General features: G+C 63.2%; 59 protein-coding genes (1 of these 59 only partly in view). 33 read left to right on the top strand and 26 right to left on the bottom strand.

Annotated elements, in window-relative coordinates:
• Positions 1-122 carry the 3' end of a ZIP family metal transporter gene (locus tag J4D28_RS03160; protein ID WP_009046998.1) on the top strand. Its footprint begins 772 nt before the window's first position, so 122 of the gene's 894 nt are visible here — the last part of the coding sequence; its start codon lies beyond the left edge, outside the window; its stop codon occupies positions 120-122.
• Positions 123-152: 30 nt separating this feature from the next.
• Here J4D28_RS03160 and J4D28_RS03155 read toward each other — a convergent pair whose 3' ends face one another.
• The 10 genes from J4D28_RS03155 to J4D28_RS03110 all read right to left on the bottom strand — a co-directional run bounded on the left by J4D28_RS03155 (position 153) and on the right by J4D28_RS03110 (position 7,176).
• The gene (locus tag J4D28_RS03155; protein WP_009046999.1) at positions 153-425 is read right to left on the bottom strand and encodes an HPr family phosphocarrier protein; all 273 of its coding nucleotides are present in this window, start codon (positions 423-425) and stop codon (positions 153-155) included.
• Between the two features lie 16 nt (positions 426-441).
• Positions 442-1,299: an RNase adapter RapZ gene (gene rapZ / locus J4D28_RS03150; protein ID WP_009047000.1), complete on the bottom strand. Its 858-nt coding sequence runs from the start codon at positions 1,297-1,299 to the stop codon at positions 442-444.
• Between the two features lie 2 nt (positions 1,300-1,301).
• Positions 1,302-1,766: a PTS IIA-like nitrogen regulatory protein PtsN gene (gene ptsN / locus J4D28_RS03145; RefSeq protein ID WP_016701706.1), complete on the bottom strand. Its 465-nt coding sequence runs from the start codon at positions 1,764-1,766 to the stop codon at positions 1,302-1,304.
• A gap of 12 nt (positions 1,767-1,778) precedes the next feature.
• Complete coding sequence (hpf, locus tag J4D28_RS03140; protein ID WP_007929872.1) at positions 1,779-2,084, bottom strand: ribosome hibernation-promoting factor, HPF/YfiA family; 306 nt, start codon at positions 2,082-2,084, stop codon at positions 1,779-1,781.
• Positions 2,085-2,163: 79 nt separating this feature from the next.
• A complete protein-coding gene (locus J4D28_RS03135) occupies positions 2,164-3,657 on the bottom strand; it encodes an RNA polymerase factor sigma-54 (RefSeq protein ID WP_009047001.1) in 1,494 nt (497 codons plus the stop codon).
• Positions 3,658-3,839: 182 nt separating this feature from the next.
• Positions 3,840-4,565, bottom strand: coding sequence for an LPS export ABC transporter ATP-binding protein (lptB, locus tag J4D28_RS03130; RefSeq protein ID WP_009047002.1), 726 nt, complete (start codon positions 4,563-4,565; stop codon positions 3,840-3,842).
• On the bottom strand, positions 4,565-5,110 hold the full coding sequence (gene lptA / locus J4D28_RS03125) for a lipopolysaccharide transport periplasmic protein LptA (protein ID WP_007929869.1): 546 nt from the start codon (positions 5,108-5,110) through the stop codon (positions 4,565-4,567). Before lptA ends, lptB begins: the two co-directional genes overlap by 1 nt.
• Complete coding sequence (gene lptC / locus J4D28_RS03120) at positions 5,097-5,669, bottom strand: LPS export ABC transporter periplasmic protein LptC (protein ID WP_009047003.1); 573 nt, start codon at positions 5,667-5,669, stop codon at positions 5,097-5,099. Before lptC ends, lptA begins: the two co-directional genes overlap by 14 nt.
• Before the next feature lie 8 nt (positions 5,670-5,677).
• Positions 5,678-6,202, bottom strand: coding sequence for an HAD family hydrolase (locus J4D28_RS03115; protein WP_007929867.1), 525 nt, complete (start codon positions 6,200-6,202; stop codon positions 5,678-5,680).
• On the bottom strand, positions 6,202-7,176 hold the full coding sequence (locus J4D28_RS03110; RefSeq protein WP_009047004.1) for a KpsF/GutQ family sugar-phosphate isomerase: 975 nt from the start codon (positions 7,174-7,176) through the stop codon (positions 6,202-6,204). Before J4D28_RS03110 ends, J4D28_RS03115 begins: the two co-directional genes overlap by 1 nt.
• 275 nt (positions 7,177-7,451) lie before the next feature.
• Here J4D28_RS03110 and J4D28_RS03105 point away from each other — a divergent pair, with 275 nt between their 5' ends.
• The 10 genes from J4D28_RS03105 to hisC all read left to right on the top strand — a co-directional run bounded on the left by J4D28_RS03105 (position 7,452) and on the right by hisC (position 15,416).
• Entirely contained in the window at positions 7,452-8,261 is an 810-nt protein-coding gene (locus J4D28_RS03105) for an ATP-binding cassette domain-containing protein (RefSeq protein ID WP_009042197.1), read from the top strand.
• A complete protein-coding gene (gene mlaE, locus J4D28_RS03100; RefSeq protein WP_009047005.1) occupies positions 8,261-9,058 on the top strand; it encodes a lipid asymmetry maintenance ABC transporter permease subunit MlaE in 798 nt (265 codons plus the stop codon). The genes J4D28_RS03105 and mlaE overlap by 1 nt, the downstream gene beginning before the upstream one ends.
• Positions 9,058-9,525 carry an outer membrane lipid asymmetry maintenance protein MlaD gene (gene mlaD / locus J4D28_RS03095; protein ID WP_007929863.1) on the top strand — a complete coding sequence of 156 codons (468 nt, stop codon included), beginning with the start codon at positions 9,058-9,060 and terminating at the stop codon, positions 9,523-9,525. Before mlaE ends, mlaD begins: the two co-directional genes overlap by 1 nt.
• 10 nt (positions 9,526-9,535) lie before the next feature.
• Positions 9,536-10,189, top strand: a complete 654-nt coding sequence (locus J4D28_RS03090; protein WP_009047006.1) for a phospholipid-binding protein MlaC — start codon at positions 9,536-9,538, stop codon at positions 10,187-10,189.
• Positions 10,186-10,491: a lipid asymmetry maintenance protein MlaB gene (locus J4D28_RS03085; RefSeq protein ID WP_009047007.1), complete on the top strand. Its 306-nt coding sequence runs from the start codon at positions 10,186-10,188 to the stop codon at positions 10,489-10,491. Before J4D28_RS03090 ends, J4D28_RS03085 begins: the two co-directional genes overlap by 4 nt.
• A 115-nt stretch (positions 10,492-10,606) precedes the next feature.
• Positions 10,607-10,858, top strand: a complete 252-nt coding sequence (locus J4D28_RS03080; protein WP_007929860.1) for a BolA family protein — start codon at positions 10,607-10,609, stop codon at positions 10,856-10,858.
• Between the two features lie 22 nt (positions 10,859-10,880).
• Positions 10,881-12,146 carry a UDP-N-acetylglucosamine 1-carboxyvinyltransferase gene (gene murA / locus J4D28_RS03075; RefSeq protein ID WP_007929859.1) on the top strand — a complete coding sequence of 422 codons (1,266 nt, stop codon included), beginning with the start codon at positions 10,881-10,883 and terminating at the stop codon, positions 12,144-12,146.
• Between the two features lie 127 nt (positions 12,147-12,273).
• The gene (hisG, locus tag J4D28_RS03070; protein ID WP_007929858.1) at positions 12,274-12,909 is read left to right on the top strand and encodes an ATP phosphoribosyltransferase; all 636 of its coding nucleotides are present in this window, start codon (positions 12,274-12,276) and stop codon (positions 12,907-12,909) included.
• A gap of 123 nt (positions 12,910-13,032) precedes the next feature.
• The gene (hisD, locus tag J4D28_RS03065; RefSeq protein WP_009047008.1) at positions 13,033-14,361 is read left to right on the top strand and encodes a histidinol dehydrogenase; all 1,329 of its coding nucleotides are present in this window, start codon (positions 13,033-13,035) and stop codon (positions 14,359-14,361) included.
• Positions 14,362-14,363: 2 nt separating this feature from the next.
• Positions 14,364-15,416 carry a histidinol-phosphate transaminase gene (hisC, locus tag J4D28_RS03060; protein WP_009047009.1) on the top strand — a complete coding sequence of 351 codons (1,053 nt, stop codon included), beginning with the start codon at positions 14,364-14,366 and terminating at the stop codon, positions 15,414-15,416.
• Positions 15,417-15,469: 53 nt separating this feature from the next.
• On the opposite strand, the gene algW is transcribed toward hisC, so the two are convergent.
• Entirely contained in the window at positions 15,470-16,624 is a 1,155-nt protein-coding gene (gene algW / locus J4D28_RS03055; RefSeq protein WP_025806436.1) for a Do family serine endopeptidase AlgW, read from the bottom strand.
• A 102-nt stretch (positions 16,625-16,726) separates the two neighbouring features.
• Here algW and J4D28_RS03050 point away from each other — a divergent pair, with 102 nt between their 5' ends.
• The 3 genes from J4D28_RS03050 (at position 16,727) to cysN (ending at position 20,574) form a co-directional block, all read left to right on the top strand.
• Positions 16,727-17,485, top strand: coding sequence for a Nif3-like dinuclear metal center hexameric protein (locus J4D28_RS03050; protein WP_009047010.1), 759 nt, complete (start codon positions 16,727-16,729; stop codon positions 17,483-17,485).
• A gap of 260 nt (positions 17,486-17,745) precedes the next feature.
• Positions 17,746-18,663, top strand: coding sequence for a sulfate adenylyltransferase subunit CysD (gene cysD / locus J4D28_RS03045; RefSeq protein ID WP_007929849.1), 918 nt, complete (start codon positions 17,746-17,748; stop codon positions 18,661-18,663).
• A gap of 12 nt (positions 18,664-18,675) precedes the next feature.
• Positions 18,676-20,574 (top strand): sulfate adenylyltransferase subunit CysN, encoded by a 1,899-nt coding sequence (cysN, locus tag J4D28_RS03040; protein ID WP_009047011.1) that lies wholly within the window; start codon positions 18,676-18,678, stop codon positions 20,572-20,574.
• A gap of 163 nt (positions 20,575-20,737) precedes the next feature.
• Here the strand turns inward: cysN and J4D28_RS03035 are convergent, their stop codons facing one another.
• The 3 genes from J4D28_RS03035 to J4D28_RS03025 form a co-directional block, all read right to left on the bottom strand.
• Complete coding sequence (locus tag J4D28_RS03035; protein WP_016701711.1) at positions 20,738-21,643, bottom strand: acyltransferase; 906 nt, start codon at positions 21,641-21,643, stop codon at positions 20,738-20,740.
• On the bottom strand, positions 21,644-23,743 hold the full coding sequence (gene pta, locus J4D28_RS03030; protein ID WP_028681669.1) for a phosphate acetyltransferase: 2,100 nt from the start codon (positions 23,741-23,743) through the stop codon (positions 21,644-21,646). It lies immediately after the preceding gene.
• A gap of 62 nt (positions 23,744-23,805) precedes the next feature.
• Positions 23,806-24,144 carry a DUF3565 domain-containing protein gene (locus J4D28_RS03025; RefSeq protein ID WP_016701719.1) on the bottom strand — a complete coding sequence of 113 codons (339 nt, stop codon included), beginning with the start codon at positions 24,142-24,144 and terminating at the stop codon, positions 23,806-23,808.
• On the opposite strand from J4D28_RS03025, the gene J4D28_RS03020 reads away from it, so the two are divergent.
• From J4D28_RS03020 to J4D28_RS03010, 3 genes are all read left to right on the top strand, one after another.
• Complete coding sequence (locus J4D28_RS03020) at positions 24,113-24,598, top strand: peptidylprolyl isomerase (RefSeq protein ID WP_007929845.1); 486 nt, start codon at positions 24,113-24,115, stop codon at positions 24,596-24,598. The genes J4D28_RS03025 and J4D28_RS03020 overlap by 32 nt on opposite strands.
• Positions 24,599-24,733: 135 nt before the next feature.
• Entirely contained in the window at positions 24,734-25,216 is a 483-nt protein-coding gene (locus J4D28_RS03015) for a glutathione peroxidase (RefSeq protein WP_009047015.1), read from the top strand.
• A 207-nt stretch (positions 25,217-25,423) separates the two neighbouring features.
• Positions 25,424-26,527 (top strand): NADH:flavin oxidoreductase, encoded by a 1,104-nt coding sequence (locus J4D28_RS03010; protein WP_103330559.1) that lies wholly within the window; start codon positions 25,424-25,426, stop codon positions 26,525-26,527.
• A 107-nt stretch (positions 26,528-26,634) separates the two neighbouring features.
• On the opposite strand, the gene J4D28_RS03005 is transcribed toward J4D28_RS03010, so the two are convergent.
• Complete coding sequence (locus J4D28_RS03005; RefSeq protein WP_103330556.1) at positions 26,635-27,834, bottom strand: glycosyltransferase family 1 protein; 1,200 nt, start codon at positions 27,832-27,834, stop codon at positions 26,635-26,637.
• A gap of 40 nt (positions 27,835-27,874) precedes the next feature.
• Positions 27,875-28,630: a sulfate transporter CysZ gene (cysZ, locus tag J4D28_RS03000; protein ID WP_041985922.1), complete on the bottom strand. Its 756-nt coding sequence runs from the start codon at positions 28,628-28,630 to the stop codon at positions 27,875-27,877.
• A 311-nt stretch (positions 28,631-28,941) separates the two neighbouring features.
• Here cysZ and trxB point away from each other — a divergent pair, with 311 nt between their 5' ends.
• Complete coding sequence (trxB, locus tag J4D28_RS02995; protein ID WP_009047019.1) at positions 28,942-29,904, top strand: thioredoxin-disulfide reductase; 963 nt, start codon at positions 28,942-28,944, stop codon at positions 29,902-29,904.
• A 190-nt stretch (positions 29,905-30,094) separates the two neighbouring features.
• Here trxB and J4D28_RS02990 read toward each other — a convergent pair whose 3' ends face one another.
• The 6 genes from J4D28_RS02990 to J4D28_RS02965 all read right to left on the bottom strand — a co-directional run bounded on the left by J4D28_RS02990 (position 30,095) and on the right by J4D28_RS02965 (position 33,164).
• Complete coding sequence (locus J4D28_RS02990) at positions 30,095-30,436, bottom strand: HopJ type III effector protein (RefSeq protein WP_096373093.1); 342 nt, start codon at positions 30,434-30,436, stop codon at positions 30,095-30,097.
• Positions 30,429-30,725, bottom strand: a complete 297-nt coding sequence (locus tag J4D28_RS02985) for a DUF1244 domain-containing protein (RefSeq protein ID WP_009047021.1) — start codon at positions 30,723-30,725, stop codon at positions 30,429-30,431. The genes J4D28_RS02990 and J4D28_RS02985 overlap by 8 nt, the downstream gene beginning before the upstream one ends.
• Positions 30,726-30,762: 37 nt before the next feature.
• A complete protein-coding gene (gene folX / locus J4D28_RS02980; RefSeq protein WP_007929829.1) occupies positions 30,763-31,134 on the bottom strand; it encodes a dihydroneopterin triphosphate 2'-epimerase in 372 nt (123 codons plus the stop codon).
• Positions 31,135-31,136: 2 nt separating this feature from the next.
• On the bottom strand, positions 31,137-31,697 hold the full coding sequence (gene folE / locus J4D28_RS02975; protein ID WP_009047022.1) for a GTP cyclohydrolase I FolE: 561 nt from the start codon (positions 31,695-31,697) through the stop codon (positions 31,137-31,139).
• 21 nt (positions 31,698-31,718) lie between these two features.
• Complete coding sequence (gene folM, locus J4D28_RS02970; protein ID WP_009047023.1) at positions 31,719-32,429, bottom strand: dihydromonapterin reductase; 711 nt, start codon at positions 32,427-32,429, stop codon at positions 31,719-31,721.
• Positions 32,430-32,591: 162 nt separating this feature from the next.
• Positions 32,592-33,164 carry an antibiotic biosynthesis monooxygenase gene (locus J4D28_RS02965; RefSeq protein ID WP_103330555.1) on the bottom strand — a complete coding sequence of 191 codons (573 nt, stop codon included), beginning with the start codon at positions 33,162-33,164 and terminating at the stop codon, positions 32,592-32,594.
• Between the two features lie 213 nt (positions 33,165-33,377).
• Here J4D28_RS02965 and J4D28_RS02960 point away from each other — a divergent pair, with 213 nt between their 5' ends.
• The gene (locus J4D28_RS02960) at positions 33,378-34,337 is read left to right on the top strand and encodes a MerR family transcriptional regulator (RefSeq protein WP_101281826.1); all 960 of its coding nucleotides are present in this window, start codon (positions 33,378-33,380) and stop codon (positions 34,335-34,337) included.
• Between the two features lie 30 nt (positions 34,338-34,367).
• Here the strand turns inward: J4D28_RS02960 and J4D28_RS02955 are convergent, their stop codons facing one another.
• Together J4D28_RS02955 and J4D28_RS02950 are read right to left on the bottom strand one after the other, a co-directional pair.
• On the bottom strand, positions 34,368-34,973 hold the full coding sequence (locus tag J4D28_RS02955; RefSeq protein ID WP_023969630.1) for a hypothetical protein: 606 nt from the start codon (positions 34,971-34,973) through the stop codon (positions 34,368-34,370).
• A gap of 55 nt (positions 34,974-35,028) precedes the next feature.
• The gene (locus J4D28_RS02950) at positions 35,029-35,502 is read right to left on the bottom strand and encodes a PAS domain-containing protein (RefSeq protein WP_009047027.1); all 474 of its coding nucleotides are present in this window, start codon (positions 35,500-35,502) and stop codon (positions 35,029-35,031) included.
• Positions 35,503-35,657: 155 nt separating this feature from the next.
• On the opposite strand from J4D28_RS02950, the gene J4D28_RS02945 reads away from it, so the two are divergent.
• Positions 35,658-36,113, top strand: a complete 456-nt coding sequence (locus J4D28_RS02945; RefSeq protein WP_038582045.1) for a flavodoxin — start codon at positions 35,658-35,660, stop codon at positions 36,111-36,113.
• Here J4D28_RS02945 and J4D28_RS02940 read toward each other — a convergent pair.
• Entirely contained in the window at positions 36,094-36,990 is an 897-nt protein-coding gene (locus J4D28_RS02940) for a LysR family transcriptional regulator (protein WP_038582043.1), read from the bottom strand. The two genes, J4D28_RS02945 and J4D28_RS02940, sit on opposite strands and share 20 nt — an antisense overlap.
• Before the next feature lie 110 nt (positions 36,991-37,100).
• Here J4D28_RS02940 and J4D28_RS02935 point away from each other — a divergent pair, with 110 nt between their 5' ends.
• The 9 genes from J4D28_RS02935 (at position 37,101) to J4D28_RS02895 (ending at position 48,055) form a co-directional block, all read left to right on the top strand.
• On the top strand, positions 37,101-37,487 hold the full coding sequence (locus J4D28_RS02935; protein ID WP_016701724.1) for a CidA/LrgA family protein: 387 nt from the start codon (positions 37,101-37,103) through the stop codon (positions 37,485-37,487).
• Positions 37,477-38,163: an LrgB family protein gene (locus J4D28_RS02930; protein ID WP_016701725.1), complete on the top strand. Its 687-nt coding sequence runs from the start codon at positions 37,477-37,479 to the stop codon at positions 38,161-38,163. The genes J4D28_RS02935 and J4D28_RS02930 overlap by 11 nt, the downstream gene beginning before the upstream one ends.
• A gap of 154 nt (positions 38,164-38,317) precedes the next feature.
• Positions 38,318-39,100, top strand: a complete 783-nt coding sequence (locus J4D28_RS02925) for a class II aldolase/adducin family protein (protein ID WP_016701726.1) — start codon at positions 38,318-38,320, stop codon at positions 39,098-39,100.
• Positions 39,100-40,002 (top strand): alpha/beta fold hydrolase, encoded by a 903-nt coding sequence (locus tag J4D28_RS02920; RefSeq protein WP_009047033.1) that lies wholly within the window; start codon positions 39,100-39,102, stop codon positions 40,000-40,002. The genes J4D28_RS02925 and J4D28_RS02920 overlap by 1 nt, the downstream gene beginning before the upstream one ends.
• A gap of 212 nt (positions 40,003-40,214) precedes the next feature.
• Positions 40,215-41,126 (top strand): SDR family oxidoreductase, encoded by a 912-nt coding sequence (locus tag J4D28_RS02915; protein ID WP_009047034.1) that lies wholly within the window; start codon positions 40,215-40,217, stop codon positions 41,124-41,126.
• A 105-nt stretch (positions 41,127-41,231) separates the two neighbouring features.
• Complete coding sequence (locus J4D28_RS02910; protein ID WP_103330553.1) at positions 41,232-41,588, top strand: hypothetical protein; 357 nt, start codon at positions 41,232-41,234, stop codon at positions 41,586-41,588.
• 589 nt (positions 41,589-42,177) lie between these two features.
• Positions 42,178-43,971: a DUF1302 domain-containing protein gene (locus tag J4D28_RS02905; RefSeq protein WP_009047036.1), complete on the top strand. Its 1,794-nt coding sequence runs from the start codon at positions 42,178-42,180 to the stop codon at positions 43,969-43,971.
• A gap of 23 nt (positions 43,972-43,994) precedes the next feature.
• Positions 43,995-45,362, top strand: coding sequence for a DUF1329 domain-containing protein (locus J4D28_RS02900; protein WP_103330550.1), 1,368 nt, complete (start codon positions 43,995-43,997; stop codon positions 45,360-45,362).
• 149 nt (positions 45,363-45,511) lie between these two features.
• Positions 45,512-48,055 carry a LuxR C-terminal-related transcriptional regulator gene (locus tag J4D28_RS02895; protein WP_103330548.1) on the top strand — a complete coding sequence of 848 codons (2,544 nt, stop codon included), beginning with the start codon at positions 45,512-45,514 and terminating at the stop codon, positions 48,053-48,055.
• A 152-nt stretch (positions 48,056-48,207) separates the two neighbouring features.
• On the opposite strand, the gene J4D28_RS02890 is transcribed toward J4D28_RS02895, so the two are convergent.
• Complete coding sequence (locus J4D28_RS02890; protein ID WP_009047039.1) at positions 48,208-48,999, bottom strand: IclR family transcriptional regulator; 792 nt, start codon at positions 48,997-48,999, stop codon at positions 48,208-48,210.
• 166 nt (positions 49,000-49,165) lie between these two features.
• Here J4D28_RS02890 and hmgA point away from each other — a divergent pair, with 166 nt between their 5' ends.
• From hmgA to J4D28_RS02870, 4 genes are all read left to right on the top strand, one after another.
• Positions 49,166-50,470 (top strand): homogentisate 1,2-dioxygenase, encoded by a 1,305-nt coding sequence (gene hmgA, locus J4D28_RS02885; protein ID WP_041985896.1) that lies wholly within the window; start codon positions 49,166-49,168, stop codon positions 50,468-50,470.
• A gap of 3 nt (positions 50,471-50,473) precedes the next feature.
• Complete coding sequence (gene fahA, locus J4D28_RS02880; protein WP_053268234.1) at positions 50,474-51,778, top strand: fumarylacetoacetase; 1,305 nt, start codon at positions 50,474-50,476, stop codon at positions 51,776-51,778.
• Positions 51,779-51,793: 15 nt separating this feature from the next.
• Positions 51,794-52,432, top strand: coding sequence for a maleylacetoacetate isomerase (gene maiA, locus J4D28_RS02875; RefSeq protein ID WP_016701733.1), 639 nt, complete (start codon positions 51,794-51,796; stop codon positions 52,430-52,432).
• A gap of 166 nt (positions 52,433-52,598) precedes the next feature.
• A complete protein-coding gene (locus tag J4D28_RS02870) occupies positions 52,599-53,969 on the top strand; it encodes an aromatic acid/H+ symport family MFS transporter (protein WP_009047043.1) in 1,371 nt (456 codons plus the stop codon).
• The last annotated feature ends 100 nt before the right edge of the window (positions 53,970-54,069 follow it).

Genomic DNA, 54,069 nt, shown 5'->3' with positions numbered 1-54,069 from the left:
TGCTGGTGGTGACCCACGAAGTGATCCCCGAATCACGACGCAACGGTCATGAAAAGCTGGCGAGCCTGGGCTTGTGTGTCGGCTTTTGCCTGATGATGGTCATGGATACGGCACTCGCCTGAGTGCCTTTCGGCGGGCTTGCCCCGCCGACCTTACTCGCCTTCGTCGAAGAAGTTATTGATCAGTGCCACCAGCGCTTCCAGCGCCTCCTGCTCCTGTTCGCCTTCGGTCTTCAGATGAATCTTGGTGCCTTTGCCGGCGGCCAGCATCATCATCGCCATGATGCTCTTGCCGTCGACCATCGACTCCGGCGTTCTCCCTGCACGGATCTGGCAAGGAAACTGACCGGCCACGCCGACGAACTTTGCCGAGGCACGGGCATGCAGACCCAGTTTGTTGATGATTTCAATTTCCAGAGCAGGCATCGCGGGGTAGATCCTTTCAGCTAAGGTCGCGGTGGCGAACCTGGACGTTCTTCAGGGACTTTTGCAGGACTTGGCCCAAGCGTTCGGTCAGGTAGACCGAGCGATGGTGGCCGCCCGTACAGCCAATGGCAATAGTGACGTAGGCGCGGTTGCTGGCGGCAAAACGTGGCAACCATTTCAGCAGGTAGCTGGAGATGTCCTGGAACATTTCCTCGACGTCCGGCTGGGCGGCCAGGTATTCGGCAACCGGCTGGTCGAGCCCGGACTGGGCGCGCAACTCGGGCTTCCAGTACGGGTTGGGCAGGCAGCGCACATCGAACACCAGGTCGGCGTCGACCGGCATGCCACGCTTGAATCCGAAAGACTCCACCAGGAAGGCGGTGCCCGGTTCCGGCTGGTTCAACAGGCGCAACTTGATGGTATCGCGCAGTTGGTACAGGTTCAGGCTGGTGGTGTTGACCTTGAGGTCGGCGAGGTCGGCAATCGGGCCCAGCAGGTAGCTTTCGTCTTGAATCGCCTCGGCCAGCGAGCGATTGTTGCTGCTCAAGGGGTGGCGGCGACGGGTTTCGGAAAAGCGCTTGAGCAGGGTTTCTTCGTCAGCGTCCAGGTACACCACATCGCACTGGATATGCCGGCTGCGCACTTCCTCGAGTAGTTCGGGGAAGCGCGACAGGTGGCTTGGCAGGTTGCGTGCGTCGATCGACACGGCGACCAGTGGCTGCGTCAGCTCGGTATGGATCAGCGCTCGCTCGGCCAATTCGGGCAACAGCCCGGCCGGCAGGTTGTCGATGCAGTAATAGCCATTGTCCTCGAGTACATCGAGGGCGGTGCTTTTACCCGAGCCGGACCGGCCGCTGACGATGATCAAACGCATGATTACTGACCGTTCTGTTCGTCCAGGACAACCTTGTACAAGGCTTCATTGCTGGTGGCGCTGCGCAGCTTGTCGCGCACCTCTTTGCGGTCCAGCATGCTGGCAATCTGCCGGAGCAGTTCCAGGTGCGCATCGGTGGCGGCTTCCGGGACCAGCAGTACGAACAGCAGGTCGACCGGTGCGCCGTCGATGGCGTCGAAATCGATGGGGGCGTCCAGGTGCATCAGGGCACTGATGGGCGACTCACAGCCTTTGAGGCGGCAGTGTGGAATGGCGATGCCGTTGCCAAAACCGGTAGAACCCAGCTTTTCACGGGCAATCAGGCTTTCGAAGACATCTTGCATCTCCAGATCAGGCACTTCGTGGCTGATCAGGTTGGCAATTTGTTCGAGGGCGCGTTTTTTACTGCCGCCCGGCACGTTCACCAGGGAACGGCCGGGGGTCAGGATGCTTTCAAGTCGGATCATGGGAGGGGAGTGTTAGCGACCCGTGCCTTGGAGAAGGTGGAGTTGCTTTTCCTTATGCTTTTTCAGTTGGCGGTCAAGCTTGTCCGTGAGCAAGTCGATTGCGGCATACATATCGTCATGTTCTGCATTGGCGACGACTTCCCCACCATGGATGTGCAGCGTGGCCTCGATTTTCTGCTTCAGTTTCTCGACGGCCAGCGTTACCTGCACATTGGTAATCTTGTCAAAGTGCCGCTCCAGTCGGTCGAGTTTTTCGCCGATGTAAGCGCGCAGAGGTTCGGTCACTTCCAGTTGGTGTCCACTGATGTTGACTTGCATACAGCTTCTCCTTCGTTGCCAGTGCATAAAGCGGCAGGTCGATTGACCTGCCACTGGAACGCTGTGGCGAGCCCGGCGGCTACATCAACCGCTTCCGTTCGCTGGAAGGCGCGATCCCCAGGGATTCGCGGTACTTGGCGACGGTACGACGGGCTACCTGAATGCCTTGTGCCTCCAGTAAACCAGCGATCTTGCTGTCACTCAACGGCTTTTTCTGATTTTCCGCGGCGACCAGTTTTTTGATGATCGCGCGGATCGCCGTGGACGAGCATTCACCGCCTTCGGAGGTACTTACGTGGCTGGAGAAAAAGTATTTCAGTTCATAAATGCCCCGTGGGGTATGCATGAATTTTTGCGTGGTCACCCGGGAAATCGTCGACTCGTGCATGCCCACCGCTTCGGCGATGTCATGCAGGACCAACGGTTTCATCGCCTCATCGCCGTACTCGAGGAAGCCGCGCTGATGCTCGACGATCTGGGTGGCGACTTTCATCAGGGTTTCGTTACGGCTCTGCAGGCTCTTGATGAACCAACGGGCTTCCTGCAGCTGGTTGCGCATGAAGGTGTTGTCAGCGCTGGTGTCGGCGCGTCGCACGAAACCGGCGTATTGCGGGTTGACGCGCAGGCGCGGCACGGACTCCTGGTTCAGCTCCACCAGCCAGCGTTCGTTGTCCTTGCGCACGATGACGTCGGGAACCACGTATTCGGCTTCGGTGGATTCGATTTGCGAGCCCGGTCGTGGGTTGAGGCTCTGCACCAGTTCGATGACCTGGCGCAGTTCGTCTTCCTTGAGCTTCATGCGCCGCATCAGCTGGCTGTAGTCGCGGCTGCCGAGCAGGTCGATGAAGTCGGTGACCAGGCGCTTGGCTTCAGTCAGCCAAGGGGTCTTGGCGGGTAGCTGGCGCAGTTGCAGCAGCAGGCACTCACCCAGGTTGCGGGCGCCGATGCCGGCGGGTTCGAATTGCTGGATGCGATGCAGGACGGCCTCGATTTCGTCGAGTTCGATGTCCAGTTCCGGATCGAAGGCTTCGAGGATTTCCTCGAGGGTTTCGTCCAGATAGCCCTGATTGTTGATGCAGTCGATCAGGGTCACGGCGATCAGGCGATCGGTGTCGGACATGGGCGCCAGGTTCAACTGCCAGAGCAGATGGCTCTGCAGGCTTTCGCCGGCCGAAGTGCGGGTGGTGAAATCCCACTCGTCGTCATCGTTGCTGGGCAGGCTGCTGGCGCTGGTCTGGTAGACGTCTTCCCAGGCGGTGTCGACCGGCAGGTCGTTGGGAATGCGCTCGTTCCATTCACCGTCCTCGAGGTTGTCCACCGTCGGGGCGGTTTCCTGGTAAGAGGGTTCCTGAATATCGGTATTGGGCTTCTGCTCGGCGTTGTCGGCCAGCGGATCGGTGTTATCGAAGTCGTCGCCTTCTTCCTGGCGCTCGAGCATCGGGTTGGACTCCAGGGCCTCCTGGATTTCCTGTTGCAGGTCCAGGGTCGACAATTGGAGCAGGCGGATGGCCTGTTGCAGCTGCGGTGTCATCGTCAGCTGCTGGCCCATTCTGAGGACTAGCGATGGTTTCATGGCAGGGGCTTAACACCTTATTCGCCGGCGCACATGCGCCATCCACTACAGGGCGCGTGAGCGCCAAACATAAGCAAATTATATGCCTGAAACTGAAGTGTTTGCCTAGAGCGCTGTAACAATAAAAACAGCAGGGTTTTATTGGGGCGGGCGCTCTGGCGACCAGCCAAACACCTCAGGGCTTACAGGCGGAACTCATGGCCCAGGTAAACTTCCTTGACCAGCTCGTTGGCGAGGATGGTTTCGGCGTCGCCTTCGGCGATCAGCTGACCGTCGTTGACGATATAGGCGGTTTCGCAGATATCCAGGGTTTCACGGACGTTGTGGTCAGTGATGAGTACGCCGATGCCCTTGGCTTTCAGGTGATGAATGATCTGCTTGATGTCGCCTACCGAGATCGGGTCTACGCCGGCGAAGGGTTCGTCGAGCAGGATGAACTTGGGGGCGGTGGCCAGTGCGCGAGCGATTTCCACGCGGCGACGTTCACCGCCGGAAAGGCTCATGCCCAGGTTGTCGCGAATATGGCTGATGTGGAATTCCTGCAGCAGGCTTTCCAGTTCCTGGCGACGGCCGGCCTTGTCGAGTTCCTTGCGGGTCTCGAGGATGGCCATGATGTTGTCGGCCACCGAGAGCTTGCGGAAGATCGAGGCTTCCTGCGGCAGGTAGCCGATCCCGGCGCGGGCACGGCCGTGCATTGGCTGGTGGCTGACATCCAGGTCGTCGATCAGGATACGACCCTGATCGGCCTGGACCAGGCCGACGATCATGTAGAAGCAAGTGGTCTTGCCGGCGCCGTTGGGGCCGAGCAGGCCGACGATCTGGCCGCTGTCGATGGACAGGCTGACATCACGCACGACCTGGCGGCTCTTGTAGCTCTTGGCCAGGTGCTGAGCTTTCAGAGTTGCCATTACTGGGCCTTTTCGTCAGTTTTCTTTTTCGGCTGGATGACCATGTCGATCCGTGGGCGCGACTCGGTGACCTTGCTGCCGGTAGCGCGACCGGCGCTGGCCAGCTTCTTGTTGGTGTCGTAGACGATTTTCTCGCCCTGGGTGATGTTGCCGTCCTTATCGACGACCTTGGCGCGGTCGATCAGCACGACGCGGTTCTGCGCAGCGTGATACTGGATGGTCACGCCATAGCCCTGGACCGGCTTGGTATCGCCCTGGGTTTGGATCTGCTCGAAGTAGGCCAGGTTGCCCACCGAAGTCACCACGTCGATGTCACCGGTCTGGGTGCGGGTGATGGTCACGGTATTGCCGGTGACCTTCATCGAGCCCTGGGTGATGATCACGTCGCCCCTGTAGGTGGCTACGCCATTCTTGTCGTCCAGTTGAGCGTCGTCGGCCTGGATGCGGATTGGTTGCTGGCTATCGTTCGGCAGAGCCCAGGCGCTCACGCTTCCCAGTGCTGCGCCCAGACCGAGCAAAATAGGGAGGGTTTTAACGAGCCTCATACTGTCCTCTTACGTTCGATAGCAGGTTCATCCTGCCGTCTTTCAAATACGCTTTCATTCCCTTGCCAGTCGTCACGCCGCCGGCGCCGTCGATTCTAACGTCTTGATCGGTCTGCGCATATTGCTTCTGCGGGAATACTGTCATGCGGGTCGTGGTGATCAGCAGGTTGCGATTTTTCTCGTCGGTGCGCGAAACCCGTACCGAATCGATCAGCTCGACCTGGGTGCCATCCGGGTTGACTTCGCCGTGCTCGCTCTGGACGTGCCAGGGGAAGGCGGTGCCGCGATACATCTGCAGGTCCGGCTTGGTCAACAGTGTCACCTCGGTGGCCTTGAGGTGTTCGACCTTGTCGGACGTCATTTCGTACTGCAGCTTGCCGTCGGGCAGGTACTGCACGCTACGGGCGTTGATGGCGTAGTAGTCGATGGCGCTTTCGTCGACCTGCGCGACCGGCTTGTCGAGGAAGCGTTCCGGACTGATGTTCCAGTACCCCACCGCCAGGAACAGTACGGTGATGATGCCGAAGATCAGGATGTTGCGAATCTTTTTGCTCAGCATGGGAGGCTCTATAAGTAGGCGGCGTGGGCCGCTTCAAGGCTGCCTTGGGCGCGCAGGATCAACTCGCAGAACTCGCGGGCGGCACCTTCGCCGCCACGGGCCTGGGTGACGCCATGGGCGTGTTCACGGACAAAGCTGGCGGCATTGGCGACGGCCATGCCCAGGCCGACCCGGCGGATCACTGGCAGGTCCGGCAGGTCGTCGCCCAGGTAGGCGACCTGCTCATAGCTTAGGCCCAGTTGGGCAAGAAGCCCGTCCAGCACCACCAGTTTGTCTTCGCGACCCTGAAACAGATGGGGAATCCCCAGGTTTTTCGCCCGGCGCTCGACCACTGGCGTCTTGCGACCGCTGATGATTGCCGTCTGCACGCCCGTGGCCATCAGCATCTTGATGCCCTGGCCATCGAGGGTGTTGAAGGTCTTGAACTCACTGCCGTCCTCGAGGAAGTACAGGCGACCGTCGGTCAGTACGCCATCCACGTCGAATACCGCCAGCTTGATGTTCTTGCCGCGTTGCAGCAGATCCGTGCTCATTACATGACTCCCGCGCGCAGCAGGTCGGACAGGTTGAAGGCGCCGATCGGGCGATCGTCCTTGTCCACTACGACCAGTGCGTTGATTCGATTGTCTTCCATGATTTTCAGGGCTTCGGCCGCGAGCATTTCGGCGCGGGCGGTCTTGCCGTGAACGGTCATGACTTCATCGATGGTGGTGTGGTGAATGTCGATGGTGCGGTCCAGGGTGCGGCGCAGGTCGCCGTCGGTGAAGACCCCTGCCAGGCGGCCGTCGGCCTCGACAATGACGGTCATGCCCAGGCCCTTGCGGGTCATTTCCATCAGGGCGTCCTTGAGCAGCGTGCCACGCTGGACCTGCGGCAGCTGCTCGCCGGCATGCATGACGTTCTCGACTTTCAGCAGCAGGCGCCGGCCCAGCGCGCCGCCCGGATGGGAGAAGGCGAAGTCTTCGGCGGTGAAGCCGCGGGCTTCCAGCAGCGCCACGGCCAGGGCGTCGCCCATGACCAGGGCGGCGGTGGTCGAAGAGGTCGGGGCCAGGTTCAGCGGGCAGGCCTCTTGCTTGACCTGGACGTTGAGGTTGACCTCGGCGGCCTTGGCCAGCGCCGAATCAGGGTTGCCGGTGATGCTGATCAGCTGGATGCCCAGGCGCTTGATCAGCGGCAACAAGGTCACGATTTCATTGGTCGAGCCGGAGTTGGACAGGGCCAGGATCACGTCGTCCCGGGTAATCATGCCCATGTCGCCATGGCTGGCTTCGGCCGGATGGACAAAAAACGCGGTGGTGCCGGTGCTGGCCAGGGTGGCGGCGATCTTGTTGCCGATATGCCCGGACTTGCCCATGCCGACCACTACTACGCGGCCTTTGCTGGCCAGAATCATCTCGCAAGCGCGTACGAAATCTGCGTCGATATGTGGCAGCAAGCCTTGTACGGCTTCTATCTCGAGGCGGATGGTGCGTTGTGCCGATTGAATCAGGTCGCTGGATTGGCTCATGTCAGAAATCGTATAGCCTGATGAAAAGGCGGCGATTATAGCGGTAATGATCGATTCCCTCACGCAAGTTCGTCAGCCTTTGTCCTTCTATAGGCTGGAATTGCTCTGTGAAGCCCGTTTTAGCCTGTCGTGATCCTGAACACGGATGGCTTCGGCCTTGGGGGCTCCGTATCAGCAGTGATATAGTTCGCCGCCAGTTCGGCCTGCCCTGGGTGCATGTACTCCCGGCAGGGAGCCAAGCGTCCGAGTGAGAGGCTGCATCGCAAGGAGTTTAGATGAGTGCCGATAACGCCTACGCGGTCGAGCTGAAGGGACTGTCCTTCAAGCGCGGTGCGCGCAGCATCTTCAATAATGTCGATATCCGTATTCCGCGGGGCAAGGTCACCGGCATCATGGGGCCTTCCGGTTGCGGCAAGACCACGCTGCTGCGGTTGATGGGCGCGCAATTGCGTCCCAGCAGCGGTGAAGTCTGGGTCAACGGCCAGAACCTGCCCAAATTGTCGCGCGGCGATCTGTTCGACGCCCGCAAGCAGATGGGCGTGCTGTTCCAGAGCGGCGCGCTGTTCACCGATCTCGATGTGTTCGAGAACGTCGCCTTTCCGCTGCGCGTTCATACCCAACTGCCGGATGAAATGATCCGCGATATCGTCCTGCTCAAGTTGCAAGCGGTCGGGTTGCGCGGTGCCATCGACCTGATGCCCGACGAGCTGTCCGGCGGCATGAAGCGTCGTGTGGCCCTGGCCCGGGCCATCGCCCTGGACCCGCAGATCCTCATGTACGACGAGCCGTTCGTAGGCCAGGACCCCATCGCCATGGGCGTGCTGGTGCGCCTGATCCGTCTGCTCAACGATGCGCTGGGTATCACCAGTATCGTGGTTTCCCATGATCTGGCGGAAACCGCGAGCATCGCCGACTACATCTATGTGGTGGGCGATGGCCAGGTGCTGGGGCAGGGCACGCCCGACGAGTTGATGGATTCCGATAACCCGCGGATCCGCCAGTTCATGAAAGGCGATCCCGACGGTCCGGTACCCTTTCACTTTCCAGCGCCGGATTACCGCGCAGATCTTCTGGGGAAGCGCTGATGCGCAAAGTATCTTTATTGGAGCGAATTCGTCTGTTCGGTCACTCGGGCATCGACGTTCTCGCGGTGCTCGGGCGTTCGAGCCTGATGCTGTTTCATGTGTTGTTCGGTCGCGGCAGTATCGGCGGCAGCTTCGGCCTGTTGGTCAAACAGTTGCATTCGGTGGGGGTGATGTCGCTGGTGATCATCGTGGTCTCCGGGATATTCATCGGCATGGTACTGGCGCTGCAGGGCTTCAATATCCTGTCCAGCTACGGTTCGGAGCAGGCGGTGGGGCAGATGGTCGCCCTGACCCTGCTGCGTGAACTGGGGCCGGTGGTCACGGCATTGCTCTTCGCGGGCCGGGCCGGCTCGGCGCTGACCGCGGAAATCGGCAACATGAAAGCCACCGAACAGCTCTCCAGCCTGGAGATGATCGGTGTCGACCCGCTCAAATACATTGTCGCGCCACGTCTGTGGGCCGGTTTCATTTCCCTGCCGTTGCTGGCGATTATCTTCAGCGTGGTGGGCATCTGGGGCGGTTCGTGGGTGGCCGTCGACTGGCTGGGGGTCTATGAAGGTTCCTACTGGTCGAACATGCAAAACAGCGTGACGTTCAATGAGGACGTGCTCAACGGCATCATCAAGAGCATCGTTTTCGCCTTTGTCGTGACCTGGATCGCCGTATTCCAAGGCTATGACTGCGAGCCCACTTCAGAGGGGATCAGTCGTGCCACTACCAAGACCGTTGTGTACGCCTCGTTGGCTGTACTCGGCCTGGACTTTATTCTGACCGCCTTGATGTTTGGAGATTTCTGATGCAAAACCGCACCCTGGAAATCGGTGTCGGCCTTTTCCTGCTGGCTGGCATCCTGGCTTTGCTGTTGCTTGCCTTGCGGGTCAGTGGCTTGTCCCCGACCTCGAGCACCGATACTTATAAACTTTACGCATATTTCGACAATATCGCCGGTTTGACGGTCAGAGCTAAGGTGACCATGGCCGGTGTGACCATCGGCAAGGTCACGGCTATCGATCTGGACCGCGACAGTTTCACCGGTCGGGTCACGCTGCAGTTGGAAAAGCGCGTAGATAACCTGCCGACCGACTCGACTGCATCTATCCTGACCGCTGGGCTGCTCGGCGAGAAATACATTGGTATCAGCGTCGGCGGCGAAGACACGTTGCTCAAGGATGGTGGGACCATCCACGACACCCAGTCTTCACTGGTGCTTGAGGACCTGATCGGTAAATTCCTGCTCAATACCGTTAGCAAAGACGCCAAATGAGGATTTTTTCATGATCTCTACCTTGCGACGTAGCCTGTTGGTATTACTGGCGGCATTGCCGTTGATGGCTCACGCCGTGGCGGCGCCTTCCGCGCATGATCTGGTACAGGACACCACCAACCGTCTGCTGGCCGACCTGGCCGCCAACAAAGAAAAGTACAAGCAGGACCCGCAAGACTTTTATGCGGCGCTGAACAGCATCGTGGGCCCGGTCGTGGATGCCGAAGGTATTTCCAAGAGCATCATGACGGTCAAGTACTCGCGCAAAGCCACGCCGGAACAGATGCGCACCTTTGAGGAAAACTTCAAGAAGGGCCTGTTCCAGTTCTATGGCAACGCCTTGCTGGAGTACAACAACCAGGGCATCGTCGTTGATCCTGCCAGGGACGAGTCGGGCGACCGTACCAGCGTCGGCATGACGGTCAAGGGCAGTAACGGCGCGATCTATCCTGTGTCGTACACGCTGGAGAAGATCAACGGCGAGTGGAAGCTGCGCAACGTGATCATCAACGGCATCAATATCGGCAAGCTGTTCCGCGATCAATTCGCCGATGCCATGCAGCGCAACGGCAACGACCTGGACAAGACCATCAACAACTGGGCCGGCGAAGTGGCCAAGGCCAAGGAAGCGACCGAAAACTCGCCTGAGAAGGTCACGCAATGAGTGAGTCGGCCGTCCGTCTGGGTGAAGCCGGCGAATTGCTGATCAGCGGTGTGCTGGACTATCGCTCCGGCCCGGGCCTGCGCAAGCAGGGGCAGGCCCTGATCGCCTCGAGCACCGCGGCGGCGCTGGTGCTCGACTGTTCGGCGGTGGAGAAGTCCAGCAGCGTCGGCTTGTCGTTGCTGCTGGCCTTCATGCGCGATGCCGCGGCAGCCGGCAAGGCCGTCAGCATTCGTGCGTTGCCTGACGACATGCGCGAAATCGCCGAGGTTTCCGGTTTGACCGAGCTGCTGGCGCAGCCTTAGTAACCCATCGACAAGCAAGCCCCCCGTCAGAGTCCTGCTATGCGGGGTTCGCAGGCGCGGGGCTTTTTTGTATGATGTCCGACCCGCGCGCACAGGGCGCCGATTGAGGTTGAGCATGCAGGCCAACGAAGTGAAGAGCTTCCTTGAAGGAAAGCTGTCCGAGACTCTTTCATCCGTTCAGGTAGAAGTTGAGGGCGAAGGCTGCAACTTTCAGCTGAACGTGATCAGTGACGAACTGGTGGCCTTGAGTCCGGTCAAGCGTCAGCAGAGCATCTATGCCCATTTGAACCCGTGGATCGCCGATGGCAGCATCCATGCGGTCACTATGAAATTTTTCAGCAGCGCGGCCTGGGCCGAGCGCACCTGAGCCCAAGGGCGTCGAGATTCTTATGGATAAATTGATTATTACTGGCGGCGTTCGTCTTGATGGCGAGATCCGCATTTCCGGGGCAAAGAACTCTGCCCTGCCGATTCTGGCTGCAACCCTGCTGTGCGATGGCCCGGTCACGGTTGCCAACCTGCCGCACCTGCACGACATCACCACCATGATCGAGCTGTTCGGTCGCATGGGCATTGAGCCGGTGATCGACGAGAAGCTCAGCGTCGAAATCGACCCGCGCACCATCAAGACCCTGGTCGCGCCGTACGAGCTGGTCAAGACCATGCGTGCCTCGATCCTGGTGCTGGGCCCGATGGTTGCCCGTTTCGGCGAAGCCGAAGTCGCGCTGCCTGGCGGTTGCGCCATCGGTTCGCGTCCGGTCGACCTGCACATCCGTGGCCTCGAAGCCATGGGTGCGGTGATCGACGTCGAAGGCGGCTACATCAAGGCCAAGGCGCCTGAAGGCGGCCTGCGCGGTGCGCACTTCTTCTTCGATACCGTGAGTGTGACCGGTACCGAGAACATCATGATGGCCGCTGCCCTGGCCAAAGGCCGCAGCGTGCTGCAGAACGCCGCCCGTGAACCTGAAGTGGTCGACCTGGCGAACTTCCTCAACGCCATGGGCGCCAAGGTTTCCGGCGCTGGTACCGACACCATCACCATCGACGGTGTCGAGCGCCTGCACTCGGCGACCTACAAGGTCATGCCTGACCGTATCGAAACCGGCACCTACCTGGTCGCCGCCGCCGTGACCGGCGGTCGCGTGAAAGTCAAGGACACCGATCCGACCATCCTCGAAGCCGTCCTGGAGAAACTCAAGGAATCCGGCGCCGAAGTCACCACCGGCGAGGACTGGATCGAGCTGAACATGCACGGCAAGCGTCCGAAGGCGGTCAACGTGCGCACCGCGCCGTACCCGGCGTTCCCGACGGACATGCAGGCCCAGTTCATCTCGCTCAACGCCATTGCCGAAGGCACGGGCGCAGTGATCGAGACCATCTTCGAAAACCGCTTCATGCACGTCTACGAACTGCACCGCATGGGCGCGAAGATCCAGGTCGAAGGCAACACCGCCATCGTCACCGGCACCGAAATCCTCAAGGGTGCCCCTGTCATGGCCACCGACCTGCGGGCTTCGGCCAGCCTGGTGATCTCGGCCCTGATGGCCGAAGGCGACACCCTGATCGATCGCATCTACCACATCGACCGTGGTTACGAGTGCATCGAAGAGAAGCTGCAGATGCTCGGCGCCAAGATCCGCCGCGTACCGGGCTAGTTTGCGTGATGGGCACAGGGACGTGCCCCAAGGTTTCGTTCCAAGTCGAGCCTGTGTTCAGGCTCGATGCGTGTCTGGCGCCGTTTGCGACCGGGCATGAGTATCCTGATAAGGACTTACGTTTCCCATGTTGACCATCGCACTGTCCAAGGGCCGCATCCTTGATGACACCTTGCCGCTTCTGGCTGAAGCCGGCATCGTGCCCACCGAGAATCCGGACAAGAGCCGCAAGCTGATCATCCCCACGACCCAGGCCGACGTGCGCTTGCTGATCGTGCGCGCCACCGACGTGCCGACCTATGTCGAACATGGTGCCGCCGACCTCGGCGTCGCCGGTAAAGATGTGCTGATGGAATACGGCGGCCAGGGCCTGTACGAGCCGCTGGACCTGCAGATCGCCCAGTGCAAGCTGATGACCGCCGGTGCCATCGGCGCGGTCGAGCCCAAGGGCCGTCTGCGCGTCGCCACCAAGTTCGTCAACGTTGCCAAGCGTTACTACGCCGAGCAGGGTCGCCAGGTCGACATCATCAAGCTGTACGGCTCGATGGAGCTGGCGCCGCTGATCGGTCTGGCCGACAAGATCATCGACGTGGTCGACACCGGCAACACCCTGCGGGCCAACGGCCTGGAGCCCCAGGAGCTGATTTCCATGATCAGTTCCCGTCTGGTGGTCAACAAGGCCTCCATGAAAATGCAGCACGCCCGCATCCAGGCACTGATCGACACCCTGCGCAAAGCAGTGGAGTCGCGACACCGCGGTTGATTCACTCGCGCGGCGCGAGCCGCGCCCGTCTATCCGTGTCATAGCCAATTTTCTCAGGTGCCCGCGCGAATGGACTGGTAGCTTAGGGTGCCTGAGCATTAGCCATTCAATGAGGCCCTCGCTATGACCGCTCCCACTTCGATTCGCCGACTCAACGCTGCTGACCCGGATTTCGCGCATCATCTGGATCATCTGCTGAGCTGGGAAAGTGTGTCTGACGACTCGGTCAATCAGCGGGTGCTGGACATCATCAAGGCGGTGCGCGAGCGCGGCGACGCGGCGCTGGTGGAATTCACCCAGCGTTTCGACGGCCTGCAAGTGGCGTCCATGGCCGACCTGATCCTGCCGCGCGAGCGCCTGGAACTGGCCCTGACCCGGATCACCGTGGCCCAGCGCGAAGCCCTGGAAAAAGCCGCGGCGCGGGTGCGCAGCTACCACGAAAAACAGAAACAGGACTCCTGGAGCTACACCGAAGCCGACGGCACGGTGCTGGGCCAGAAGGTCACGCCGCTGGATCGCGCCGGCCTGTATGTGCCGGGCGGCAAAGCGTCTTATCCATCCTCGGTGTTGATGAATGCCATCCCGGCCAAAGTGGCGGGCGTCACCGAAGTGGTGATGGTGGTGCCGACCCCGCGCGGCGAGGTTAACGAACTGGTGCTGGCCGCGGCCTGTATCGCTGGCGTCGACCGGGTGTTCACCATCGGTGGCGCCCAGGCCGTAGCCGCCCTGGCCTATGGCACCGAGAGCGTGCCGCAGGTGGACAAGGTGGTCGGCCCGGGCAACATCTATGTGGCCACCGCCAAGCGTCACGTATTCGGCCAGGTCGGCATCGACATGATCGCTGGTCCTTCGGAGATCCTGGTGGTGTGCGACGGCCAGACCGATCCGGACTGGATCGCCATGGACCTGTTCTCCCAGGCCGAGCACGACGAAGACGCCCAGGCGATCCTGGTCAGCCCGGACGCGGCGTTCCTCGATCAGGTCGCCGCCAGCATCGCCAAGCTGCTGCCGACCATGGAGCGCGCGGAAATCATCAACACGTCGATCAACGGCCGTGGCGCCCTGATCCAGGTGCGCGACATGCAACAGGCCATCGAAGTGGCCAACCGCATCGCTCCGGAGCACCTCGAACTGTCTGTCGCCGATCCGCAGGCCTGGTTGCCGCAGATCCGTCACGCCGGTGCGATCTTCATGGGGCGTCACACCTCCGAGGCCCTGGGCGACTACTGCGCGGGTCCGAACCACGTGTTGCCGACTTCCGGCACGGCGCGCTTCTCTTCGCCGCTGGGGGTGTATGACTTCCAGAAACGTTCGTCGATCATTTTCTGCTCGGAGCAGGGCGCTTCCGAACTGGGCAAGACCGCCTCGGTGTTGGCCCGTGGCGAGTCGCTGAGCGCCCACGCCCGCAGTGCGGAATACCGGATCATCGCTGACCAGGAACAGGGGCAATAAGCATGAGTAAATTCTGGAGTCCGTTCGTCAAGGGCTTGGTGCCCTATGTGCCGGGCGAACAGCCGAAGCTGACCAAGCTGGTCAAGCTCAACACCAACGAAAACCCTTACGGCCCTTCGCCCAAGGCGCTGGCCGCGATGCAGGGTGAACTGAACGATAACCTGCGCCTGTACCCCGACCCCAACAGCGACCTGCTCAAGCAGGCGGTGGCCCGGTATTACGGGGTACAGAGCAACCAGGTGTTCCTCGGCAACGGTTCCGACGAAGTGCTGGCGCACATCTTCCACGGCTTGTTGCAGCACGACCAGCCGCTGCTGTTCCCGGACATCAGCTACAGCTTCTATCCAGTGTATTGCGGCCTGTATGGCATCGACTTCGACGCGGTGCCGCTGGACGAGCAGTTCCAGATCCGCCCAGCCGATTACGCCAGGCCGAACGGCGGGATCATCTTCCCCAACCCGAACGCGCCGACCGGCTGCCTGCTGGCCCTGGAGGCCGTCGAGCAGATCCTCAAGGCCAGCCCGGATTCGGTCGTGGTGGTGGACGAGGCGTACATCGACTTCGGCGGTGAAACCGCCATCAGCCTGGTGGACCGTTACCCGAACCTGCTGGTGACCCAGACCCTGTCCAAGTCCCGTTCGCTGGCGGGCCTGCGGGTCGGCCTGGCGGTGGGGCACCCGGACCTGATCGAAGCGCTGGAGCGGATCAAGAACAGCTTCAACTCCTACCCGCTGGATCGCCTGGCGATCGTCGGCGCCGCGGCGGCATTCGAGGATCGCGAGTACTTCGCCAAGACCTGCCAGCTGGTGATCGATAGCCGCGAGCAGGTGGTGGCGCAGTTGCGTGCCAAGGGCTTTGAAGTGCTGCCGTCGGCCGCCAACTTCATTTTCGCCCGTCATCCGCAACACGATGCGGCGGGCCTGGCGGCCAAGCTGCGGGAGCAGGGGGTGATTGTCCGGCACTTCAAGCAGGAGCGGATTGCCCAGTTCCTGCGGATCAGTATCGGCACGCCGGAGCAGAACCAGGCCCTGATCGACGGCCTGGGCGAGCTGTAAGCCCTATCGCCAGCCAGCTCTCTCCTGTTGGAGCGAGCTGGCTGGCGATGCTTTTACTCTTTTTCCTTGACCGGCGCCGGTGGCGGGCGCAGGCCGATTTCGGCGGTGAGCTTGAGCTCCTTGCCGTTGCGCATCACCTGGATGCTGACCTTGTCGCTGGGTTTGATCCGCGCCACCTGGTTCATCGAGCGACGGCCATCGCCGGCCGGTTCGCCATCGATGCTGAGAATCACGTCACCCAACTGCATGCCGGCCTTTTGCGCCGGACCGTCGCGGAAAATCCCCGCCACCACGATGCCCGGACGCCCGGACAAGCCGAACGATTCGGCCAGTTCCTGGGTCAGCGGCTGCACCTCGATGCCCAGCCAGCCACGAATCACCTGGCCGTGCTCGATGATCGACTTCATCACCTCCATGGCCAGCTTGATCGGGATGGCGAAGCCAATGCCCTGGGAGCCGCCGGACTTGGAGAAGATCGCCGTGTTGATCCCGGTCAGGTTGCCGTTGGCATCCACCAGCGCGCCGCCGGAGTTGCCCGGGTTGATCGCCGCGTCGGTCTGGATGAAGTCTTCGTAGTTGTTCAGGCCCAGCTGATTGCGTCCGGTGGCGCTGATGATGCCCATGGTCACGGTCTGGCCGACCCCGAACGGGTTGCCGATGGCCAGGGTCACGTCACCGATGCGGATGCTGTCGGAGCGCCCGACGGTGATCGAGGGCAGGTTCTTCAGGTCGATCTTGAGGACCGCCAGGTCGGTTTCCGGGTCGCTGCCGATTACGTGGGCCAGGGTTTCACGACCGTCCTTGAGCGCCACCACAATCTGCTCGGCGCCGGAGGTCACGTGGTTGTTGGTCAGCAGATAACCTTCGGGGCTCATGATCACCCCGGAACCCAGGCTCGACTCCATGCGTTGCTGCTTGGGCAGGTTGTCGCCGAAGAAGCGGCGGAACTGTGGGTCCTCGAACAACGGGTGCGCCGGTTTGTTGATGACCTTGGTGGTGTACAGGTTGACCACCGCCGGCGCGGCGATTGCCACGGCATCGGCATAGGACACCGGGCCTTGTCGAAGCGCCTTGGTTTGCGGGGCTTGCTGCAGGTTGACGTCCAGGCTGGGCAGGCCGACCCATTGCGGGTAACGCTGAATTATCAGCAACGCGATAAGCACGCCGGCCAACAGCGGCCAGCCAAAAAAACGCAGAGCCTTGAGCATTGAGCAAGTCCTGAGAGGTTGCAGGCCGCCCGGGACGGCCCATAATGTCGCGCATTATACGAGGCCGCGCGCGCCTCTGAACGGGATATTTAGGAGTCTTTTATGGCCGTTGCCCTGAGCACTCTGGTAGAGGAGGCGGACCGCTACCTGGGCAGTTCGCGAATTGCCGATTACTGCCCCAATGGCCTGCAGGTCGAAGGTCGTCCACAGGTGCTGCGCATCGTCAGCGGCGTCACGGCCAGCCAGGCATTGCTCGATGCCGCGGTGGAGGCCAATGCCGATCTGGTGCTGGTGCATCACGGCTATTTCTGGAAAGGCGAGAACCCCTGCATCACCGGCATGAAGCAGCGTCGGCTGAAAACCCTGCTCAAGCACGATATCAGCCTGCTGGCTTATCACCTGCCGCTGGACCTGCACCCGGACGTCGGCAACAACGTGCAACTGGCGCGGCAACTGGATATTACTGTGGAAGGTCCGCTGGACCCGGACAACCTGAAGATCGTCGGGCTGGTCGGTTCCCTTGCCGAGCCCATGACCGCGCGGGACTTCGCGCGCAAGGTCCAGGAGGTGATGGGGCGCGAGCCGCTGGTGGTCGAAGGCAGCAAGATGATCCGGCGTGTCGGCTGGTGCACCGGCGGCGGCCAGGGCTACATCGACCAGGCGGTGCTGGCCGGCGTCGATCTGTACCTGAGCGGCGAGGCCTCGGAGCAGACCTTCCACAGCGCCCGGGAAAACGACATCAGTTTTATCGCCGCCGGTCATCACGCCACCGAGCGTTACGGCGTGCAGGCGCTGGGGGATTACCTGGCCCGCCGCTTCGCCCTCGAGCACTTGTTCATCGACTGCCCGAACCCTATATAAAGCCTTGTCCTGTAGCCGCTGCCGCAGGCGACGACAAGGCCCGAAGGGGCTTCGCATGACCTTCGAGAGCACGCCTGCCGCGCAGTCGATCGCAGCCTGCGGCAGCGGCTACAGAGAGGCGTAAACACAGCAAACAGGCGGGTATATTCATATACCGTTTCGATCTAGCTGGCGTCCTGATTAGAAGAGGTCGCTGTGCTAGCATGCCCCGCTCGAACACGGCCCGCAGGCCGTCCATAAGAAAGCTTTCGTGAGTAGCCATGGTCGACAAACTGACGCATCTGAAACAGCTGGAGGCGGAAAGCATCCACATCATCCGCGAGGTGGCCGCCGAGTTCGACAACCCGGTGATGCTGTACTCCATCGGTAAAGACTCCGCCGTGATGCTGCACCTGGCGCGCAAGGCGTTCTTCCCGGGCAAGCTGCCGTTTCCGGTGATGCACGTCGACACCCAGTGGAAATTCCAGGAGATGTACAAGTTCCGCGATCGCATGGTCGAGGAGCTGGGCCTGGAACTGATCACCCACGTCAACCCGGAAGGCGTTGCGCAGGGCATCAACCCCTTCACCCACGGCAGTGCCAAGCACACCGACATCATGAAAACCGAGGGCCTCAAGCAGGCGCTGGACAAGTACGGTTTCGATGCGGCGTTCGGCGGTGCCCGGCGTGACGAAGAGAAGTCCCGCGCCAAGGAGCGCGTGTACTCGTTCCGCGACAGCAAGCATCGCTGGGACCCGAAGAACCAGCGCCCCGAGCTGTGGAATGTCTACAACGGCAAGGTCAACAAGGGCGAGTCGATCCGCGTCTTCCCGCTGTCGAACTGGACCGAGCTGGACATCTGGCAATACATCTACCTCGAAGGCATCCCGATCGTGCCGCTGTACTTCGCCGCCGAGCGCGAAGTGATCGAGAAGAACGGCACCCTGATCATGATCGACGACGAGCGCATCCTCGAGCACCTCTCCGACGAGGAGAAGGCCCGCATCGTCAAGAAGAAGGTGCGTTTCCGTACCCTTGGCTGCTACCCGTTGACGGGCGCGGTGGAGTCCGAGGCCGAAAGCCTGACGGACATCATTCAGGAAATGCTCCTGACGCGAACTTCCGAGCGCCAGGGCCGGGTCATCGATCACGATGGCGCCGGTTCCATGGAAGACAAGAAACGTCAGGGCTATTTCTAAGTAGGGTCTAACATGTCGCATCAATCCGAATTGATCAGCGAGGACATCCTCGCCTACCTGGCCCAGCACGAACGCAAAGAACTGCTGCGCTTCCTGACTTGCGGTAACGTCGACGACGGCAAGAGCACCCTGATCGGGCGCCTGCTGCACGACTCGAAGATGATCTACGAAGACCATCTGGAAGCCATTACCCGCGACTCGAAAAAAGTCGGCACCACCGGTGACGACATCGACCTGGCGTTGCTGGTCGACGGCCTGCAGGCCGAGCGTGAGCAGGGCATCACCATCGATGTCGCCTACCGCTATTTCTCCACCGCCAAGCGCAAATTCATCATCGCCGACACCCCCGGCCATGAGCAGTACACCCGCAACATGGCCACCGGTGCTTCCACCTGTGACCTGGCGATCATCCTGGTGGATGCCCGCTACGGCGTGCAGACCCAGACCCGTCGCCACAGCTTCATCGCCTCCCTGCTGGGCATCAAGCACATAGTCGTGGCCATCAACAAGATGGACCTCAAGGACTTCGACCAGGGCGTGTTCGAGTCGATCAAGGCCGACTACCTGAAGTTCGCCGAAGGCTTGAAGATGAAGCCCACCAGCCTGCACTTCGTGCCGATGTCGGCCCTCAAGGGCGACAACGTGGTGAACAAGTCCGAGCGCTCGCCGTGGTACACCGGCCAGTCGCTGATGGAAATCCTCGAGACCGTGGAAGTGGCGGGCGATCGCAATTTCACCGACCTGCGTTTCCCGGTGCAGTACGTCAACCGTCCGAACCTGAACTTCCGTGGTTTCGCCGGGACCCTGGCCAGCGGCATCGTGCACAAGGGCGACGAAGTCGTGGTGCTGCCGTCGGGCAAGAGCAGCCGGGTGAAATCCATCGTCACCTTCGAAGGCGAGCTGGAGCATGCCGGCCCGGGCCAGGCCGTGACCCTGACCATGGAAGACGAGATCGACATCTCCCGTGGCGACCTGCTGGTGCATGCCGACAACGTACCGCCGGTGACCGACAGCTTCGAAGCCATGCTGGTATGGATGGCCGAAGAGCCGATGCTGCCGGGCAAGAAATACGACATCAAGCGCGCCACCAGTTACGTGCCGGGCTCCATCGCCAGCATCGTCAACAGAGTCGACGTGAACACCCTTGAAGAAGGTCCGGCCAGCGCTCTGCAGCTGAACGAGATCGGCAAGGTCAAGATCGCCCTCGATGCGCCGATCGCCCTCGACGGTTACGACAGCAACCGCACCACCGGTGCCTTCATCGTCATCGACCGCTTGACCAACGGCACCGTCGGCGCCGGCATGATCGTCGCCCAGCCTGTGGTGCATGGCAGCGCCACGCACCATGGCAAGCTGGCCCATGTCGCCACCGAGGAGCGCGCCCAGCGCTTCGGCCAGCAACCGGCCACCGTGCTGTTCAGCGGCCTGTCCGGCGCCGGCAAGAGCACCCTGGCCTATGCGGTCGAGCGCAAGCTGTTCGACATGGGCCGTGCGGTGTTCGTCCTCGACGGCCAGAACCTGCGTCACGACCTGAACAAGGGCCTGCCACAGGATCGCGCCGGGCGCACCGAGAACTGGCGGCGTGCCGCGCACGTGGCGCGTCAGTTCAACGAAGCCGGCCTGCTGACCCTGGCGGCATTCGTCGCACCGAGTGCGGAAGGTCGTGAACAGGCCAGGGAGCTGATCGGCAAGGAGCGTCTGCTGACGGTCTACGTCCAGGCTTCGCCGGCGGTCTGCGCCGAGCGTGATCCGCAGGGCCTGTACGCCGCGGGTGGGGATAACATCCCGGGCGAGTCCTTCCCGTACGACGTACCGCTGGATGCCGATCTGGTGATCGACACCCAGTCCGTGTCGCTGGAAGAAGGCGTCAAGCAAGTGCTGGAACTGCTGCGCAAGCGCGGCGCGATCTAAGCCTTAGCGTCCAATAAAAAGCCCGCCGTCGAGTGATCGACGGCGGGCTTTTTTGTGGCCTTGAGAAGGCTATCGCGGGCAAGCCTCGCTCCTACACAGGAGCAACACGCTCGCTTCTGTAGGAGCGAGGCTTGCCCGCGATGAGGCCCTTACAGGCGCTTCATTACTTCCCCGGATACTCCCGATGCATCTGCTCCAGCAGCGCATCCTTGTTCTGCCACAGCTGGTTGATCCAGCCCTGGAACTCCAGGCGGTACACGCCATCCTGGTCGTAGTTCTTGCCGATGAACTGCGGTGGAATCGGCAGCTCCTCGAAATGCACCACCACTTCATTGACCTTGCCGCACAACAGGTCCCAGTAACCCGGCTGGCCCGCCGGGTAGTGGATGGTGACGTTGACGATGGACTCCAGTTGCTCGCCCATGGCGTCCAGCACGAAGGCAATGCCGCCGGCCTTGGGCTTGAGCAGGTGGCGGAACGGCGAGGCCTGTTGCGCATGCTTGGCCTTGGTGAAGCGTGTGCCTTCGACGAAGTTGAAGATGCCCACCGGGTTGTCGCGGAACTTCGCGCAGGTCTTGCGGGTGGTCTCCAGGTCCTTGCCCTTTTTCTCCGGGTGTTTTTCCAGGTAGGCCTTGGAGTAGCGCTTCATGAACGGGAAGCCCAGGGCCCACCAGGCGAGGCCAATCACCGGGACCCAGATCAGTTCCTGCTTGAGGAAGAACTTCAGCGGGCGGATACGCCGGTTGAGCACGTACTGCAGGACCATGATGTCGACCCAGCTCTGGTGATTGCTGGTGATCAGGTACGAGTGCCGGTAGTCCAGGCCGTCGAGCCCGCTGAGGTGCCAGCGGGTGTGCCCGAACAGGTTCATCCAGGCCTTGTTGTTGCTGATCCAGGCTTCATGGATGTGGCTCATCAGCCAGTCGGTGAAGCGCTGGGCCGCCGGGAAAGGCAGCAGCAACTTGAAGATCGCCACCACGAACAACGGTGTACAGCAGACGATGGTGTTGAGCGCCAACAACAGCGAGGCGATCACGCCTCGCAGCGGTGCAGGTAGAAAATCCAGCATTTACACATCCAGAGGTCGGTTGGCGGCTTGAATCGCAGTCAGGGCAATGGTGTAGACGATGTCGTCGACCTGGGCGCCACGGGGCAGGTCGTTCACCGGCTTGCGCAGGCCTTGCAGCATCGGCCCGAGGCTGACGCAGTCGGCGCTGCGTTGCACGGCCTTGTGGGTGGTGTTGCCGGTGTTCAGGTCGGGGAACACGAACACCGTGGCCTTGCCGGCGACCTGGCTGTTGGGTGCCAGTTGCTGGGCCACGGCTTCGTTGGCCGCGGCGTCGTATTGCAACGGGCCGTCGATCAGCAGCGAGTTCTGGGCTTCATGGGCCAGCAGGGTGGCTTCGCGGACTTTCTCCACTTCTTCACCGCTGGCCGACTCGCCGCTGGAGTAACTGATCATCGCCACCCGCGGGGTGATGCCGAACGCGGCCGCCGAGTCGGCGCTTTGCAGGGCGATCTCGGCCAGTTCGCTGGCGCTCGGGTGCGGGTTCATCACGCAGTCGCCGTAGACCAGCACCTGCTCGGGGAACAGCATGAAAAACACCGACGACACCAGGGTGCAGCCCGGCGCGGTCTTGATCAGTTGCAGGGCCGGGCGGATGGTATTGGCGGTGGAGTGGATCAGGCCGGAGACCAGGCCATCGACTTCGTCCAGGGCCAGCATCATGGTGCCGATCACCACCGGGTCTTCCAGTTGCTGTTCGGCCATCGGCGCGTTGAGGCTCTTGCTCTTGCGCAGCGCCACCATCGGCTCGACGTAGCGTTCGCGGATCTGGTCCGGGTCGATGACTTCCAGGCCAGGCGGCAACTCGATGCCCTGGGCCCGGGCGACCGCCTCGACATCCGCCGGCTTGGCCAGCAGCACGCAACGGGCGATGCCGCGCGCCTGGCAGATCGCCGCGGCCTGCACGGTCAGCGGCTCGCTGCCTTCGGGCAGGACAATGCGCTTGTTGGCTTCCTGGGCGCGCTGGATCAACTGGTAGCGGAACACCGCCGGCGACAGGCGCATTTCCCGCGGCGTGCCGCAACGCTGGTGCAGCCACTTGGCGTCCAGGTGGCTGGCGACGAAGTCGGTAATGATCTCCGCGCGCTCGCGGTCATCGATGGGGATTTCCTTGTTCAGGCTGTTCAGCTGGTTGGCGGTGTCGTAGGAGCCGGTGCTCACCGACAGCACCGGCAGGCCGGCATTCAGGGCGCCACGGCACAGGTCCATGATCCGAGGGTCGGGCAGGGTGTCGCTGGTCAGCAGTAACCCGGCCAGGGGCACGCCGTTGATCGCCGCCAGGCTCACGGCGAGGATGATGTCGTCGCGATCGCCGGGCGTCACCACCAGCACGCCGGGCTTGAGCAGCTCCACGGTGTTACGCATGGTGCGCGCGCAGATGATGATCTTGGTCATGCGCCGGCTTTCGTAGTCGCCGGCGTTGAGCACCTGGGCGCCCATCAGGTCGGCGACGTCGCGGGTGCGCGGTGCGTTCAGTTCCGGCTGGAAGGGGATGCAGCCGAGCAGGCGGAAGTCGCCGCTGCGCAGCAGGGGCGAGTGCTCTTTCAGACGGGCGGAAAAGGCCTCCATGCTTTCGTCGGTATGCACCTTGTTGAGGATCACCCCCAGCACTTTCGGGTCGCGCGGGCCGCCGAACAACTGCGCTTGCAACTCCACGCGACCGGACAGCTCGGTGAGCACTTCGTTTTCCGGGGCGGACACCAGGATCACCTCGGCATCCAGGCTTTTCGCCAGGTGCAGGTTGACCCGTGCGGCATAGCTGGCGCTACGGGTCGGCACCATGCCTTCGACCACCAGCACGTCCTTGCCGACGGCCGCCTGCTGGTACAGGGTGATGATTTCTTCCAGCAACTCGTCCAGCTGGCCGTCGCCGAGCATCCGTTCGACATGGGCCAGGCCCAGCGGCTGCGGCGGTTTCAGGCCATGGGTGCGGGCCACCAGCTCGGTCGAGCGCTCAGGGCCGGTATCGCCTGGGTGAGGCTGGGCAATGGGTTTGAAGAAGCCGACCTTGAGGCCGGCCCGTTCCAGGGTACGCACCAGCCCGAGGCTGATGGAGGTCAGACCCACGCCAAAATCGGTGGGTGCGATAAAAAAAGTTTGCATGCGGATTCTCGAAGGGTGCATGGCAACGGTGAGTCGCTTATGTGTACTGCTCTACCGGAAATTCAGGCGCCAAGGTTAGCGCTAACCGAGCCTTGTGCGCACCAACCGCAGGCAAAGGGCTGGCCTATTTTTTCCAGGCGTTTGTGCGGATCCAGGATCCAGGCCCGCGATTGCCAGGGCGGCTGGTGGCGCAGGTGCTGGGTATGGCCACAGGACAGCTCGACGACCCAGTGGCCGTCTTCATCCTGATGAAAGCCGACGATCGTCGAGCCTGGCGCCGCGTTCCGTTTGTCCGGGTTCCGTTCGCTTTCGGGCGATTGCTTCGCTAAACTTGGACGTTCTTCATTCTTATGCAAAAGGTCTCGCCCCATGCTGATCGCCGCCAATAAGGCTGTCTCCATCGACTATACCCTCACCAACGACGCTGGTGAGGTCATCGACAGCTCTGCCGGCGGCGCCCCGCTGGTCTACCTGCATGGCGCAGGGAACATCATTCCAGGCCTGGAAAAGGCCCTGGAAGGCAAGAACGTCGGCGACGAGCTGAGCGTTGCCGTTGAGCCGGAAGATGCCTACGGCGAATACGCCGCCGAACTGGTCAGCACCCTGAGCCGCAGCATGTTCGAAGGCGTCGACGAACTGGAAGTGGGCATGCAGTTCCACGCTTCCGCTCCGGACGGCCAGATGCAGATCGTCACCATCCGCGACCTGGACGGCGACGACGTGACCGTCGACGGCAACCACCCGCTGGCCGGCCAGCGCCTGAACTTCAAGGTCAAGGTTGTCGACATCCGTGACGCCAGCCAGGAAGAAATCGCCCATGGTCACGTCCATGGCGAAGGTGGCCATCACCACTGATTTCTGCGCTAAGCTCAAATCTGACTGGAGAGGCGCCCGAGGGCGCCTTTTTAGTCGGCGGCTTTTATCGCCGGGCAACAGGCGGTACTGTCGAGTGGCTGTTTTCTGCAAGAACACGGGAATTTGGAGTTCGTCATGAGTGCTTTTCACGACCTTAAATTGAAAGCCCTGGATGGTCAGGAGCTACCGCTCGCGCCTTTCAAGGGGCACGTCGTGCTGGTGGTCAACGTCGCCTCCAAGTGTGGTCTGACACCACAATACGCGGCGCTGGAGAACCTCTACCAGCAATACAAAGGCCAGGGGTTCAGCGTGCTGGGCCTGCCGTGCAATCAGTTCGCCGGGCAGGAGCCGGGCTCCGAGCAGGAGATCCAGGAGTTCTGCAGCCTCAACTACGGGGTGACCTTTCCGTTGAGCAGCAAGCTGGAAGTCAACGGTCCGGAGCGCCATCAGTTGTACCGTCTGCTGGCGGGCGAAGGGGCGGAATTCCCGGGCGACATCACCTGGAACTTCGAGAAGTTCCTGCTGGGCAAGGACGGTCGCGTCCTGGCGCGTTTCTCCCCACGTACCGCACCCGATGATCCGACCGTGGTCCAGGCCATCGAAAAAGCCTTGAGCTGAATCTGCACGCCGGGCCCCGCTGCCCGGCCGGTTTTACCGCGCGTTCGCGCATCCCTTGCTTCTCTGCGCTTTGGCACCTTAATCACCCCGGTCAATAGTGCTGGGCGTTGCCTGGGGCACGGAATATTATCGCCATCATAAGGTCGTCGGCGCACCCGCCCGACCTGCCGCTTCCTGCGATTCAGACCCTCAGCCCTGGAGTACAGCATGCCCGTTCAAGCCTTGTTCAAACCCTTTCAGCTGGGTGCCCTGGAGCTGTCGACCCGCGTGGTGATGGCGCCGATGACTCGTTCGTTTTCCCCGGGTGGCGTGCCGAACTCGAAAGTCATCGAGTACTACCGTCGTCGCGCCGCGGCCGGGGTCGGCCTGATCATCACCGAAGGCACCACGGTCGGGCACAAGGCCTCCAACGGTTATCCGAACGTGCCGCGCTTTTATGGCGAAGCGGCCTTGGCCGGCTGGAAGAAGGTGGTGGACGCGGTGCACGCCGAAGGCGGCAAGATCGTTCCGCAGCTGTGGCATGTGGGCAACGTGCGCCGCCTGGGCACCGAGCCGGATGCCAGCGTGCCGGGTTACGGCCCGTCGGAAAAGCTCAAGGACGGCCAGGTGGTGGTCCACGGCATGACCCAGGACGATATCCGTGAAGTGATCGCCGCCTTCGCCCAGGCCGCCAAGGATGCCCAGAGCATCGGCATGGACGGCGTGGAGATCCATGGCGCCCACGGTTACCTGATCGACCAGTTCTTCTGGGAAGGCAGCAACCAGCGTACCGACGAGTACGGTGGCGACCTGGCCCAGCGTTCGCGGTTTGCCATCGAGCTGATCCAGGCCATGCGCGCCGCGGTGGGCCCTGGCTTCCCGATCATCTTCCGCTTCTCGCAGTGGAAGCAGCAGGACTACAGCGCTCGCCTGGTACAAACCCCCGAGGCCCTGGGTGAGTTTCTCAAGCCGCTGGCGGAGGCCGGTGTGGATATCTTCCATTGCTCCACCCGGCGTTTCTGGGAACCGGAGTTCGAAGGCTCCGAGCTGAACCTGGCCGGCTGGACCCGCCAGCTCACCGGCAAGCCGACCATCACCGTGGGCAGCGTCGGCCTCGACGGCGAGTTCCTGCAGTTCATGGTCAATACCGACAAGGTGGCGCAGCCGGCGAGCCTGGAAAAGCTCCTGGAGCGCCTGAACAATGATGAGTTCGATCTGGTGGCGGTAGGACGCGCATTGCTGGTGGACCCGGACTGGGCGCAGAAGGTGCGTGACGGCCGCGAGCAGGACATCCTGCCGTTCAGCCGTGAGGCGTTGATGACGCTGGTCTGAGCGCAGCGCCTGGAAAGGCTATCGCGGGCAAGTCGGATCGCCTCCCGCCCGCTTCTACAGGACCAACATCTGTGTAGGAGCGAGGCTTGCCCGCGATGCTTTTTAATCTAGGGCAAAAGCCGCCCCTCAGGCATCAGCACGGTTTCCGTGCAGGCACCCCGCAGCTGGGTTTCAAACTGCTCGATGATCGCCGCCCAGCCCTGACGGCTGGCATGCTGGCGAGCATTGAGGCGTACCCGACGCAAGGTCTCGCGCTCCTCCAGCAGCCAACTGGCTGCATCGCAGAACGCGCATTCGTCCCCGGGCATCGCCAGCACACCGTTGTAGCCATGGCGAATATGCTGGGCCGCCGCGGCCTGGTCGTAGGCCACCACGGCCAGCCCCGAGGCCAGGGCCTCGAGCACCACGTTGCCGAAGGTTTCGGTCAGGCTCGGGAACAGAAACAGATCCCCCGAGGCATAGTGACTGGCCAGTGTTTCACCGCGCTGCGAGCCGCAAAACACTGCGTCCGGCAACTCCTTCTGCAGCACCGCGCGTTGCGGGCCATCGCCCACCACGATCAACTTCATGGACTGCTGTGGATAAGTCTCCTGCAGCTGGGCGAAGCAGCGCTTGAGCAGGCCCAGGTTCTTCTCCGGCGCCAGGCGGCCGACATGGATCACCGCGATATCGTCGCTGCCCAGGCCCCAGCTTTCGCGCAGCTTGTTGAGGCGTTTGGCTGGGTGGAACAGTTGGCTGTCGACCCCGCGGGACAGCAGTGCCAGGCGTTCGAAGTTACGCCGCTCCAGTTCCAGGCGTTGGCTGGCGCTGGGCACCAGGGTCAGCTTGGAGCGGTTGTGGAACCAGCGCAGGTAGTGGGTCAGCAGGCGCGTCAGCAAACCCAGGCCGTACTGGCTGGAGTACTGCTGGAAGTTGGTGTGGAAACCGCTGACCACGGAAATCCCCAGGCGCCGCGCCGCTCGTAGCGCGGACAGGCCCAGCGGGCCTTCGGTGGCGATGTACAGCACATCCGGGCGATGGCGTTTCCAGCGCCGCAACAGCTTGTGCATCGACGACTGGCCCCATTGCAGCCCCGGATAGCCTGGCAGTGGCCAGCCACGGCACAGCAGCAGACCGTCGTCGCTGACCCGGCTCTGATCGCTGCCCTGGCGCGGGCGGATCAGTTCCACCTGGTGTCCACGGGCGCGCAATCCATCGCACAGGCGGCCAAGGGTATTGGCCACGCCATTGATTTCCGGTGGGAAGGTTTCGGTGATCAGAGTGATATGCAGAGCTGTCGTCATGACCTCAGTGTCAGCCGAGGCCATGTCGTCATTGTGACGTTGCGATGATGGATTTATGACCTGCTCAGCGTTGCTGGACCACCAGGTTTTCCGCGCCGCGCTCACGCACCCAGAACAGCGTCGCCCCGGCCACCGCCGCCGGCATCATCAGGATGTTGACCACCGGGATCAGCAGCACCAGGTAGACGATCCCGCCAAAGCTCATGCTCTGCCAGCGCTTTTCCCGCAGCCAGGCGAGCATCTCGTTCCAGCCCAGCTTGTGGTTGTCCGCCGGGTAGTCGATGTACTGGATCGCCATCATCCACACGCCGAACAGCAGCCACAGCGGCGCGGCCACCAGGTTCACCACCGGAATGAAGGACAGGATGAACAGGCCGATGGCCCGTGGCAGGAAGTAGCCCAGCTTGCGCATTTCCCGGGCCAGGGTGCGCGGGATCATGGCCAGCAGTTCGGCCCAGCTGAAGGGCGGGAAGTCGTCGGTGCCGCGGACCACCACTTCGACTTTCTCCGCGAGAAAACCGTTGAAGGGCGCGGCGATCACGTTGGCCAGCATGGTGAAGGTGAAAAATACCATCAGCAGCACCAGCACCACGAACAGCGGCCAGAGGATGTAGCTGAGAAAGCTCAGCCAGTCCGGCAAAGAAGGCATCAGGGTGTCGACCCACAGGCTGAACTGGTGGCCGGCGAAATAGATCAATCCGACGAACAGCACCAGGTTGATGGCCAGGGGCAAAAGGACGAACAGACGCAGGCCGGGGCTGAGCACCAGCTTGAGGCCTTCGCGCAGGTATTGCGGGCCGGACAGAACGGGGGCGGGCATAGGGAGCTCCGTGCAAGGGGAAAACGCGCCGACCTTACCGGCTTTGCCCCACCGGCGAAAGCGCGGTCGCAAGGTCGACATCAACTGTAACAAAGGCGCCGGTAAATACACCGATACCGGATAGAGACCTCCTATGAGCTGGATTGTTAAACCGTATTTCCTTAATCTTCGCCCCCTCTATACGCTGCACCCATTATTTTCGGACGGGCGAACCTGAAGCCTTCCCCAAGTGCTTTCGCCGTCCTTTTTTATTCCAGCCGGCAATCCGGCGTTCCGCGCCAGAGATCCGGGCCGGTCGATAGGAGTGAGTCATGTCTGATGTACGTCATTCGCGTGTGATTATTCTCGGTTCCGGCCCTGCCGGTTACAGCGCCGCGGTCTATGCCGCCCGCGCCAACCTGAAGCCGCTGTTGATTACCGGCATGCAGGCCGGCGGTCAGCTGACCACCACCACCGAAGTCGACAACTGGCCGGGCGACGTCCACGGCCTGACCGGCCCGGCGCTGATGGAGCGCATGCGTGAACACGCCGAGCGTTTCGAAACCGAAATCGTCTTCGATCACATCAATGCCGTAGACTTCGCCGCCAAGCCTTACACCCTGACCGGCGACAGCGCGACCTACACCTGCGACGCCCTGATCATCGCCACCGGTGCCAGCGCCCGTTACCTGGGCCTGCCTTCGGAAGAAGCCTTCATGGGCAAAGGCGTGTCGGCCTGCGCGACCTGCGACGGTTTCTTCTATCGCAACAAGCCAGTGGCCGTGGTCGGTGGCGGCAACACCGCTGTCGAAGAAGCCCTGTACCTGGCCAACATCGCCAGCAAGGTCACCCTGATCCACCGTCGCGATACCTTCCGCGCCGAGAAGATCCTGATCGACAAGCTCAATGCCCGGGTTGCCGAAGGCAAGATCGAGCTCAAGTTGAACGCCAACCTGGACGAAGTGCTGGGCGACAACATGGGTGTCACCGGTGCGCGCCTGAAGAACAACGACGGCAGCTTCGACGAGATCAAGGTCGACGGCGTGTTCATCGCCATCGGCCACACCCCGAACACTTCGCTGTTCGAAGGCCAACTGGAGCTCAAGGACGGCTATCTGGTGGTGCAGGGCGGCCGTGAAGGCAACGCCACCGCGACCAGCATCGAAGGCATCTTCGCCGCCGGTGACGTGGCCGACCACGTGTACCGCCAGGCCATCACCTCCGCCGGCGCCGGCTGCATGGCCGCGCTGGACACCGAGCGCTACCTGGACGGCCTGCAGAACGCTTCGTTCTGAGACCGTTGAAATGAAAAAACCGGCCCAGGCCGGTTTTTTTATGGATCATTGAAGCTTGTAGCCGCTGCCGAGCAGCGCGAGGCTGCGAGCGATCTGGGCGGCATTCCGACGAAGCGGGCGCCACTTTTGAGGGCGCAGGAGGTCCTGCGGACCTATCGCAGCCTGCGGCAGCGGCTACAGGGTTTAGATCTCAGGCCTTGCGGGTCAGTGGCTGCTGGGTGAACTTCACACCCGCCAGGCCATGGGCGATCAGCGCGCGGATATTGCCGTGGTCGCTACCCTCAGGGGTGGCCAGCACCGAGCGGTAATGCTCGCCGAACGCCAGCAGCGCTTCTTCGTCGCTCAAGCCTTCCAGCAGGGCCAGGCCCAGGGTCTTGCACGAACCTTCGTTCTGCCCGGCGGCGTTCTCCACGCCGCCGTTGTCGAAGGCCTGTGGCTGGTAGTCGTAGCCAGCGGCGATAAAGGCCAGGGTGTCGGCGAAGACGTGCTCGCCGCTCTTGAGGCTGGCGCGCAGGGTGTTCAGGTCAGTCATGGGGTTTTCCTTTGGCGAACGCCGCTTGCTGCTCGGCGCTGGCTTCTTTCTGGTAGAGAGTCTTCCACTCGGCGTAGGGCATGCCATACACCACTTCACGGGCGTCATCGAGGCTGACCTCGATCTGGCGCTCGTCGGCCTCGGCCTTGTACCACTTGGACAGGCAGTTGCGGCAGAAGCCGGCGAGGTTCATCAGGTCGATGTTCTGCACGTCCTTGCGGCTGTCCAGGTGCGCGACCAGGCGACGGAAGGCGGCGGCTTCGAGTTCCAGGCGTTGTTGCTCGGTCATGTTCGGCTCTGTGCGATCAAATGTGGCGCGGATGATATCAGCGGCTGGCCGCGAGGGTGATCGACACCGACTCGGCGAAACGCAGGGCGTGGGGTTTGTCGACCTCGACCTCGGCGTACAGCACCGATTCGTTGGCCATGATCAGATCGAGGATCTCCTGGGTCAGGCGCTCGAGCAGGGCAAAGCGGTTGCCCTCCACGTGGGCGATGATCGCCTTGGTGATGGTGCGGTAGTTCAGCGCATGGTCGATGTCGTTGTCGCGCACGGCTTCCTGCGCGGCATACAGGATGGTCAGGTTGATCAGCACATCCTGCTTGTTGAGGATCTCGTCCTCGTTGATTCCGATGAAGGTCCGCAGGCACAGGTCCTTGACCCGGATGCGAGCCATTCCTGGCTGAAGTTGTGGCATTGCTACTTGCTCCGTCCGATCAATTGCAGGAATTCCTGGCGCGTGGTGCTCGACTCGCGAAAGACGCCGAGCATCACCGAGGTGTGCATGGTCGAGTTCTGCTTCTCGACGCCGCGCATCATCATGCACATGTGCTGGGCTTCGATGACCACCGCGACACCGGCGGCCTGGGTCACCCGCTGCACCGCGTCGGCGATTTCCCGCGTGAGGTTTTCCTGGATCTGCAGGCGGCGGGCGAACATGTCGACGATCCGGGCGATCTTCGACAGGCCCAGCACCTTGCCGGTGGGAATATAAGCCACATGGGCCTTGCCGATGAAGGGCAGCAGGTGATGTTCGCACAGGGAATAGAGCTCGATGTCGGCGACTATGACCATTTCATCGTTGTCGGAGGCGAACAGCGCGCCATTGACCACCTCGTCCACCGACTGGCTGTAGCCATGACACAGGTACTGCATGGCCTTGGCCGCGCGTTGCGGGGTGTCGAGCAGACCTTCGCGCTCGGGGTCTTCGCCGAGATCCTTGAGGATCTCGCGGTAATGCTGGGGCAGGGAAAGCGTCATGTAACGTCCTCGCGGGAAGCCTTACTTGAGGTGCCGCCCGCCGTTGACGGTCAGGGTAGTGCCGGTGACATAAGGGTTGTCGAGCAGATAACGCAGGCTCTGGTAGATCACTTCGCAACCGGGCTCGATGCCCAGGGCGGACTTGGCCAGGGCCTTGGCGCGGTAGGCCGCGTCGTCGTCGGGATTGAACATTAACAGAGCCGGGGCGATGCCGTTGACCTTGATCGTCGGGGCATATTTCGCCGCGAAGGACAGGGTCAGGCTGTCGAGGCCGGCCTTGGTGGCGCAATAGGCGATGTGCTTGCTGCTGCCGCGGCGGGTGACGTCGTCGCCGATGTGCACGATGTCGGCGGGGCTCACGCGTCGCAGCAGGTCGGCGCAATGCAGATTGATCAGGTAGGGCGCGAGCATGTGCACGCTGAACATGTCGACGAAGGCCGCGCTTTCCTGGCCGGGTGTTTCCTCCAGCCATTGCGAGGCGTTGTGCACGATCGCCCGCAGGCTGTCGGTGTGCTCGTGCAATTGGCTGATGAAGGCCTGGATCCCGGCTTCGCTGGAGAAGTCGGCGAACAGGGCCATCGCGCCACGCTCGCGCAAGGCCTGCACGCCCGGGCGCTCGGTGCGGTAGCTGATGATCACCCGATGACCGTCTTCCAGCAGGCGCAACGCGCAATGCAGGCCGACACGCTGGCCGGCGCCGGTGATCAGGATCGGGGCAGGGGAAGTAGTCATGAACGGCTCGCGTCGCAGGTAGAGCAAAACTATACCAGCGCCGGGCGGGGTTCGCCCAAGCCGCTGCAGGAGCGAGCGGACGGCGATTCGACTTGCCCGCGATGATGGCGCCGCGGTCTGTCTGGCAGACCGCGTTATCGCTCATCGCCGGCGAGTCGGCTGCTACAGGTGGCTCTGTGGGGACGGTGCTGTCGGCAGCGGACGGGCTGGCGTGCTGTTCAACCATCCGGACAACAGGCGGGTGGACAGCGGAATGAACCAGTAGACCATCAGCGGCGTCAGGGCCAGGGTGCTGACGAGCACCCGCGGCACCAGGCTGAGTTCGCCCAGCAGCGGGTTGAGGATGAAGTTGAAGATCAGCGACACCGGGAAGAAGGCCAGCCAGATGGCTATCGCCTGTTTCCAGCGGGGTGGGCGCTGGCCGGCCGCGCCGAACCAGCCGTCTATGCCGCTGACCCGGTGTTCATGAGGATGGGCGAACAGGTCGCTGCCGCGGGCCAGCCAGGCCGTGCGCGAGGCGGAGTGCTCCCATACGTGCAGGGTCTGCTCGTCGGCGAAGCGGAAGATGATCTGGAATTCGTCATCGTCGGGCGGCGGGGCGAGCACGCCGGAGCCGAGATAACCGGGGAAGTCGGTGGCCAATTGTTCGCCTTCGCGCAGCCAGGCGATCAGGTCCTGGTAACGGCCATCGGCGACACGCCGGGCGACCATCAGGGTGACGGGTGAGGTAGACATTATGTATCTCCGTAAAACCAATGCGTTGCCTGGGTAAGGCAGTACGCCGGACGCAGCTCCGGGGTATTGGGCTGCGTCTTGAAAGCAAGCAAGGATTATTCCTGATTGTGACAAATACACCAGAGGCAGCGGTCGCTTTGCCCTGTGTTGAAGAACTGTCACCGATGGGGAGTAGAATGGCCGTCACTTTATCCATCGGTGTTTTCTGCCCAGATGCCCGTCATTACTGAACTTGCCCGCCCGACACAGCCCCTCGACCAGCCCTCGCAGGACGATCTGTTTCCGATCCGGGAAGTTTCACGGCTCACGGGGATCAACCCGGTGACCCTGCGGGCCTGGGAGCGTCGCTATGGCTTGATCCAGCCGACACGCACCGAAAGTGGGCATCGTCTGTATTCGATGCGCGATGTCGAGACGGTCCGCGAGATCCTCGGCTGGATCGATCGTGGTGTCGCGGTCAGCAAGGTCGGCAAGATCCTCGCCAAGACCCGGGCCGCCCGCGAGGCGCCACAGGCCATGCCGGGCGACAGCGAATCGGGCGATTACCTGCAGTGGCAGGGGCAGCTCAAGCGGGCGGTTGGCGAATTCGACGAGCCGTACCTGGAGCGGCTGTACGGCCAGATCTTCTCCAGCTATTCGCTGTCGGTGGTGTTCCAGGACATCCTCATGCCGTTCTGGCGGCAGCTGGCGCAGCACCAGGAACCTTACGGCCACACCAGCGAATGGCTGTTCTTCGATCAATTCCTGCGTTCGCGGATCTCCCAGCGCCTGCTGTTGCAGCGCGGCAGCCAGCCGCGCCCGGTGCTGCTGGCGGCGCTTGCCGGACAATGCCGGGAGCTGGAGTTGCTGGTGGCGGCGCTGATGCTGGGCAGTGCTGAAGTGGAAGTGCGGGTGCTGGCGCTGGGGCAGCCGTTCGATGAACTGACCCTGGTCTGCGAGAAGATCAAACCCCAGGCGCTGGTGCTGTTTTCCAATCACGCCCCGGCGCCGGAGCTGCCTCGGCGCTTGAACCGCCTGGCGCTGACCCTGGAGTGTCCGCTGATGCTGGCGGGGGATGTCGCCGAGTTGGCCCAGGACAGCCTGAACGCTTCGCCGGTGGGCTGCCTGGGGAGTGACGGACGTTTGATGATGCAGCGCCTGCGGCAGTTTCTCAGCGGCACGCTCGATACCTGAGTTCATACCCAGGCAGAGAAACGTGCGACTTCAGACGTGCAGGTTGGGGTGTGCCAGGCGGTGCTGCTGCAGGATGAACTGGCGCAGGCGCTCGGTTTCATCCTTGTCGCTCTGGTTCAACCGATAGGCATAGAAGCCTGCCTCGGTCTGGCGTTCGAGGCGGCCACGCAGGGCGATGCGCTCGTAGCCCGAGGGGCTGAACCACTGGGCGAACTGCTTTGGCGCTTTGGCCCGGTTGCGGATCTCCAGCAACACGCTGTTGAACGACACCTCATGCACCCACAACGCGGTGGGCTGCCCCTTGGCGTTTTCCAGGGCCACCGGCTCGTCCAGCGTCAGGCGCCAGGGGCGGACCCTCGGCCCGTCCTCGAAGATGCTCGGCACGCCCAGGCGCAGATGCAGGGCATGGAATTCGTCTTCCACCAGGTGCAGGGGAAAGGTCATCTGCTGGTTTTCAAAGTGCGCCTGGATGGTCACTTGCTCGTTGGCCGCCAGGCGGGTGAGCAGGTCGCGGATCTGTGAGCCCCCGTTGACCAGCAGGCTCGAGTTCGCATCCCGCACGTTGAGTTGCGGGTTGTGCTGCATGGTCTGAATGAAGTCCAGTTCATCCTGGGTGAGGAGAGCGTCACGGCGCATGATGTTGCTCGAAGGAGAAAGTGACAAAATCATTGGTGATTAAGCGTACTGACAACTAATTCGACATCTTGTTAGCGCCATTCGTCGCCTGGTAATCGGCGAGTTTCGCGCGGGTTTCGGCCAGCTCCTTTTCCACCTGCGCCAGCCGTTGCTGGGCCTTGACCTGGACCGTCACATCTTTCTGCACACCGACAAAATAGGTCAGCTGGTCGCTTTCGTTGAACACCGGGGTGATCGACAGCTCGTTCCAGAAGTGACTGCCGTCCTTGCGGTAGTTGCGCAGCACCTGGCGGCAGGGCTGGCCGCTATCCAGGGCCTGGCGAATCAGCGGGATTCCCGGCTGGTCACGGTCGCCCGACTGGAGAAAGCGGCAGTCCTGATACAGCACCTCGTCGGCGCTGTAGCCGGTGAGGCGTTCGAACGCCGGGTTCACGTAGATGATGATGTTGTCTTCGCCTTCCTGTTCGGCAACGACGATCCCGTCGTTGGAGGCGTTGATCACCAGTTGCAGCAGGTGGGCGTTGATCATCGGGAGCTTCCGCAAGCGATCGGCAAGTGGCGGCAATTCTAAGACATGGCGCGAAGCTGTCCACTGGCCATTATGGGTAAATCGCGCTACAAGGCTGGATTTTATCGCGCAGCTGCTAATATCCCAGCCTTTTACTCAGCTTCAGGATCAGATTGATGAAAGTCGCCATCCTTTCCGGCTCGGTGTACGGCACGGCTGAAGAAGTCGCCCGGCACGCCGCCAAACTCCTCAATGCCGCAGGTTTCGAGGCCTGGCACAACCCGCGCGCGACCCTCGCGGACGTCCAGGCGTTCGGCCCCGAGGCCTTCCTGGCCGTGACTTCGACCACCGGCATGGGCGAGCTGCCGGACAACCTGTTGCCGCTGTATTTGGCCATTCGCGATCAACTGCCGGCGGCCTGGCGCGGTTTGCCCGGCGCGGTGATCGGCCTGGGCGATTCGAGCTATGGCGACACCTTCTGTGGCGGTGGCGAGCAGATGCGCGAGCTGTTCGCCGAACTGGGCGTGCGGGAAGTTCTGGAAATGCTGCGCCTGGACGCCAGCGAAAGCGTGACCCCGGAAACCGACGCCGAGCCTTGGCTGGCCGAGCTGATCAGCGCTCTGCGCGGCTGACCGGACGCTCGCGCAGCAGCGCCAGCCAGGCTTGCGCGGCCTTGGACAGATAGGCGCCCTGACGCCAGATGAAGGCGATGTCCCAGCGCAGGTAGTCGGGCGCTTTCAGCGTCAGGCGCACCACGCCGGGCCGGACCAGGCCGCGCGCCACCACGCTGGGCAACAGCACCACGCCTTGCCCGGCGGCCACCAGGGCGGCGAGAAAGTCCGCCTGGCCGCTGCGCCCACCTTCCTTCGGGGTGAACCCCACCTGCTGACAGGCCTGCAGCAGCCGGTCGTTGAGCACGAAACTGCGCTGATAAAGCAGGAACGGCGTGTCCGCCAGTTCCTCCAGGCGCACCTGGGCGTTCATCGCCAGCGGATGATCGGCCGGTAGCAAGGCATCCAGCGGTTCGTCGCAGAACGGCTGGTAGGCGAAGGTCGGATCCTTGGGCGTCAGGCTGCCGCCGATCTCCAGTTCCCCATTGAGCACCGCCTGTTCGATATTCAGGCTGCCGCCTTCCAGCAACTGCACGCTGATGTTCGGGTAGCGTCGGCGGTACTCGGCGAACAGGCTGGCGAACAGTGCGTCGCTGCCCAGCAGGGGCAGGCCCAGGCGCAATTCCCCACGGGCCAACAGGCTCAGGTCGTCGAGCTCGCTGAGCAACTCATTGCGCAGGCGCAGCATGCCTTCGGCGCGTTGCAGCACCACGCTGCCGGCGGCAGTGAGGTGAATGTGCGAGCCCTGGCGATCCAGCAATGGCGTGCCCAGGCTCTGCTCCAGCTGGGCGATCTGCTTGCTCACCGCCGACTGGCTGATGTGCAGGGTCTTGGCGGCCTGGGTGAAGCCGCCCTGGTGAATCACTTCGACAAAGCTGCGCAGCTGTTTGAAGTCCATGGGTTTGAGTCCGTGCTCTGAATTCCATTCTGGAATGGCTTCCAGTCTAACAATTCGCTTCGGTGATGGCAGGCGCTTGCCTAAAATGCAGGCCTGCGAGGACCGAATTCATGAACGCTTCCACCTTGAAACACCTGGGTCGCCTGTTATCCGAACTGGCGGTGTTGCTGGCTATTTATCTGTTCGGCTGCCAGCTGGCCGGGTGGCTGGCGTGGCCGATTCCTGGCGGGGTGGTCGGCCTGGCCCTGCTGTTGCTGGCGTTCGCCCTGGGCTGGATCAAGCCGGCGGCATTGCAGATGGGCGCGGGCCTGCTGATGGCCGAGATGCTGCTGTTCTTCATTCCGGCGCTGATGAGCCTGCTGGACTACGGCGGCCTGCTGCGCCAGGACGGCTGGCGGATCCTGTTGGTGATTGGCGTCAGTACGCTGATGGTGATGCTGGTCACCGCGTTCACGGTGGAATGGGTGTGCCGCTGGAGAATGCGCCATGACGCTTGAACCCATGCCGATGTTCTGGTTGCTGCTGACACTCGCGGCCTATCTGTTCAGTCGCTGGATCTACCGGCGCACCGGGCGCTACCTGCTGTCGCCGCTGATCCTGGTGCCGGCCCTGTTGCTGGCGATCGCCGTGCCGCTGCACACCGCCTATGCCGAATACTCCGCCAACACCCACTGGCTGATGCTGGTGCTGGGACCGGTCACCGTGGCCTTCGCGGTGCCGATCTGGCAGCAGCGGCAACTGCTGATTCGCCATTGGCCGGCATTGCTGCTGGGCATGCTGGCGGGCAGCGCGGCGTCCATCGCCAGCTCTTTCGGACTGGCGCGGGTGCTGGCCCTGGACAGCTCGGTGACTATGTCCCTGGTGCCGCGTTCGATCACCACGCCCTTCGCCATGCCGCTGGCCCATGACCTGGGCGGCGTACCCGAACTGACGGCGGTGTTCGTGATGTTCACCGGAGTGTTCGGCGCCATGCTCGGCGGTGTCCTGCTCAAGTGGCTGCCGCTGCGCAGCGCCCTGGCTCGCGGTGCGTTGTTTGGGGTCGGCGCCCACGGCGCCGGGGTCAGCCGCGCCCATGAAGTCGGCGGTGAAGAGGGCTCGGTGGCGGGGCTGGTGATGGTTCTCACCGGCCTGCTGAACCTGTTCGCCGCCCCTTTATTGGCGTCGTTGCTTTGACGTTTGACCTGTGCCGATTGGAACTAAAATGACCACTGACTCGCTCGGTCAGTAAGCTGGCTGCAAAGGCAACTACCTGAACCCGAGGGGCTGACTAGACTGACTCCACGTCCGAAAAAATAATAAAAAAACTGCCGTCACTGAGGTCCTTGCCGTGAGCCTATCCTCCGTTCCGTCGACATCGAGTGTGAAAGACCAGGTCAGCGCCGCCGAATGGCAGACCCGCGTCGATCTGGCCGCCTGCTATCGCCTGGTGGCGATGCATGGCTGGGACGATCTGATCTTCACCCACATCTCCGCCAAGGTCCCTGGCACCGAAGATTTCCTGATCAACCCGTTCGGCCTGATGTTCCATGAGATCACCGCCTCCAGCCTGGTGAAGGTCGACCAGGCCGGCAACAAGCTGATGGACAGCCCCTACGAGATCAATCCCGCCGGCTACACCATCCACAGCGCCGTGCACGAAGTGCGGCACGATGTGGCCTGTGTGCTGCACACCCACACCGCGGCCGGGGTCGCGGTGTCCGCGCAGCAGCAGGGGGTGTTGCCCATCAGCCAGCAGTCGCTGTTCGTGCTGTCGAGCCTGGCCTATCACGCCTATGAAGGCGTGGCCCTGAACCACGAGGAAAAGGCCCGGTTGCAGGCCGACCTCGGCGACAGCAATTTCCTCATGCTGCACAACCACGGTCTGCTGACCTGTGGCGGCACCATCGCCGACACCTTCCTGATGATGTTCACCTTCCAGCGCGCCTGCGAGATCCAGGTGCTGGCGCAGAACGGTGCGGCGCAACTGATCGCCATCGAGCCGCAGATTCTGGCCGGGGCCAAGGCGATGATCGCCGGGGTCACCAAAAGCGCTCAAGGCATGGGCGGCGCGCTGGCATGGCCGGCACTGCTGCGCAAACTCGATAAACACGACGCGGGTTATAAACTCTGATGCCTATGGCCGAGATTCCTCTGTGCGTGTGGCGCAAGCGCGGACATAGTTTCGTGTTTCGCGGCCATGCCATTCGCTACTGGACCGCGGGGCAGGGCGAGCCACTGCTGCTGATCCATGGTTTTCCCACGGCTGCCTGGGACTGGCATTACCTGTGGCAACCCCTGGCCCAGCGCTATCGAGTGATCGCTTGCGACATGCTGGGGTTTGGCGACTCGGCCAAGCCGCGGAACCACGAGTACAGCCTGCTGGAGCAGGCGGACCTGCAACAGGCCTTGCTCGAGCACCTGGGGGTCGATACCCCCGTGCACCTGCTGGCCCACGATTATGGCGACAGCGTCGCCCAGGAAATGCTCGCCCGGCACTACGAAGAGCGCTGCGACATTGCCAGCTGTGTGTTCCTCAATGGCGGCCTGTTCCCGGAAACCCATCGTCCGGTGCTGACGCAGAAGCTGCTGCTCAGCCCGCTGGGCTGGATGCTCGGCCGCGTCTTCAGCCGTGAGGGCCTGGCCAAGAGCTTCGCCCAGATCTTCGGCCCGCAGACCCGGCCCAGCGAAAGCGTGCTGGATGACTTCTGGAGCCTGGTGGAGGCCAATAACGGCCCGCGGATCCTGCACAAGCTGATCGGCTACATTCCCGAGCGCCGGGTGCAGCGCGACCGCTGGGTGAGTGCGATGCAGCGCGGCGACGTGCCGCTGCGGGTGATCGACGGCGCGGTGGATCCGATTTCCGGGGCGCACATGGTCGAGCGTTACTGCGAACTGATCCCTGCCCCGGATACCGTGTTGCTGGCCGGTATCGGTCACTACCCGCAGACCGAAGCCCCGGTCCAGGTGCTCAAGCACTATCTGGCCTTTCGCGACAGCCTGGAGTTTCCGCCGCGCAAACTGGCCTGTTCCTGAGACACCCGCTGTCCGCAGCTATCGCGATGCTGCGAACTTGGCCTGTGCGCGCCAGGCGCTGGTGCATCCCTCCACATCGTTACCCCTCGATCATCCCCCTGCCTTATTGCGCACCATTCAGCTCCAGCCGTGTTTATTGTGACCGCCAGCCGCGTGCCTGAGACTCGAAGTCGTTGTCCGTCTGTTGTCCATCTGGCCTGTGGGAGTTCGGTATGAGTGAGTCTGTACGCTTCGAGAATAAAGTCGTGATCGTCACCGGTGCCGGCGGCGGTCTGGGGCAGGCTCATGCATTGCTGTTCGCCAGGCACGGGGCGAAGGTCCTGGTCAACGACCTGGGCGGCTCGACCCAGGGCGAGGGCGCCAATGCCTCGGCGGCGGACCGGGTGGTGGCGCAGATCCGCGAAGCCGGCGGCATCGCCGAGGCCAACCATGACTCGGTGACCGATGGCGACAAGATCGTACAGAACGCCCTGGATGCTTTCGGCCGGGTGGATGTGGTGGTGAACAACGCCGGCATCCTGCGCGACAAGACCTTCCACAAGATGGAAGACGCCGATTGGGACCTGGTGTACCGTGTCCACGTCGAAGGCGCCTACAAGGTGACCCGCGCCGCCTGGCCGCACATGCGCGAGCAGGGTTATGGCCGGGTGATCTTCACCGCGTCCACGTCCGGCATCTACGGCAACTTCGGCCAGTCCAACTACGGCATGGCCAAGCTCGGCCTCTACGGCCTGACCCGCACCCTGGCCATCGAAGGCCGCAAGAACAACATCCTGGTCAACGCCATCGCACCAACCGGCGGCACGCGGATGACCGAAGGGCTGATCCCGCCGCAGGTGTTCGAGCAACTCAAGCCGGAGCTGGTCAGCCCGCTGGTGGTGTACCTGGGCAGCGAGAACTGCCAGGAGACCTCCGGCCTGTTCGAAGTCGGCGGTGGCTGGATGGGCAAGGTGCGCTGGGAGCGCAGCCTGGGCCTGGGCTTCGATCCGCGCGAAGGTTTCTCCCCGGAAGATGTCGCCGCACACTGGCAGCAGATCTGCGACTTCGAAGGCGCGGCGCACCCCAAGGACAATATCGAAGCCTTGAGAGAGATGATGCAGAACCTGCAGAAATACACGATCTGAAGCAGCCCTCCGGCCGACCCGTACAGCCGCGGCCCGCGCGGCTGTACGCCTGATGCGTGGGTCACTATGCTCGTCGAACATCGACCGCATAAGGACACGCAGCCCATGTACGAATCCAAGACCCAGCCGCTGTTATCGCGCCTGTTGTTTCTGCGCCGCTTGTTTCTGCACGTCCTGGCCACTCTGGGCCTGATCGGTATCTCGCTGTTGCTGGGGATTGCCGGGCATCTGTATTTCGAGCCGGGTGTCAGCGGCTACGACGCCCTGTTCAACGCCGCGATGATGCTCGGCGGCATCGGGCCCGCAGCCATGCCCGCCACGGCGGGGGGCAAGCTGTTCTTCGCCAGCTACGGCCTCTATACCAACCTGGTGTTCGTTGCCGCCTTCGGCCTGATCCTGGCGCCGGTGGCCCATCGTGTGTTGCATCGCTTCCACTGCGAACCCGACGAGCCCAAAGGCTGAAATGCCCCCCCTGTAGGAGCGAGCTTGCTCGCGATAGCCGCAAAGCGGCGCTCCATCAGCCACACCGCATCATCGTTGAGGTTCTTCGCGAGCAAGCTCGCTCCTACAGAAAACTGTGGGCATAAAAAAGGCCGCTGCAAGGCAGCGGCCGAAAGAAGACGTTAGATCAAGGAGCAACAAATCAACGTCAGTGAACACCCGGTGAAGATCTGAATATCCTTGCTTCAAACCTTCTGAATCCTCTTGCCTCCAAGGTGGCGTGATCACACCTCTGGGCGACTCTGCGTGGCTGTTTGCCGTGAGAGCGAGGCCAGAATAAGGGCTGGCCGCTCAATGAAAAATAGCGATTGTGGACAAGGACTGTTACAGCCTGGGCAATAGTAGTGCACGCCGTGCGGACATGCCCTGCAAGTGCGCAATCCATCCACCTGATACCCGTCCATCCAGCCCGTCGATGCACCGCGCAAAGGCCCGGCTGGCGGGGGCATTCATCCTTTCGAACGACAGCGCGAATACCTCCTTGGTGCGCTTATCGCTCCCGTGCCCCGGCAGTAGGGTGAGGCCTTCTGTCACTCACCGGGGAAGACGCATGACAAAAACAACAATGCGCGCCATCTTCACACCGCGGACGCTGGCCGTCGCGGTGGCCTTGGGGGGCTGCGCCCAGGCGCAGGCCGTTTCATTCAACATCGGGGAGATCGAGGGGCAGTTCGATTCTTCGCTGTCCATCGGCGCCAGCTGGGGCATGCGCGATGCCGACAAGGACCTGGTGGGTGTCTCCAACGGCGGTCGCGGGCAGTCCTCCACTGGCGACGACGGGCGCCTGAACTTCAAGAAGGGCGAGACCTTCTCGAAGATCTTCAAGGGCATCCACGACCTTGAATTGAAATACGGCGACACCGGCGTCTTCGTCCGGGGCAAATACTGGTACGACTTCGAACTCAAGGACGAAGACCGCGAGTTCAAGCCCATCAGCGACCACAACCGCAAGGAGGGCGCCAAGTCGTCCGGCGGGCAGATCCTCGACGCCTTCATCTATCACAACTATTCCATCGCCGACCTGCCGGGCACTGTGCGCGCCGGCAAGCAGGTGGTCAGCTGGGGCGAGAGCACCTTCATCGGCAACTCGATCAACAGCATCAACCCGATCGACGTGTCCGCTTTCCGTCGTCCTGGCGCGGAGATCAAGGAAGGCCTGATCCCGGTGAACATGCTGTTCGCTTCCCAGGGCCTGACCGACCAGTTGACCGTGGAAGGTTTCTATCAGCTGGAGTGGGACCAGACCGTGGTCGACAACTGCGGCACCTTCTTCGGCAACGACGTGGTGGCGGACGGCTGCACCACGGGATACACCGTCGGCAGCCCGGCGATCCGGCCGCTGCAACCGATTGCCGCGGCGTTCGGCCAGGGCTTCACCGTGGCCCCCGAAGGCGTGGTGATCGGCCGCGCCGGCGACCGCGATGCCCGCGACTCCGGGCAGTGGGGCACCGCTTTGCGCTGGCTGGGCGACGACACCGAGTACGGCCTGTACTTCATGAACTACCACGCCCGCACCCCGACGGTCGGCACCATCACCGCCGGGAGCAGCACCCTGGCGAGCATCCCGGGGATCGTCAGCAGCGCCAACAGGATCGCTCCGGGCACCGGTTCGGCCCTGGCCCAGAGCGTGATGCTCGGGCGCGGCCAGTACTACCTCGAATACCCGGAAGACATCCGCCTGTACGGCGCCAGCTTCTCCACCACGCTGCCCACCGGCACCGCCTGGACCGGCGAGATCAGCTACCGGCCCAACGCCCCGGTGCAGGTCAACACCAACGACTTGACCCTGGCCCTGGTCAACCCGATCGCCGGTGGCCTGGCGTCGCCGGTGCGGACCTCCGCGGGGGCCGACAACACCGGTTACCGGCGCAAGGAAATCACCCAGGTCCAGAGCACCCTGACCCAGTTCTTCGATCAGGTGCTGGGCGCCGACCGCCTGACCCTGGTGGGCGAGGCGGCCATCGTGCATGTCGGTGGCCTGGAGTCGAAAAGCCAGCTGCGCTACGGCCGCGACTCGGTCTACGGCCAGTACGGTTTCGGCGGCGATACCGACGGTTTCGTCACGGCCACGTCCTGGGGTTATCGCGCCCGGGCGATTCTCGACTACAACAACCTGATCGCCGGGATCAACCTCAAGCCCAACCTGTCCTGGTCCCACGACGTCAACGGCTACGGGCCCAACGGCCTGTTCAACGAAGGCGCCAAGGCGGTGAGCCTCGGGGTCGATGCCGACTACCGCAACACCTATACCGCCAGCCTCAGCTACACCGACTTTTTCGGCGGTGACTACAACACCCTCAAAGACCGCGATTTCCTCGCGTTGAGCTTTGGCGTGAACTTCTGACCCGACCCAGGAAGGACAACTTTATGCGCAAGACGATTTTGCAATGCGGTGCCCTGGCCTTGACCCTGCTGGCGGTCAACGTGATGGCGGCGGTCACCCCGCAGGAAGCGGACAAGCTCGGCACCAGCCTGACCCCGCTCGGTGCCCAGAAGGCCGGCAATGCCGACGGCTCGATCCCGGCCTGGACCGGCGGCATTGGCAAGAACGCCGGGGCGGTGGACGCCAAGGGCTTTCTCGCCGACCCGTTCGCCAGCGAGAAGCCGCTGTTCACCATCACCGCGGCGACTGTCGACAAGTACAAGGACAAGCTGTCCGACGGCCAGGTGGCGATGTTCAAGCGCTACCCGCAAACCTACAAAATCCCGGTCTACCCGACCCATCGCACGGTCGGCCTGCCGGCGGACATCTACGAGTCGGCCAAGCGCAGCGCGCTGAACGTCACCTCGATCAACGAAGGCAACGGCCTGGCCAACTTCACCGGCAACCGCTACTACGCCTTCCCGATTCCGAAGACCGGTGTGGAAGTGTTGTGGAACCACACCACCCGTTATCGCGGCGGCAACCTGCGCCGGATCATCACCCAGGCCACGCCACAGACCAAAGGCAGCTACACGCCGATCCGCTTCGAGGAAGAAGTGGCGGTGCCGCAGCAGATCCCGGACCTGGACCCGGAAAAAGGCGCCAACGTGCTGACCTTCTTCAAGCAGGCGGTGACCGCCCCGGCGCGCCTGGCCGGTAACGTGCTGCTGGTGCACGAAACCCTCGACCAGGTGAAGGAACCACGCCTGGCGTGGATCTACAACGCCGGCCAGCGCCGGGTGCGCCGCGCCCCGCAAGTGGCCTACGACGGGCCGGGCACCGCCGCCGACGGCCTGCGCACCTCGGACAACTTCGACATGTTCTCCGGCGCGCCGGACCGCTACGACTGGAAGCTGGTGGGCAAGAAGGAGATGTACATCCCCTACAACAGCTACAAGCTGGATTCGCCGAGCCTCAAGTACGACGACATCATCAAGGCCGGGCATATCAACCAGGACCTGACCCGCTACGAGCTGCACCGGGTCTGGGAGGTGATCGGCACGGTCAAGCCGAGCGAGCGGCATATCTACGCCAAGCGCCACATGTACATCGACGAAGACAGCTGGCAGGTGGCGCTGGTGGATCACTACGACGGTCGCGGCCAGCTGTGGCGGGTGGCCGAAGGGCATGCGCAGTTCTATTACAACGCCCAGGTGCCGGCCTACACCCTCGAAGCGCTGTACGACATCATCGCCGGGCGCTACATCGCCCTGGGGATGAAGAACGAAGAGAAGCACAGCTTCGAGTTCGGCTTCGCCGCCAAGGCCGCCGACTACACCCCGGCCGCCCTGCGCGCAGCCGGCGTGCGGTAAGGCCCTGGATGCAAACGATGGCAAAAGGCGACCGACCGGTCGCCTTTTTTATGGGCGCGGATCAGCGCGCTGAATACTTCTCAACAAGCACCGGCGACAAGGCTAGGGTGAGGGCACGCAGGCTAAAACTATAAAAAAGGCACGCCGCAATGACCGCCATGACCCCCTGTCCTGGATTCCTGCCCCGTTTGTCCTCCCACCACCTGTCCCGCAGCCGTCTGAGTGCCCCGCTCCTGGCATCGCCGGCGCGGGTGAAACTGCTCTGTGCGCCGGCCGGCAGCGGCAAGACGGCCCTGCTCGCCGAGTGCCTGTTGCAGGCGCCGGCCGCATGCCGGGTGTGCTGGTTGCCCCAGGCCGGGGCGGCGCAGACACCGCTGCAACTGTGCGGCGAGCTGGCGCGGGCGCTGGGCCTGGCCGCGGCGGACGAGGCTGCGGTGCTGGAGCATCTGGCGCAGGTGCAGGCCCCGACCTGGCTGTTCCTCGACGACTACTGCCGGGTCGCCGCGCCGCAGCTGGACCTGCTGCTCGACCGCCTGCTGGCGATCGGCAACCCGGCGCTGACCTGGTGGCTGGGTGGCCGCCGCCGGCCGCAATGCAACTGGCCGCGGCTGCTGCTCGACGACCAGCTCCACGAATGCACGGGGCCCGAGCTGGCATTCACCCAGGAGGACATCGAGCGACTGCTGCAGCAACTGCCGCAACCCTTGTCGATCCATACCGCCAGCCGGATTTTCCAGCGCAGTGCCGGCTGGTGCGCCGGCGTGCGCATCGCCCTGCTCGAAGGCAGCGACCTGGCGGCCGCGCCGTGCCGGCAGGGGCGGCCCAATACCCTGCTGGAATACCTGGAGCACGAGCTGTTCAGCGTGTTGCCGGCGGAACTGTCCGAAGTCTGGCATGTGCTGGCGCACCTGCCGCGCTTCAATGCCGCGTTGTGCGAGCACCTGTTCGGCGCCGGGGAGGGCGCCCAGTACCTGCGGGCGTTGCAGGAACTGGGTTGCTTCATCGAACCCTGGGACCCTGCGCCGGAGTGGCTGCAAGTGTTCGCCCCCCTGGCCCGGCTGATGCGCGACGAGCCCTGGCCGGCGGGACGCTCCTGGCATCGCCGCGCCTGCCAGTGGTTCGCTGTGCAGGAGGACTGGCAGGCGGCGTTTGAGCAGGCGTTGCTGGCGCAGGAATACGAAGTGGCGGTCAGCCTGTTGCAGCACTTCAGTTTCGAGCAACTGTTCGAGCAGCAGAACGTGGTGTTGCTGTTGCGTCTGCATGAACAGCAGGGCGACGAGCTGCTGCTCGGCAGCCCGCAGTTGGTGGGGTTGTTGACGGCGGCCTTGCTGTTCGCCGGGCGGTTCGACCAGGCGCAATCCTGCGTGGCGCAGATGGCGCGTTTCGCGCCGCAGCCGACGGCCTCCGGGCAGCGGCAACTGGTGGCGCGCTGGCAGGCGCAGCAAGGGTGGCTGCTGCATCTGCAAGGGTTGATGGAACCGGCGCGGATGCATTTTCTCGAGGCGCTGACCGAACTGCCGGCCCATGCCTGGCCGACCCGCCTGCTGTGCCTTTCGGGCCTGACCCAGCAGGCTTTGCTCAGGGGTGAACTGGAGGTGGCGCAGATGCTCAACCGCGAGGCGCTGTGCCTGGCCCGGGCCCAGCATTCATTGGTGTTCGAAGCGCTGCTGGAGCTGGACCATGCGCAGTTGCTGGAGCAGCGCGGGGCGCCCCACAGGGCGCAGAGCCTACTGGACGAGGTGCAGCGATTATTGAGTCGCCAGGCTTATCGGGTCGGCCCGCTGCTGGGGCGGATCGCCTTGCGTCGCGGGCGCCTGGCCTTGCGTCAGGGCCAGGCGGAACAGGCCGCCGGGCATTTCCAGGACGGGCTCGAGCTCTGCCTGCTCAGCCATGACAAACGCGCCTTGTACGGATTTCTCGGCCAGGCGTTTCTCGCCGCCAACCAGGGCGACTACGCCCATGCCTTTGTGCGCCTGCGCGATGCCGAGCGGCTGATGCAGCAACGGCAGATTCCCGACACCGTGTACCGCGCCGTGCTGCTGCAGGTCAGCAGCGTGTTCTGGTTGCAGCAGGGCCGGCCGGAACTGGCCCAGGAGGCCTTGAGCCGGGTGCTGCGTCACTACCGCGGGCCGCAGGCGCGTCAGGCGCCACCGGCCACTCTCGAACTGATTCCGCGTATCGAATACCTGCTGGTGCTGGCCGAGGTGTACCTGCAGCGCGCCGAGGCGCCTGTGGCAAGTTTGCAGCGCCTGCTCGAACAGGCCCGGCAGCGGGGCATGTTGTGCCTGCAGACCGAGTTGCAGCTGGCCCTGGCCGAGGTCGCCTTTCTGCTGGGGGATCGGGCGTTGTCCGCCCGTGCCTTGCAAGAGGGGCGGGAGCTCGGTGCGCGCTGCAACCTGCACCAGGCGCTGCATGAATTGCGTTTGCGCCAGCCGCGGATGTTTGACGTCCAGCAAGTGGCTGAGCCCGAAGAAGTGCCGCTGCCGGCGGCAGGGGAGAGCCCGCTGAGCCAGCGGGAGCTGGAGGTGCTGCAACTGATTGCCCTGGGTAGCTCCAACCAGCAGATTGCCGAGCAGCTGTTCATTTCCCTGCACACGGTGAAAACCCACGCGCGGCGTATTCATAGCAAGCTCGGGGTGGAGCGTCGCACTCAGGCAGTGGCCAAGGCCAAGACGTTGGGGTTGATGCTGTAGCCGCTGGCGGAGCCTGCGATCGGTGTGGGCGGTATTCCGATGTAGCCGTCGTAACGGAAAGGTTTCGCGAATTATCGGAGGTACCGCGTCGTCAGGGGGGGGGCGACGGCTGCGCCGCCGATCGCAGCCTGCGGCAGCGGCTACAGGGGGCTTCAGGGTTGGTAGCCCATGCGCCAGCTCACCGCCTGGGATGCCGCCAGCAGGCGCTGCGCCGCCGGGCCGTTTTCGTCGGCGTGGAACAGCGAGGTCGGGCCGACCACCGTCAGCACGGCGGCGACCTTGCCGGTGGCGTCGAACACCGGGGCCGACAAGGCATCCACACCGGGCATCAGCAGGCCATGCACATGGTGCAGGCCGCGCTGGCGAATCTGCTCGCACAGGGCAGCATACACCTGATCGTCCGCCAGCGCGTGAGGCGCGTGGGCCTTGAGTTCCTGCTCGCGCAAATCGACGGTCTCGCGGTTCGGCAGGTAGGCACCGAATACCAGCCCGGTGGACGAGCTGAGCAACGGCAGCACCGAACCCAGTTGCGTCACTACCGTCACCGCACGCACGGCCGGTTCGATATGCACCACGGTCGCGCCCTGGTTGCCCCATACCGCGAGAAAGCAGGTCTCGTTCAACTCATCCCGCAGCTCGGCCAGGGGCAGGGCGGCGACCTTCAATACGTCCATGCTGCCCAGCGCCGCCATGCCGACCCGCAAGGCCTCGCGGCCCAGGCCATAGTGGTTGGTGGCGGTGTTCTGTTCGGCGAAACCGCTGGCGATCAATGCCTGCAGATAACGGTGGACCTTGCTCGCCGGCATCTGCACGTGTTCGGCCAGGCGCGACAGCGAGGTGGCCGGCGACAGCTCGGCCAGCGCCTTGAGGATGTCGGTGCCGACCTCGGCCGAGCGGACTTTCTGTTTACCGTTGCTGTCGCTGGTGCTGCGCGGCTTTTCCATGGAGGCGGTGTGATCCCGGGACGAATGGGCGTCTTTATAGCTTGACGGTCAATACCAATCAAATTACGTTATCCGTAATTGGATTACGATAAAAATAACGCAGGCGTGCCGAGAGCTCTTCCCATGGAGTCGCTGGCCGCTGCCAACTCCACTTCCAGGAGGCTCCATGAACCTCGATTCCACGGCGTCCGGGCTGGCGTACCAGTCGGGCTTCGGCAACCAGTTTTCCAGCGAGGCCCTGCCAGGCGCCTTGCCCGTTGGCCAGAACTCCCCGCAAAAAGCCCCGTACGGCCTCTACACCGAACTCTTCTCCGGCACGGCCTTCACCATGGCCCGCAGCGAAGCGCGGCGCACCTGGATGTACCGCATCCAGCCGTCGGCCAACCACCCGGCGTTCGTCAAGCTGGACCGCCAACTGGCGGGCGGACCGCTGGGCGAAATCACCCCCAACCGGCTGCGCTGGAACCCGCTGGATATCCCCAGCGAGCCCACCGATTTCATCGACGGCCTGGTGAACATGGTTGCCAACTCGGCAGCACAGAAACCGGCCGGGATCAGCATCTACACCTACCGCGCCAACCGCTCCATGGAGCGCGTGTTCTTCAACGCCGACGGCGAGTTGCTGCTGGTGCCCGAACAGGGCCGCCTGCGTATCGCCACCGAGCTTGGGGTACTGGAAGTCGAGCCGCTGGAGATCGCGGTATTGCCCCGCGGCCTGAAATTCCGCGTCGAACTGCTCGACCCGCAGGCCCGCGGCTATGTAGCCGAAAACCACGGCGCACCCCTGCGCCTGCCCGACCTGGGGCCGATCGGCAGCAACGGCCTGGCCAACCCGCGGGACTTCCTGACCCCGGTCGCTCACTACGAAGACCTCAAGCAGCCGACCACTCTGGTGCAGAAGTTCCTCGGCGAGCTGTGGGGCTGCGAGCTGGATCATTCGCCGCTGAACGTGGTGGCCTGGCACGGCAACAATGTGCCGTACAAATATGACCTGCGCCGTTTCAACACCATCGGCACCGTCAGCTTCGACCATCCGGACCCGTCGATTTTCACCGTGCTGACCTCGCCCACCAGCGTGCACGGCCTGGCCAACCTCGACTTCGTGATCTTCCCGCCGCGCTGGATGGTGGCCGAGAACACCTTCCGGCCGCCGTGGTTCCACCGCAACCTGATGAACGAATACATGGGCCTGATCCAGGGCGCCTACGATGCCAAGGCCGAAGGTTTCGTGCCCGGCGGCGCTTCGCTGCACAGCTGCATGAGCGCCCACGGTCCGGATGGCGAAAGCTGCACCAAGGCCATCAACGCCGAGCTGCAACCGGCGAAGATCGACAACACCATGGCCTTCATGTTCGAGACCAGCCAGGTGCTGCGTCCGAGCCAGTTCGCCCTGGAGTGCCGGCAATTGCAGAACGACTACGATGCTTGCTGGGCCTCGCTGCCCGCCACCTTCAACCCGAATCGGAAATAACCCATGAATCAGCCAACCATCACCCGCAGCTGGGTTGCCTCCGCCAACGACCACGCCGACTTCCCGTTGCAGAACCTGCCGCTGGGGGTGTTCAGCCACAAGGGGTCGGCGCCACGCAGCGGCGTGGCCATCGGCGAGCACATCTTCGACCTGGAAGCGGCGCTCGACGCCGGGCTGTTCGAGGGCCCGGCCAAGGCCGCGGTGGAAGCCACCCGTGGCGGCCAGTTGAATGCCTTTTTCGAACTGGGCCGCCCGGCCCGAGTCGCCCTGCGCGAACGCCTGCTGGAGTTGCTCGGCGAAGGCAGCAGCCTGCGCGGCAAGGTCGAGGCCCTGGGGGCGAAGCTGTTGCCCCTGGCCGCCGATTGCCAGATGCACCTGCCGGCGAAGATCACCGACTACACCGACTTCTATGTCGGCATCGAGCACGCGCAGAACGTCGGCAAGCTGTTTCGCCCGGACAACCCGCTGCTGCCGAACTACAAGTACGTGCCGATCGGTTACCACGGCCGCGCGTCCACCATCCGCCCCTCTGGTGCCGACGTACGCCGGCCGAAAGGCCAGACCCTGCCCGCCGGCCAGAGCGAGCCGACTTTCGGCCCATGCGCGCGCCTGGACTACGAGCTGGAACTGGGCATCTGGATCGGCCAGGGCAATGAAATAGGCGAGCCGATCGCCATTGGCGACGCCGCCGAGCACATTGCCGGTTTCTGCTTGCTCAACGACTGGTCGGCGCGGGATATCCAGGCCTGGGAATACCAGCCGCTGGGCCCGTTCCTGTCGAAAAGCTTCATCACCAGCATCTCGCCGTGGGTGGTGACGGCCGAAGCCCTGGAGCCGTTCCGCCGTGCCCAGACGCCACGTCCCGAAGGCGACCCGCAGCCGCTGCCGTACCTGCTGGACAAGCGCGACCAGGCCGCCGGTGGTTTCGACATCGAGCTGGAAGTGCTGCTGCTCACCGAAGCGATGCGCGAACAAGGCCTGCCGGCCCACCGCCTGACCCTGAGCAACACCCAGTACATGTACTGGACCGTGGCGCAGATGGTCGCCCACCACAGCGTCAACGGCTGCCAGCTGCAGGCCGGCGACCTGTTCGGTTCGGGCACCTTGTCGGGCCCGCAAAGCAGCCAGTTCGGCAGCCTGCTGGAGATCACCGAAGGCGGCAAGAAGCCGATCGAGCTGGCTTCCGGCGAAGTGCGCAAGTTCCTCGAGGACGGCGACGAAATCATCCTGCGCGGCCGCTGCCGCCGCGAGGGTTTCGCCTCCATCGGTTTCGGCGAATGCCGCGGCAAAATCCTGCCTGCCCGTTAAGAAGAGGTGCGCGTCATGGAGCTCTATACCTACTACCGCTCGACCGCCTCCTACCGGGTGCGCATCGCCCTGGCGCTCAAGGGCCTGGATTACCAGGCGCTGCCGGTCAACCTGCTGGTCCCCGCCGGCGGTGCCAACCGCCAGCCGGAATACCTGCGGATCAACCCCCAAGGCCGCGTGCCGGCCTTGCGCACCGATGACGGCGAGCTGCTGATCCAGTCGCTGGCCATCATCGAGTACCTGGAGGAACGTTATCCACAGGTGCCGCTGCTCTCCCAGGAGCTGGCGGCCCGCGCCCACGAGCGGGCAGTGGCGTTGCTGATCGGCTGCGATATCCATCCGCTGCACAACTCCAGCACGCAGAACCTGTTGCGCCAGTGGGGCTACGACGAGGCCCGGGTGCTGGAGTGGATCGGCCACTGGATCAGCAATGGCCTGGCGGCGGTCGAGCAGTTGATCGGCGAGCAGGGTTATTGCTTCGGCGAGCAACCGGGGCTGGCCGACACCTTCCTGATTCCCCAGCTGTACGCGGCCGAGCGTTTCAAGGTGCCATTGGACGCCTACCCGCGGATTCGCCGGGTCGCCGCCCTGGCCGCCGAACACCCGGCGTTCCAGAAGGCCCATCCGGCCAACCAGCCCGATACGCCTGCCTGACCTCTATTGCCGCTGCCACGGCCTGTGGCAGCCGCAATAGAAGATATGCCCGTAGGTGCAAGCCCGCTCCCGCACCTGAAGACGTACACAAGACCGATCATTGCCGCCCAAGAGCAATGACGGTCTGCCGGCTCCCATAACCATAAAAACCAGCAGGTACCTTGCGATGCACAATCAGATTGCCAGCTTCCGGGAGGCGCTCGATGCCCGTCCCGTGTCGCGTTATCAGTGGTTGCTTCTTCTGCTTCTGGCCCTGTTGCTGGTCACCGATGGCTACGACGCCCAGGTGCTGGGTTATGTGGTGCCGGCCCTGGCCCAGGACTGGGGCCTGGAGAAAGCCGCGTTCGGTCCGGTGTTCAGTGCCAACCTGCTGGGTCTGACCCTGGGCTCGCTGGCGGTGACGCCGCTGGCGGACCGTTTTGGCGTGCGGCGGATCCTGCTGGCCTGCGTGCTGATCTACGCCAGCCTCACGGTGATGATGGTGTTCGCCGATTCGCTGAACAGCCTGATGGTCGCGCGCTTTATCTGCGGCATCGGCATGGGCGGGGCGATGCCCAGCGCCATGGCGCTGATGTCGGAATATTCGCCGCCGCGTCTGCGCACCCTGATGGTGACCCTGGCCGCCTGTGGTTTCTCCTTCGGTGGCGCGGCCGGCGGTTTTGTCGCCGCGGGCTTCATCGACAGCTTCGGCTGGCAGGCGGTGTTCCTCGCCGGCGGTGTCACGCCGTTGCTGCTGTTCCCGTTCCTGGTCTGGTTCCTCCCTGAGTCGCTGCCGCGCCTGCTGCGCGATCAGCCGCCTTATGCACGCCTGCGCAAGGTCACCGCGCGCATGTTGCCGGACTGGCAGCCACCGGCCGCCTCGGCCGCGCAGAACCAGGCCGAGCAGGGCAGCAAGCTCACGGTGATCGAGTTGTTCCGCCACGGTTATGCGCGCCCGACGCTGCTGATCTGGTCGACCTTTTTCGTCAGCCTGATCCTGCTGTATTTCATGATCAGCTGGTTGCCGTCGCTGCTGCTGGAAAGTGGCCTTGGCTTGAACGAGGCGAACCTGGTGACCTCGATGTTCCTGTTCGCCGGTACCCTGGGGGCGATCTGCATGGCCTGGTTCGCCGACCGCCTGCAACGCAAGGTGCGGCTGCTCTCGGCGGTGCTGGCCGGCGCGGCGCTGTGCACCCTTCTGTTGGGCCTGAACCACGACAACCCGCGCTACCTGGTGGCCTTCGTCTTCGCCGCCGGCTTCTGCATCATTGGCGGCCAACTGACCCTCAACGCCTTCGCCAGCAACTTCTACCCGGCCCATGTCCGCGCCACCGGCACCGGCTGGGCCCTGGGCGTCGGCCGCTTCGGCTCGATCCTCGGCCCGCTGTTCGGCAGCCTGCTGCTGGCGATGCACATCCCGGTGCAGCAGATCTTTTTCTTCTGCGCGATTCCGGCGGTGATTGCGGCGTTGCTGATCATCCAGGTGCGTTCGCCGTCCGAGGCTTCTTCGGCAGGCGCGGGGCCTGCCCCGGAACTGCAGGCGCCGCTCAAACCCTGAACGAGCGCGGGCTCAGCGTGCCAGATGCTTGATCATCGGCACGCAGGCCAGGGTCAGGCCCCGGGGCGACTGGTACTGGGCAATCCGTTCGCCGACGAAG

This window comes from Pseudomonas sp. GW531-T4 (assembly GCF_017349615.1).
GTDB lineage: Bacteria > Pseudomonadota > Gammaproteobacteria > Pseudomonadales > Pseudomonadaceae > Aquipseudomonas > Aquipseudomonas chlororaphis_I.
This window is presented reverse-complemented; position numbering and strand designations above follow the sequence as displayed.

Excerpts from the sequence above, each read along its gene's own strand:
- J4D28_RS03155 (WP_009046999.1), bottom strand. The coding sequence starts at position 425 with ATGCCTGCTCTGGAAATTGAAATCATCAACAAACTGGGTCTGCATGCC.
- rapZ (WP_009047000.1), bottom strand. The coding sequence starts at position 1,299 with ATGCGTTTGATCATCGTCAGCGGCCGGTCCGGCTCGGGTAAAAGCACC.
- ptsN (WP_016701706.1), bottom strand. The coding sequence starts at position 1,766 with ATGATCCGACTTGAAAGCATCCTGACCCCCGGCCGTTCCCTGGTGAAC.
- hpf (WP_007929872.1), bottom strand. The coding sequence starts at position 2,084 with ATGCAAGTCAACATCAGTGGACACCAACTGGAAGTGACCGAACCTCTG.
- J4D28_RS03135 (WP_009047001.1), bottom strand. The coding sequence starts at position 3,657 with ATGAAACCATCGCTAGTCCTCAGAATGGGCCAGCAGCTGACGATGACA.
- lptB (WP_009047002.1), bottom strand. The coding sequence starts at position 4,565 with ATGGCAACTCTGAAAGCTCAGCACCTGGCCAAGAGCTACAAGAGCCGC.
- lptA (WP_007929869.1), bottom strand. The coding sequence starts at position 5,110 with ATGAGGCTCGTTAAAACCCTCCCTATTTTGCTCGGTCTGGGCGCAGCA.
- lptC (WP_009047003.1), bottom strand. The coding sequence starts at position 5,669 with ATGCTGAGCAAAAAGATTCGCAACATCCTGATCTTCGGCATCATCACC.
- J4D28_RS03115 (WP_007929867.1), bottom strand. The coding sequence starts at position 6,202 with ATGAGCACGGATCTGCTGCAACGCGGCAAGAACATCAAGCTGGCGGTA.
- J4D28_RS03110 (WP_009047004.1), bottom strand. The coding sequence starts at position 7,176 with ATGAGCCAATCCAGCGACCTGATTCAATCGGCACAACGCACCATCCGC.
- J4D28_RS03105 (WP_009042197.1), top strand. The coding sequence starts at position 7,452 with ATGAGTGCCGATAACGCCTACGCGGTCGAGCTGAAGGGACTGTCCTTC.
- mlaE (WP_009047005.1), top strand. The coding sequence starts at position 8,261 with ATGCGCAAAGTATCTTTATTGGAGCGAATTCGTCTGTTCGGTCACTCG.
- mlaD (WP_007929863.1), top strand. The coding sequence starts at position 9,058 with ATGCAAAACCGCACCCTGGAAATCGGTGTCGGCCTTTTCCTGCTGGCT.
- J4D28_RS03090 (WP_009047006.1), top strand. The coding sequence starts at position 9,536 with ATGATCTCTACCTTGCGACGTAGCCTGTTGGTATTACTGGCGGCATTG.
- J4D28_RS03085 (WP_009047007.1), top strand. The coding sequence starts at position 10,186 with ATGAGTGAGTCGGCCGTCCGTCTGGGTGAAGCCGGCGAATTGCTGATC.
- J4D28_RS03080 (WP_007929860.1), top strand. The coding sequence starts at position 10,607 with ATGCAGGCCAACGAAGTGAAGAGCTTCCTTGAAGGAAAGCTGTCCGAG.
- murA (WP_007929859.1), top strand. The coding sequence starts at position 10,881 with ATGGATAAATTGATTATTACTGGCGGCGTTCGTCTTGATGGCGAGATC.
- hisG (WP_007929858.1), top strand. The coding sequence starts at position 12,274 with ATGTTGACCATCGCACTGTCCAAGGGCCGCATCCTTGATGACACCTTG.
- hisD (WP_009047008.1), top strand. The coding sequence starts at position 13,033 with ATGACCGCTCCCACTTCGATTCGCCGACTCAACGCTGCTGACCCGGAT.
- hisC (WP_009047009.1), top strand. The coding sequence starts at position 14,364 with ATGAGTAAATTCTGGAGTCCGTTCGTCAAGGGCTTGGTGCCCTATGTG.
- algW (WP_025806436.1), bottom strand. The coding sequence starts at position 16,624 with ATGCTCAAGGCTCTGCGTTTTTTTGGCTGGCCGCTGTTGGCCGGCGTG.
- J4D28_RS03050 (WP_009047010.1), top strand. The coding sequence starts at position 16,727 with ATGGCCGTTGCCCTGAGCACTCTGGTAGAGGAGGCGGACCGCTACCTG.
- cysD (WP_007929849.1), top strand. The coding sequence starts at position 17,746 with ATGGTCGACAAACTGACGCATCTGAAACAGCTGGAGGCGGAAAGCATC.
- cysN (WP_009047011.1), top strand. The coding sequence starts at position 18,676 with ATGTCGCATCAATCCGAATTGATCAGCGAGGACATCCTCGCCTACCTG.
- J4D28_RS03035 (WP_016701711.1), bottom strand. The coding sequence starts at position 21,643 with ATGCTGGATTTTCTACCTGCACCGCTGCGAGGCGTGATCGCCTCGCTG.
- pta (WP_028681669.1), bottom strand. The coding sequence starts at position 23,743 with ATGCAAACTTTTTTTATCGCACCCACCGATTTTGGCGTGGGTCTGACC.
- J4D28_RS03020 (WP_007929845.1), top strand. The coding sequence starts at position 24,113 with ATGCTGATCGCCGCCAATAAGGCTGTCTCCATCGACTATACCCTCACC.
- J4D28_RS03025 (WP_016701719.1), bottom strand. The coding sequence starts at position 24,144 with ATGGAGACAGCCTTATTGGCGGCGATCAGCATGGGGCGAGACCTTTTG.
- J4D28_RS03015 (WP_009047015.1), top strand. The coding sequence starts at position 24,734 with ATGAGTGCTTTTCACGACCTTAAATTGAAAGCCCTGGATGGTCAGGAG.
- J4D28_RS03010 (WP_103330559.1), top strand. The coding sequence starts at position 25,424 with ATGCCCGTTCAAGCCTTGTTCAAACCCTTTCAGCTGGGTGCCCTGGAG.
- J4D28_RS03005 (WP_103330556.1), bottom strand. The coding sequence starts at position 27,834 with ATGGCCTCGGCTGACACTGAGGTCATGACGACAGCTCTGCATATCACT.
- cysZ (WP_041985922.1), bottom strand. The coding sequence starts at position 28,630 with ATGCCCGCCCCCGTTCTGTCCGGCCCGCAATACCTGCGCGAAGGCCTC.
- trxB (WP_009047019.1), top strand. The coding sequence starts at position 28,942 with ATGTCTGATGTACGTCATTCGCGTGTGATTATTCTCGGTTCCGGCCCT.
- J4D28_RS02990 (WP_096373093.1), bottom strand. The coding sequence starts at position 30,436 with ATGACTGACCTGAACACCCTGCGCGCCAGCCTCAAGAGCGGCGAGCAC.
- J4D28_RS02985 (WP_009047021.1), bottom strand. The coding sequence starts at position 30,725 with ATGACCGAGCAACAACGCCTGGAACTCGAAGCCGCCGCCTTCCGTCGC.
- folX (WP_007929829.1), bottom strand. The coding sequence starts at position 31,134 with ATGCCACAACTTCAGCCAGGAATGGCTCGCATCCGGGTCAAGGACCTG.
- folE (WP_009047022.1), bottom strand. The coding sequence starts at position 31,697 with ATGACGCTTTCCCTGCCCCAGCATTACCGCGAGATCCTCAAGGATCTC.
- folM (WP_009047023.1), bottom strand. The coding sequence starts at position 32,429 with ATGACTACTTCCCCTGCCCCGATCCTGATCACCGGCGCCGGCCAGCGT.
- J4D28_RS02965 (WP_103330555.1), bottom strand. The coding sequence starts at position 33,164 with ATGTCTACCTCACCCGTCACCCTGATGGTCGCCCGGCGTGTCGCCGAT.
- J4D28_RS02960 (WP_101281826.1), top strand. The coding sequence starts at position 33,378 with ATGCCCGTCATTACTGAACTTGCCCGCCCGACACAGCCCCTCGACCAG.
- J4D28_RS02955 (WP_023969630.1), bottom strand. The coding sequence starts at position 34,973 with ATGCGCCGTGACGCTCTCCTCACCCAGGATGAACTGGACTTCATTCAG.
- J4D28_RS02950 (WP_009047027.1), bottom strand. The coding sequence starts at position 35,502 with ATGATCAACGCCCACCTGCTGCAACTGGTGATCAACGCCTCCAACGAC.
- J4D28_RS02945 (WP_038582045.1), top strand. The coding sequence starts at position 35,658 with ATGAAAGTCGCCATCCTTTCCGGCTCGGTGTACGGCACGGCTGAAGAA.
- J4D28_RS02940 (WP_038582043.1), bottom strand. The coding sequence starts at position 36,990 with ATGGACTTCAAACAGCTGCGCAGCTTTGTCGAAGTGATTCACCAGGGC.
- J4D28_RS02935 (WP_016701724.1), top strand. The coding sequence starts at position 37,101 with ATGAACGCTTCCACCTTGAAACACCTGGGTCGCCTGTTATCCGAACTG.
- J4D28_RS02930 (WP_016701725.1), top strand. The coding sequence starts at position 37,477 with ATGACGCTTGAACCCATGCCGATGTTCTGGTTGCTGCTGACACTCGCG.
- J4D28_RS02920 (WP_009047033.1), top strand. The coding sequence starts at position 39,100 with ATGCCTATGGCCGAGATTCCTCTGTGCGTGTGGCGCAAGCGCGGACAT.
- J4D28_RS02915 (WP_009047034.1), top strand. The coding sequence starts at position 40,215 with ATGAGTGAGTCTGTACGCTTCGAGAATAAAGTCGTGATCGTCACCGGT.
- J4D28_RS02910 (WP_103330553.1), top strand. The coding sequence starts at position 41,232 with ATGTACGAATCCAAGACCCAGCCGCTGTTATCGCGCCTGTTGTTTCTG.
- J4D28_RS02905 (WP_009047036.1), top strand. The coding sequence starts at position 42,178 with ATGACAAAAACAACAATGCGCGCCATCTTCACACCGCGGACGCTGGCC.
- J4D28_RS02900 (WP_103330550.1), top strand. The coding sequence starts at position 43,995 with ATGCGCAAGACGATTTTGCAATGCGGTGCCCTGGCCTTGACCCTGCTG.
- J4D28_RS02895 (WP_103330548.1), top strand. The coding sequence starts at position 45,512 with ATGACCGCCATGACCCCCTGTCCTGGATTCCTGCCCCGTTTGTCCTCC.
- J4D28_RS02890 (WP_009047039.1), bottom strand. The coding sequence starts at position 48,999 with ATGGAAAAGCCGCGCAGCACCAGCGACAGCAACGGTAAACAGAAAGTC.
- hmgA (WP_041985896.1), top strand. The coding sequence starts at position 49,166 with ATGAACCTCGATTCCACGGCGTCCGGGCTGGCGTACCAGTCGGGCTTC.
- fahA (WP_053268234.1), top strand. The coding sequence starts at position 50,474 with ATGAATCAGCCAACCATCACCCGCAGCTGGGTTGCCTCCGCCAACGAC.
- maiA (WP_016701733.1), top strand. The coding sequence starts at position 51,794 with ATGGAGCTCTATACCTACTACCGCTCGACCGCCTCCTACCGGGTGCGC.
- J4D28_RS02870 (WP_009047043.1), top strand. The coding sequence starts at position 52,599 with ATGCACAATCAGATTGCCAGCTTCCGGGAGGCGCTCGATGCCCGTCCC.